This is a genomic window from Micromonospora sp. CPCC 205539 (assembly GCF_036906815.1).
In the GTDB taxonomy this organism is placed as follows: Bacteria; Actinomycetota; Actinomycetes; order Mycobacteriales; family Micromonosporaceae; genus Micromonospora.
Genome location: NZ_JBAKHW010000027.1, coordinates 55,319 through 99,142 on the forward strand (window position 1 = coordinate 55,319; position 43,824 = coordinate 99,142).

Consider the following 43,824-nt stretch of genomic DNA (forward strand, 5'->3'; position numbering starts at 1 on the left):
TTGTTCGGGTCGGACCTGGTGCCGGTCAGCGGGTACGGCGGGCCGAGCACGAGCAGGTCGACCCCGCCCACCGGATGCCGGGCACCGGCGACGGTGGTCAACATCGCCGCCCGCCCACCGGCCGCCGCCGCGCGGACCAGATCTCGGCCGCTCGCCGGCTCGGTCGACGGTGGAGTCAGCACGGCAACCACCCGCCGCCCCCGGAACACCCCGGCCACCCCACCGACGTGGTCGGCGTGGAAATGGCTGATCACCAGCAGCGGCACCTCCCGGATGCCGAGCCGCCGCAGGCAACCGTCCACCGCACCCGGTTCCGGCCCGGCGTCCACCACCACCGCCCGGCCGGGGTCGACCGGGAGCACCAGGGCGTCGCCCTGGCCCACCGCGCAGGCCACCACCACCCAGCCGGGCGGCGGCCAGCCGGTGGCCACCAGCCGGACCGGTAGGGCACCGAGCAGCGCGGCGACACCAACCACCGCCACCAGCCGCCGTATCAGTGGCCGGCGCACCGCGACCAGCAGCGCCACCGTCAGCGCCGCCAGCAGCAGGGCACCCGACACACCACCCGGCCACGGTAGGTTGCCGGCCGGCAGCCGGGCGCCCTGCTTGGCGATGACGACCAGCCACCAGGCCGGCCAACTCGCCAACCACGCGGCGAACTCGGCACCGGCCGGCCAGACCGGCGACACGACGGCCGCCAGCACGCCGAGCACGGTCGCCGGCGCGATGGCCGGCACCGCCAGCAGGTTGGCCGGCACCGCCACCAGGCTGACCGTGCCGGAGATGCCGGCGACGACCGGCCCGCAGGCCAGTTGCGCGGCCGCCGGCACGGCCAGCGCCTCGGCCAGCCCGGCCGGGACGCCCCGCCGCCGCAACCCGTCCCGCCAGCGAGGTGCGAGCAGCAGCAGACCGCCGGTGGCCAGCACGGACAGCGCGAACCCGGGATCACCGGCCAACTCCGGGTCCACCAGCACCAGCACGGTGACGGCGGCGGCCAACGCGGGCAGCGCGGCCCGGGGACGGCCGGCGGCCAGCGCGGCGAGGCCGATTGCGCCCATGGTGGCCGCACGAACGACGCTCGGCGACGGGCGGACCAGGATGACGAAACCCACCAGCGCCAGCCCGCAGAGCCCGACCGCGAGCCACGGACCGGCCCGCGCCCAGCGGGCCAGCAACAGCACCGCTCCCACCACAATCGCCACGTTCGATCCGGAGACGGCATTCAAATGCGTCATGCCGGTGGCCCGGAAGTCTTCCTCGACGGCGGGCGGTAGCCGGCTGGTGTCGCCCACCACCAGACCAGGCAGCAGGCCACCCGGCTCGTCGGGGAGCGGGGCGCAGGCCCGTTGCAGGCCGGCACGGAGCGCCCCGGCGGCGCGCTGAGCCCAGGAGGAGACACCGTGCGGCACCGGTGGGCCGTTCGCGCTGAGCACCGCCGCGGTGAGGTCACCACCACGCGGAAGACCGAGCCGTCCCTCGGCGGTGAGGCGCTGCCCCGGCAGCAGACCCCGCCAGGCCGGATCGGTGGTCAGGGCGAGCAGTCGGACCGGGGCCCGGACCCGTCGACCGTCCGGGCCGGTGAGCTGGACCAACTCGGTCGACACCAGCAGCATGCCCGGCCGCCCGGCGGAGCGGATCGGACGCGGATCGTCCCGCACGATCAGCTCGGCGGTGACCGGGACGCGTTGCTCGGCCAGGGCACGGATCGGCGGCGCGTCCCGGACGACGAGCCGGGCCGCGGTGGCCGCCGCACCGCAGACCACGCCGAGGCCGACCGCAACGGCGATCCAGCCGTACCGGTGGACGGCGGCCCGAGGCTGGCCGAGGCGGCCGAGCAGGTGCAGCGCGCCAACTGCCGTTGCGGCGGCCACCACGCCGGCCACCAGCAGGATCGCGCGGACGCCGAGGTGCAGGCCGGCCAACGCGGTCAGCCACGCGGCCACGGCCAGCCCCGCCAGCCGCAGATCCGGCGGCGAGGGCTCGACCTGGGCCACGACCGCGCTGCCCGGCGGCCGCACGGGGTGACCGGTCACACCGTCACCAGGTCCTTGAGCTGCTCGTAGCGGGCGTCGCCGATGCCGTCGACCTGGCGCAGGTCGCCGACGGACTTGAACCCACCGTGCTGGTCCCGGTGGGTGAGGATCCGTTGGGCGAGCACCGGCCCGACCCCGGGCAGCGCGTCGAGCTGCGCCAGCGTGGCAGTGTTGAGATTCAATGGCCCGACCGGTGCCGCCCCGCCCGCCGCCGGCCCGGCCGCACCACCCGGTGCCGGCGGTGGCGTCACCCCGACCACGATCAGCTCACCGTCGGTGACCTTGCGAGCCGGGTTGAGCAGTGCCACGTCGACCCCGGGCAGCGCGCCGCCCGCCGCCTGCAACGCGTCGGCGAGCCGAGCGCCGGCCGGCAACCGCACCAATCCGGGCCGGCGGACCTTGCCGGCGACCGTCACCACCAGCTCGCCTCCCCCGGACGCGCTGGGCATGGCCGCCGCGGTGGCCGACTCGGCAACACTGGCCAGCGGGGCGACCGGCTCCGCGTGCGGCCGGGACCGCCAGGCCCAACCGGCCGCGGCCAACACCACCACCGCAGCGACGACCGCCAGCGCGCGCACCCCACGCCGGCCCGGGTCGAACGCGCCGGGCCCCGGCAGCCGCGACCCCGCAGGGCCTTCCGCCGCAGGGGGTACGCCCGCGAGCGGCTCCCCGGCGCGGGGCGGCAGCACGCCAACCAGGGGTACGCCCGCGAGCGGCGCGCCTGCCGGCGGCAGGACACCAACCGGCTCCGTCAGGCGGCGCAGGCGCTGACGGACCTCTGACTCCTCGTCGTGCGACACACCGCGACGCTATGGCGACGGAACGCAGGGCGCCTCGCGTTGGCCTTCCCCTGTGGATAAGTCAGACCACGGTGGATAACGCCCTGATCATGCCTGGAGCTGCTACAGGTACGGCCGCGTGATGATCTCGATCGCGTGGCCCGCCGGATCGAAGAAGTAGAAGCCGCGCCCACCGTGTTCGGTGTTGGTCTCCCCTTCGCGCTGCAATTGCGGGTCGGCCCAGTACGTGATGCCGCGCCCCTCGACGAACGCCAGGCACCGCCCGAACAGCTCATCGTCGACCAGGAACGCGTAGTGCTGCATCTGGATGTCCACCGGCGGCTCGGCGAACTGGAGCAGTACGCCCTCGTCCAGCAGGACGTTGACGAACGGTCCCCACGAAGGCGCCTCCGGCAGCTCGAACAGCTCCCGATAGAACGCGGCCGACGCGTTCTTGTCCTTGCTGGCGATGATGGTGTGGTTGAACGTGACTGTCATGCGTACCGTCTTCCCGGTCGATCCGAAGACCCGACCGGAAGCCCACAGCGTTCACCCAGCCACACCAAGGACAGAGCCCCGAGGGCACCGACGCCCCGGATCCCGCGCGAGAGACGCGTGCATCGCGTCGATCTCGGCGTGGCGGCTGAAGTAGCCAGAACCTCCGGGGGGTAGGCCCATCTGGGGCGCGCACGGAGGCTAACACAGCGGGCCCGGCAATCTATGACCTCAGGCGAGGCCGCAACTTCGGGGATATTGCTGCTTCACGACCGCCGGATACCCAACATCCCCGATGTTGTGCTGATCGTGCGGCCTCGGAGCGGCACCGCCGCACGAATAGCGGCAGCGAGTCAGCGGGCCTCCGGGTCGAGGCCGAGCACGGCTCGTCCACCGTCCACCGGCAGAGTCACCCCGTTGATGAAGCTCGCCGCCGGCGACAGCAGGTACGCGACCGCCTCGGCCACCTCGTCGGAGCGCCCGATCCGGCCCACTGGGTGCAGCCGGTTCAGCTCGGCGTCGATCCACTCGGCCTGGGAGGGCTCCTGCGCAGCCAGGAAATCGGCGTGCCGCTCGGTGGCGATCGAGCCGAGCGCGACCGCGTTGGCGCGGATTCCGTGTCGTCCGTACTCGACTGCCGTCGCCCGCGTCAGCCCCTCCACGGCGGCCTTCGCCGTCGCGTACGGCAGCGCGCCCGACACCGGCCGGCGGGCCTGGTGCGAGGAGACGTTCACGATGGCTCCTCCGCTGCCGGCGGCCAGGAACCGGCGGACCGCGACCGCGACGCCCACCACGGCCGGGCGCAGGTTCTGACCGATCAGGTCCAGCACCGTGCTGGCCGACGACGAGTGCAGCGCGGCGTCCCGGAACACCGCCGCGTTGTTCACCCAACCGGTCAGGGGTGCGGCGCGTTCTGCCAGCTCGGCGGCCCGCTCGGCCACCCGCTCGTCCCCGGCGTCACCAACCGCCGCGATCAGCCGGTCCGCGGCCGGGTGCCCGGCGAGCCAGTCCAGCGCATCGGCGTCGCGTTCCATGACGACGACGGTCGCACCGGTCGCCACCAGCCGTTCCACGACGGCCCGGCCGACGCCGCGACCACCCCCGGTGACCACACACGAGGTGGTCACAGCACTAGACCCTCCGGCCGGCGGTGGACGACCACGCAGGCCAACCCCGGGCCGGCGTGCGCGGCGACGACCGCGCCAGCTTCGGAGACGTACGTGTCGTGCAGGCGGTCACCCAGCCGCTCGGTCAGGGCGGCGCGCAGCGCCTCAGCCCGCTGCGGCGCGGCCAGGTGGTGCACCCCGAGGTCCACATCGGCCTCACCGGCCGCCTCGACCGCCAGGTCGACCAGTCGGGCCACTCCCCGGCTGGCGGTACGCACCTTCTCCCGCAACACGATCGCCCCGTCCGGCATGTGCATGATCGGCTTGACCGACAGGGCGGTGCCGAGCAGCGCCTCGGCCGCGTTGATCCGGCCGCCTCGGCGGAGGAACTCCAGCGTGTCGACGTAGAACCAGACCGTGGTCCGGGCGACGGCGTCGAGCGCGGCGTCGCGTACCCCTGCCAGGTCGGCACCGGCCTCGGCGGCCGTGGCGGCCGCGATGGCCGGGAAGCCCAGCCCCATGCCGGCCGAGCGGCTGTCCACCACCTCGACCCGGCCGTCCAGATCGGCGGCGGCCAGCCGGGCCGCCTCGACCGTGCCGGACAGGCCGGCGGACAGGTGCACCGAGACGATCCCGTCGGCACCGGCGTCGAGCAGCCGACGGTACGTCTGGGCGAACTGCTCGGGAGCGGGCCGGGAGGTGCTCGCCGTGACCCGTCGGCCGCTCAGCGCCAGCGTGGCGTCGGCGGGCTGGGTCTCCACTCCCTCCAGCCCTTCGGCGCCGTTGAGCACGACGGTCAGCGGGACGACGGTCAGCCGGTGCGCCTGCACCAGCTCAGGCGAGAGGTAGGCGGTGGAGTCGATGACGACCGCGACGGGCATGCCCGGCACGCTAGCGGATCGGAGCACCCGACGCCGAGGCGAGAGTGCTCAGATCGCTTCGACGACTGCCGGAGCGTTGACCAGACCGACGTTGTGCGCCCGCAACTGCCAGCCCCGCACGTCCTGCGGCCGCCCGATGGCCGGCGCACGGGCCGAGCTGAGCAGCTCGGTCCAGTGGCAGTTGGCCAGCGAACCGATGGTGCGCAGCACGGCCGGATCCCAGCCGAGCAGGTGACCGACGCCCTGCCGGGAGCCGCCGCCGTGGGTGGCGACCACCACGGTGCCGCCCGGCGCCAGGTCGGCCGCCTCCCGGAGTGCCATGCCGACCCGTTCGCCGAGGTCGTGCAGGGGCTCCAGGTCCGCGCCCGGATCCGGGTCGCCGGCCCGCCAGCGGGCGTACTCCTCGGGGAAGCGTTCGGCGACCTCGGTGAGGTGCAGACCCTGCCACTGGCCGAAGTGCCGCTCACGCAGCCGCGCGTCGGTGCGAACCGGCAGCCCGGTGAGCGCGGCCAGCGCGGCGGCGGTGTCCGCCGCGCGGCTCAGGTCACTGGCCACGATGGCGTCCGGCCGCAGCGCCGCGAGCAGCGGCGCGGCGGCACGGGCCTGGTCACGACCAAGGTCGTTCAGGGGTACGTCGGTCTGCCCCTGCACCCGGTTGGCGGCGTTCCAGTCGGTGTTGCCGTGCCGCCAGACGATCAGTCGGGTCATTCGGCTGCGGCGGACCCGCCGGCCTCGGCCTCGACCAGGTCGCGGTCGACGAACGGGATGGTGGGGCAGTCCTTCCAGAGCCGGTCGAGCGCGTAGAACTCGCGCTCCTCGGTGTGCTGGACGTGCACCACGACGTCGACGTAGTCGAGCAGGACCCAACGGCCGCCGCGCTCACCCTCGCGCCGCAGCGGCTTGGCCTTCTCCGGCAGCTCCAGGAGGCGCTCCTCGATGGCGTCGACGATGGCCAGCACCTGACGCTCGTTCGGGGCGGCGGCGAGCACGAACGCGTCGGTGATGGCGAGCTGGTCGCCGACGTCGATGATGGTGATGTCCTCCGCCTTCTTGTCGGCGGCGGCCTGTGCGGCGGCGATCGCCAGCTCGTGAGCGCGTTCGGAAACTGTCACCGTTCTCCTTAGATCAACCGTGCGATCCTCCAAGCGTCTCATACCCGCCGAGGCTCCGACTTGTGAGTTCTGGCCGATTACCGGCACGAAAGCGGCGATACCGGGCGCGATCAGCTCTGATACAAGCTCCGCTTGGCGATGTACTGCACCACACCGTCGGGCACCAGGTACCAGACCGGCTCACCCCGGGCCACCCGGGCGCGGCAGTCGGTCGACGAGATGGACATCGCCGGCACCTGGATCAGGCTCACGGTGTCCGCCGGAAGGTGCTTGTCGGTCAGCGGGAAGCCGGGCCGGGTCACCCCGATGAAGTGGGCCAGCTCGAAGATCTCTTCCAGGTCTTTCCAGGACAGGATGCGCTGCAGCGCGTCCGCGCCGGTGATGAAGAACAGCTGCACCTTGGGGCCGTACTCGGCCTGGAGGTCCCGCAGGGTGTCCACCGTGTAGGTGGGCCCGATCCGGTCGATGTCGACCCGACTGACCTGGAAGCGGGGGTTGGACGCGGTCGCGATGACCGTCATCAGGTACCGGTCCTCGGCGGGGCTGACCGGCTCGTCGGCCTTCTGCCACGGCTGCCCGGTCGGGACGAAGACCACCTCGTCCAGGCCGAACCGGTCCGCGACCTCGCTGGCCGCGACCAGGTGCCCGTGGTGGATGGGGTCGAAGGTGCCACCCATGATCCCGATCCGCCGGATGTCTTCCTCCACCCCGTGATCGTAGGCCGGCCGAACCGGCCCGCCGGCTCGGCCCGGGGGTCGCGACCCAACCACTCGTCGGCATATACTCGTCAGCAAGTAATCGGGCACGAGGGAGAGGGGCGGCATGCCGAAGCAACGCAAGGTCGGCAATCTGCTGGCGCTGGCCGTGCTGTCCGCCCTGGTCCAGCGGCCGATGCACCCGTACGAGATCGCCACCGCACTGCGTTCCTGGGGCAAGGACCAGGACATGGAGTTCAAGTGGGGGTCGTTCTACACGGTGATCCGCAATATGGACAAGCACGACATGATCGAGGCGGTGGAGAGCGTTCGCGAGGGCCGACGTCCGGAACGCACCGTCTACCGCATCACCGACGCGGGGCGGGCCGAGCTGGTCGACTGGGCTCGCGAGCTGGTCTCCACCCCGATGCCGGAGCAGCCCCGCTTCCGCGCCGGCCTGTCCGTGCTCGCCGCGCTGCATCCCGACGAGGCCACCGAGCTGCTGCGGCAACGGCTCGACCTGCTGGACGACGCGATCCGCCAGGACCGGGCCACGCTCGACGGGCACCTGCGGGAGGTGCCGCGGCTGTTCCTGGTGGAGTCGGAGTACGACCTGGCGCTCCGGGCCGCGGAGGCGGCCTGGCTGCGCACCCTGCTCGCCGAACTGACCGCGGGCACCTACCCGGGGCTGGACAGCTGGCGGGCCTACCACGAGACCGGCGACGTGCCGGCGGAGCTGACCGAGCTGGCCGAGAGGACCGGCCGCCCAGAGCACGACACCGACTGACGGACGGCTCCGGCGGGGTGCGCCAACACCCCGCCGGAGCCCTTACCTCGAACCGACACCTGGGAAGGCACCCGGCCCGAAGCGGCAACCACGAGGATAACCGGGCTCCCTCCCAGGTCGGTCGCCTGCGACCGCACACCCCAGGGGAGAAGAGCATGACCACGGCACGAACCGCGATCGTCATCGGCGGCGGCATCGCCGGCCCGGTGACCGCGCTCGCACTGCACCGCGCCGGCATCACCGCCACCGTCCACGAGGCGTACCCCGCCACCGCCAGCGGTGCCGGCGGCATCGGCGGCACCCTCGCGCTCGCGCCCAACGGCGTGGCCGCCCTGCGCGCGGTCGGCGCCGACGAGGCGGTGACCGCGATCGCCACCCCGATCCGGCGTACCGCCATGGCCGTCGGCCACCGCCACATCGACCTGCCCACGCTGGCCGGAGTGCCGCCGCTGCGGGTGGTGCACCGGGCCGAGCTGCACCGGGTGCTGCACGACCGAGCGGTCGCCGAGGGCGTCCCCTTCGCGTACGGCAAGCGGCTGGTCGACGCCCAGCAGACCGACAGCGGCGTCACCGCCCGCTTCGACGACGGCACCACCGCCACCGCCGACGTCCTGGTCGGTGCCGACGGCGTCCGGTCGACGGTCCGCGGTCTCATCGACCCGGCCGCGCCCGGCCCACACTTCACCGGGCTGCTCGGCTTCGAGGCGGTGGCCCGACACGAGGTGGACGCCGAGCCGGGCACCATGACCTTCGCGTTCGGGCGACGCGGCTACTACCTCTACTGGCCGGAGCCCGGCGGCGGCACCCGGTGGGGCGTCAACCTGCCACAGCAGCGGCCGATGAGCCTGGTCGAGGCCCGCGCGGTGCCCGCGACGGAGTGGCTGAGCAGGCTGCGCACCGCCTACGGCGACGACGACCCGGGTCGGGAGCTGATGCGGACCAGCAGCGCCGACGAGCTGCAGGTGACCGGGTCGTTGCACATCATGCCGCCCGTACCGCACTGGCACCGGGGGCGGCTGGTGCTGGTCGGCGACGCGGCGCACGCGCCCTCGAACAGCTCCGGGCAGGGCGCGTCGTTGGCCATCGAGAGCGCCGTGCAGCTCGCCCGCTGTCTGCGCGACCTGCCGGACGTCGGGTCGGCCTTCGCCGCGTTCGAGAAGCTGCGCCGCGACCGGGTGGAGAAGGTCGCCGCCCGCGCGGCGCGGATCAACCACACCAAGGCACCGGGGCCGGTCGCCCGGACGCTGCTGCCGCTGATGATGCCGCTGCTCGTCCGCACGGCGATGAACCCGGAGAAGACGGTCGCCCACGAGCAGCGTTACGTCATCGACTGGGACGCCCCGGTCACGACCGAGCCCGCGCTGCGCTGAGCACCGGGCGCGGGGTGGCCTCATCGGCCGCCCCGCGCCCGGGTGGTCTCACGCCGAGGCGGCGGCCACCGCCGTCCGGGCGACCAACGCGCGGCGGAGGTCGTCGTCGGCGTCGGTGACCACCCGACGCAGGCCGGGGGTCAGGTCGTCGCGGGCCAGCAGCGCCGCGGCCGCCTCCCGGGTCGGCTGCGCCACGGCGTAACGGGGAAAGGCCAGGGTGGCCACCCGGTCAGCCGTCCAGGGGGTACGCCGCCGCGCGGCCGCCGGCATGTCGGCGAAGTACCGCTCGACGTACCCAGAGGTCAGCTCGACGTGGTCGGGGTGCCAGAACCCCTCGGCGGTCGCCTCCAACAGCCGGTTGGACAGCTCGGTGCTCGACACGATGATCTCCCAGGCCGCCTCCTTGGCGGCCGGGTCGGGCAGGCTGGCCCGGCAGCGGGCGGCCCGCTCCGCGCCGGTGGCGCTGGGGTCGGCGGCCGCCTCCACAGCGATCTCCGCCTCGCCGGCGGCGCCCAGCACCACGAGCTGGCGCAGCACCGCCCAGCGCAGCTCCGCGTCGACCGCCAGCCCCGCCGGCACGGCCCGGCCGGCGAGCCAGCCGGTGAGCAGGTCCACATCGGTGGTCGCGGCGATCCAGCCCCGCGCGGCGGCTAGCTGCAACGACTCCCCCGCCGCTGCACCATCGAGGAGTTGCCAGCAGGTGCTGGCCACCCGGGCCAGCGCCGCGGACCGGGCCAGGGGCTCGAGGTAACGGTCGACCAGCGACCGGCTGAGAGTGAGCACGTCCTCTGCGATGATCACCTCGGTTTCGGCGGGCAGCGCGGCGACCATCAGGTCGACCAGACCGGCGACCGGCCGCTCCCCGTCGGTCGCCGCGTCCAGCGCCGCACCCCACAGGAGCGCCCGCGCCAGCGGATCGGCCAGGCCGGGCAGCACCAGCGGTACGGCGTCCGCGGATGCCGGATCGAGGCGCACCTTGGCGAAGGTGAGGTCACCGTCGTTGGGCAACAGCAGCTGGGCTGCCGGGGCGCCGGTCAGCTCGTCGAGCACGGTCCGCCCGCCGTCCGTGTCCGGGTCGAGGGCCACCTCGGCGCGCTGCACGGTGCCGTCCGCCGAGTAGCGACCCACACCGATCCGGTGCGGGCGCAGCACCGGGTGCGACTCGGGCGCGGTCTGCACCACGGCCACCTCGGTGTAGCGGCGGTCGGCGTCGACGGTGACCTCGGCGCGCAGCGTGTTGACCTGTGCCTGACGCAGCCACCGCTCGGCCCAGCCGGAGAGGTCCCGGCCGCTCGCGGCGCCGAGGCTGGCCAGCAGGTCGTCGAGGGTGGCGTTGCCGAAGCGGTGCGCGGCGAAGTGCGCGTTCAGGCCGGCGAGGAACGCCTCGTCGCCGAGCCATGCGACGAGCTGCCGCAGCACGCTGGCGCCCTTGGCGTACGAGATGCCGTCGAAGTTGAGCAGGCCCTCGTCGGTGTCGGCCACCTCCGCCGGGGCGACCGGGTGGGTGGAGGGGCGCTGGTCGGCGGCGTACCCCCAGGCCTTGCGGCGCATGGCGAACGTGGTCCACGCCTGGTCGTGGCGGGTCGCCTCGGCGGTGACCCGCGTGCCCAGATACTCCGCGAAGGACTCGTTGAGCCAGAGGTCGTCCCACCAGCGCATGGTGACCAGGTCGCCGAACCACATGTGCGCCATCTCGTGCGCGATGGTGCAGGCCCGCTGCTCGCGTTGGGTGTCGGTGACCGCCGAGGTGAAGACGTAGTCGTCGCGGAAGGTGACGATGCCCGGGTTCTCCATTGCGCCGGCGTTGAACTCGGGCACGAAAGCCTGGTCGTACTTGCCGAACGGGTAGCGCTCGGTGAAGAGCTCGTGGAACCGGTCCAGGCACTGCCGGGTGACGGTAAAGATCTCCTCCGCGTCGGCGTCCAGGTGCTCGGCGAGCGACCGTCGGCTGTAGATGCCCAGCGGCACGCCGTCGTGCTCGGCCCGCCGGACGTGGTACGGACCGGCGATCAGCGAGAAGAAGTAGGTGGCCAACGGCGCGGTCGGGGCGAACTCCCAGCGCCCGGGCGCGGGGTTGGCGGCCACCTCGGCGTTGCTGGCGACCGTCCACTCCACCGGTGCGGTGACCGTGAGCGTGAACGGCGCCTTGAGGTCGGGCTGGTCGAACGCGGCGAAGATGCGCTGCACGTTGTCGAGGAAGGTCACCGCGTAGAGGTAGGTCTCGCCGTCGGCCGGGTCGACGAAGCGGTGCATCCCCTCCCCGGTGTTGGAGTAGGCCATCTCGGCTTCGACGACCAGAGTGTTGTCGGCGACCAGGTCGGTCAGGGACAGCCGGTTGTCGATCAACGCGTCGGGGTCGATGTCCAGGTCGTTGAGGCGGACCGCCAGCAGCTTGGCGGGTTTGACCTCGGCGAAGGTCGCGGTGCCGGGGGTCGCCCGAAACCGGATCTCGACACGGGAGCGGAACAGCCCGCCGTCGGCGGTCAGGTCGAGGTCCACGTGATAGGACTCGACAGTAATCGCCGCGCCACGCGCGGTCGCCTCTACACGGGTCAGGCTCGGCATCCGCTTATCCTGCCCGATGGGGATTTGTACATGGCCCCCAGACAACCCTCGGCACGGCACTGGAGGAAAGAACAATGGCGCAACACCCCAAGGGCGACTTCGACCTCTCCCGTGCGGTCTGGCAGCGGGCCGAGGGCGACACCTCGGGCAGCGCGGTCGAGGTCGCCTTCGTCGACGACCTGATCGGGATGCGCAACTCCGCCGAGCCGGACGGCCCCGTGCTCGTCTTCAACCAGGCCGAATGGGACGCATTCGTCGCCGGTGCGCAGGACGGGGAGTTCGACCTGGACTGACGCGCCCCCGGCCCTGCGGGGACGATGTCGCGGGCGGCACGCCGCCACCCGCGACACCCCCGGTCAGGCATCGCCGTCGCCCCAGCCGAGGCCACCGGGGCCCGGGGCGTGGTGGAAGCCGGGATGGTGGGCCACGTCGGCGCAGTGCTCCCCGTCGGGGCCGACCGCCCCGCAGAACAGTCGCTCGGCCCGGTGCCACGCGTCGGCCGGCGACAGGGCCGCCGCGCCGAGCGCCAGCTCCGGGCGGAGCAGGCTCAGCGCCTCCGCGTACGCCACGGCCAGCTCTCGCGCGTCGGCCGCGCCCGGCGCGGTGAAGCCCAGGTGCACGGTGAAGAACCGCGGCGGCCGGGGCGGCCGCCGGGGCGGCGCGATCAGCGGCCCCGCATCCCGGCCTCCGCCGAGCGCGAGCACCGCCCGGCGCTGCCGCCAGTACGGCGATCTGTTGTCCCGCATAACGCCCTCCCCCGTGGTCGTGGCCGTCGGCCCACCAAGAGCCAACCAGGTCCCGTCGCCCCTGGGAGGGGCCAGCCAACCGGGGATTCAGAAACGGCAACCGGGGTAGTCATACCCCTGCCCACCCCCTCGCCGATCTTGCAGTTCCGGCCCCGGCAAGAAGGACATGACGGGTCATGACAGGGGCAGAAAGTGCAAGATCGGCAAGCTCGGCGAGTTCGGGGACGCGCGGGTGGCGGGGAGGTGTGCGGTGACGGAGGGGGTCGCGGGCCTCTTGCCGATCGCGTACGTGCTGCCACTGCGGTGGAGCACCGACGCCGACCTGGCCGAGCTGACCGGGTACCTGCGCTGGCTGGCGGGTCGGGTCGAGGTGACCGTGGTCGACGGCTCGGCACCGGAGCTCTTCGCCCGACACGCTGTCGCGTGGCGAGGGCTGGTCCGACACGTTCCGCCCGACCCCGCCACGCGTGGGTTGAACGGCAAGGTGACCGGGGTGCTCACCGGTGTCCGCGCGGCGGGCCACGAGCACGTGGTGATCGCCGACGACGACGTCCGGTACGACGACGACGCGCTGCGCGCGGTGGACCACCTGCTGGGCCGGGTGGACCTGGTCCGCCCGCAGAACTACTTCGCACCGCTGCCCTGGCACGCCTGGTGGGACACCGGCCGGACGCTGCTCAACCGTGCGCTCGGCGCGGACTACCCGGGCACCCTGGCGGTGCGCCGCAGCACGTTCCTCGACATGGGCGGCTACGACCCGGACGTGCTCTTCGAGAACCTGGAGCTGATCCGTACCGTCCGGGCCCACGGCGGCACCGAGGCGGCCCCGGCCTGGCTGTACGTACGCCGGCTGCCGCCAGACGCCGCGCACTTCCGCGGCCAACGGGTCCGCCAGGCGTACGACGATCTCGCTCTGCCGGCCCGCCTACTGACCGCGCTCGCGGTCCTGCCGGCGCTGGCGGCGGTGGTCGCGGCCCGTCGGCCCGGGTTGCTGATCGGCGCGGTGGCCGGCACCGTCGCCCTGGCCGAGCTGGGTCGCCGACGCGCTGGCGGCGGCGCTATCTTCCCGCCGAGCACCGCGCTGGCCGCCCCACTCTGGCTGCTGGAACGCGGCGTCTGCGGTTGGCTCGCGGTCGGCCAGCGTCTCCTGTTGGGCGGGGTGCGCTACGGCGAGACCCGCATCCGGCGGGCCGCCCACCCCACCTCCGCCCTGCACCCCCGCTGACAACGCGACAGCTCGCGGGCACCGGAGCGGTGGCCGCGAGCTGTCGGAGTGGAGCGTGGGCGATCAGGTACGGGACGGCTGGGCCTGGTCCTTGACGTCCTGCACGGCCGACTTCGTGTCGTCCTTGACGGTGTGCACGGCGCCCTGCGCGGTGGACTTCACCGACTCGGCGGCGTGCTGGGCCGGCTCGCGCAGCTCGTCCTTGAGCTCGCTCGCCACCTCGCCCAGCTTGTCCTTCACCGCACCGCTGTGCTCGCTGACCTTCTCCTTGACCTGGGTCGCCGCCTGCTGCTCCCGGCGGGACGCCGGGATGAGCGAGGAGGCCAGCCAGCCGACTCCGAACGCGATCAGCCCGGCGGCCAGCGGGTTGCCCTCGGACTTCCGCCGGATCACCCCGGGTGCCCGGTGGGCGGCGTCGCCGACGGTCGAGGCCGCCGAGTGCGCGGCGTCGCTGACGCTGGAGGCCGCTGAGTGCGCGGCGTCGCTGACGCTGGAGGCCGCCGACGAGGCGCGGTCGCCCACCGACTGGGTGGCGTGACCGGTGCCGTGGCCGAGGTCAGACGCGGTTCCCATGACCTTGTCCCTCACATTCTGCAGCGCGGCGCGGGCCCGCTGCTTGCGGTCGTCGACGATGCGGCTGGGGCTGACCTTGTACGCCAAGGCATCCACATCGGAGCTGAGGCTGTTGCGGGTGGCTTCGATCTCCCGGCGGATCTGATCGGGATCGGTGCTCATCGGGTGACTCCCTCCGGGTGTGGTTTGAGCGCGTCGGGGATCCGCTGCACGCTTTCGTTGGTCTGCTTGAGCCCGCGTACGTGCTCGGCGTTCTTCTTCGCCATGGAGTAGAGGACCGCCGCGATCGCGGCCCAGAGAACGGCCACGATCAGCCCGGCCCAGCCAGCGTCCATGACGTTGGACAGCCCGGCCCAGAGGGCCAGCGAGAGGAAGAGCGCCACCATGTAGGCGCCGAAGCCGGCACCGCCGAAGAGTCCGGCGGCCTTGCCGGCCTTCTTGCCCTCCTGGCGGATCTCGGCCTTGGCCAGCTCGAGTTCCTGACGCATCAGCGTCGACAGGTCAGTGGTGACCGAGCGCATCAGGTCACCGAGGGAGCTGCCCTTCACCTCGGCCGCGGTGTGCGGGGCACCCGCGTCGGGGTGGTACCCGGAGTCCAACCCGGACCCCTGCGTCGGCATGCTCATGCCGTCGCCTCCCTTCGGATCGTTCGGCGGCTCACGGGCGGTTGGTGCCGCTGGACGGCACGCCGGGCAGCGGGTCGGTCTGGGTCACCGGCGGCAACGGCTGACCGGTGCCGGCCGGCTCGGTGTAGCCGCCCTCGGTGGGATCGGCGTAGCCGCCCGGGGTCGGCTCGGCGTAGCCGCCGGAGGTCGGGCCGGCGTACGTGCCGGCATCCGGTACCGCGCGGGGCGCCGGCGGCGTCGGGATGACGTCGGTCCGCTCCGGGTCGTACGCCCCGCTGCCGCGGTAGCTCGGGGAGTCGCTGCCGGAGTGGTCGCCCGCGTCGGAGATGCTGCGCGTCAGCCGGCCGGCCAGCACGCCGAGCACCGCCGCGCCGACGAGGAAGGTGCCCGGGTTGCGGCGCGCGTAGCTCCGCACCTCGTTGATCAGGTCACCGGGCTGGCGCTCCTCCAGCCAGCCGGCCGCGCCGTGCACCCGGTCGGCGGCCTGACGGGCCAGCTCACTGACCGGCCCGGCCTGGCCACCCTGCTCGGCCATCGAGCGCATCTCGTCGGCCAACGAGCGCAGCCCGCCGACGGCGCGGCGCTGCTGCTCACCCGTCTGGTTGGCGAGCTGGGTGCGGGCCTCCCCGTACAGGTTGCGGGCCTGCCGGGCCGCCTCGCGGCCGACCTCGGTGCCCTGTTCCTTGGCGGTCTGCGCGACCGCGCCACCGGCGTGTGCCGCCTCTGAACCGACCTGACGGGCCTGCTCGCGCACGCCACCGCCGTTGGTCGAGTCGGGCCCGTATGTGGAAGTCGAAGGTGACAGATCGTAGGTCATGATTTCCCTTCCGCTAGGAGGTCTTCGCGGTTGTGCTGGGGGTTGTGGCCGCGATCTAGCGGCCGTCGTCAATTCACCTACCCTCCGTTCGGGGTTCCATACCTCTTCGTGCATTTATCTGCGCGACGGGCGGGACCGACCGCAAAATGAGAGATCGTCGGGCTGCGTCACGTCGCCGCCGCGGACAGTGAGATTCGCGGGGCCGGCAGATCCACGGAGGGGGCAGCGATGGCACGAGACGCGCGGGGTGGCCGACCGGCCGGCTCACGGCCGCGGGTGCAGGTGGCCGCGCTGGTCGTGGCCGGGATCTTCCTGCTCATCGGTGTCCTCGGCTACATCCCGGGCGTCACCACCGACTACGGCGAGCTGACCTTCGCCGGGCATCACTCGGAGGCGAAGCTGCTCGGGGTGTTCCAGGTGTCGATCCTGCACAACGCCGTACACCTGCTGTTCGGGCTGGCCGGTCTGGTGCTGGCCCGTACCGTCGGCGGGGCCCGTGTCTTCCTGGCCGGCGGCGGCGCGACCTACCTCGCCCTCTGGCTGTACGGCCTGGCGATCGAGGCGGTCGACGCGGAGAGCGGCGCGAACATCCTGCCGATCAACGAGGCCGACAACTGGCTGCACCTGGCGCTCGGCTTCGGGATGCTCGCGCTCGGGCTGCTGCTGTCCAATTCGGCGGGCACCGGCGGCCGGCTGGACAACCCGGCCGACCGCCACTGACCTGCTGGTTTGGCGGTCCTGGCGACGCGGATGTGGCGGTGGGCGATCCGCGAACGAGGGCGCTGCTGCCGGGCGGCCGTCAGGCCGCGACCGGCAACCGCTTGGCGAAACAGACGCTGTACGGGTTGTCCACGTACTCCCCGTAGACCGGGATGGGGTCGTAGCCGCTTGACGTGTACAGCCCGACCGCGGCCGGCAGGTAGGTGCCGGTCTCCAGGCACACCATCGAGTGGCCCTGCCGGAACGCCAGCTCCTCCAGCGCGGCGAGCAACTGCCGGGCGATGCCCCGCCCCCGGTACGCCGGCCGGACGTACATCCGCTTGACCTCGCCGGTGGCACTGTCGACCGACTGGAGCCCGCCGCAGGCGACGGCCCGCCCGTTCACCACCACCGCGAGGTACTGGATGTCGTCGTGTGTGACGGTGACCTGGCCGTCCAACCCGCCATCGGCTTCGCGCAGCTCACGCTGCTGCGCGAGGACCAGGGCGGCGATCTCGGGATCGATGACGGGACGGAGTTCGATCAGCATCACCCCACGCTAAGGGTGATGGATTTCGCGAAGGTTTCCGGAAATCAACCCAATCACGGAGCGCAACGAACTACTCGGCGTCGGCCTCGTCCTCGAAGTCGTCGTCGATGTCGTCGCTGGCGTCCGCACCCACCTCGTCGGCCGACCGCACCCGGCGGGCCTTGCGCGCGGCGAGCCGGTCCGCCGCCGACGCCCGGTTCGACTTCTCCTCCAGCCGGATGTCGGTGCCCCGGTTGCCCGGGGTGAACTCCACACCCGCGTACAGGGTCGGCTGCCAGTCGAACTCGCGCGCACCGATCCGGACCAGGTCACCGGGCTGCGCGCCGGCCTTGGCCAGCTTGTCCTCCACCCCGAGCCGGGCCAGCCGGTCGGCCAGGTAGCCGACCGCCTCGTCGTTGTCGAAGTTGGTCTGCTTGACCCACCGCTCGGGGCGTACGCCACGGACGGTGAACGAACCGTCGGCGTCGGCCTCGATGGTGAACCCGGCGTCGTCCACGGCCATCGGCCGGATCACGATCCGGGTCGGCTCGGCCGGCGGTGCGGCCTTGCGGGCCGCCTCGACCTGCTCGGCCATCGCGAAGGTCAACTCCTTGAGCCCTTCGCGGGTCGCGGCGGAGACCTCGAACACCTGGTAGCCGCGCTCCTCCAGGTCGGGTCGCACGATCTCGGCGAGGTCCCGACCGTCCGGCACGTCGATCTTGTTGACCGCCACGAGTCGCGGCCGGTCGGCCAGGCCGCCGTACTGGGACAGCTCGGCCTCGATGGTGTCGATGTCGGCGACCGGGTCGCGGCCGGGCTCCAGGGTCGCCGAGTCGATGACGTGCACCAGCACCGCGCAGCGCTCGATGTGTCGCAGGAACTCCAGGCCCAGCCCCTTGCCGGTGGCGGCGCCCGGGATCAGGCCCGGCACGTCGGCGACGGTGAAGGTGTGGTTGTCCATCCGGACCACGCCGAGGTTGGGCACCAGGGTGGTGAACGGGTAGTCGGCGATCTTCGGCTTCGCGGCGGAGATCACCGAGATCAGCGACGACTTGCCGGCCGACGGGAAGCCGACCAGGCCCACGTCGGCGACGCTCTTCAGCTCCAGCACCACATCGAGCTGGTCGCCGGGCTCGCCCAGCTCGGCGAAGCCGGGCGCCTTGCGCTTCGCGTTGGCCAGCGAGGCGTTGCCCCGCCCGCCGCGCCCACCGCGAGCCACCTCGAAGGTGGTGCCGGCGCCGACCATGTCGGCCAGCACGGTGCCGTCGGAGGTCTGCACGACGGTGCCGTTGGGCACCTTGAGCACCAGGTCCTGGCCGTTGCCGCCGTCCCGGTTCGACCCCGCGCCACCCTTGCCGTTGTCGGCCTTCACGTGCGGGCGGAAGTGGAAGTCGAGCAGCGTGGTCACCTGCGGGTCGACCACCAGCGAGACGCTGCCGCCGTGCCCGCCGTTACCGCCGTCCGGACCACCGAAGGGCTTGAACTTCTCCCGGTGGATCGAGACACAACCGTGCCCGCCATCGCCGGCCTGCAGATGCAGGACGACCCGGTCAACGAACGTCGCCACGACGTCAATCCTTCCAGCGGGGTCCGACCCCGCGCGTGAAAAAGCTAAGCGGGCCGGGACCAGAGGTCCACGGCCCGCTTAGCCCGAGAACTACTGCTGCGGAACGATGCTGACGGTCTTGCGACCGCGCTTGGTGCCGAACAGGACCGCACCGGCGGACAGCGCGAAGAGCGTGTCGTCGCCACCACGGCCGACCAGGTCACCGGGGTGGAACTTGGTGCCACGCTGGCGGATGAGGATCTCGCCGGCGCTGACGACCTGACCACCGAAGCGCTTCACGCCGAGTCGCTGGGCCGCGGAGTCACGACCGTTACGCGAGCTGGACGCACCCTTTTTGTGAGCCATTGGAGGACGACCTACTTCCCGCTGGAGATGCCGGTCACCTTGACCTGGGTCAACGGCTGACGGTGACCCTGGCGCTTGTGGTAGCCAGTCTTGTTCTTGAACTTGTGGATCTTGATCTTCGGGCCCTTGGTGTGCGCGGCAATCTCGCCGGACACCGCGACCTCGGCAAGCTTCGCCGCGTCGGTCACCAGGTCGTCACCGTCGACGAGGAGCACCGCGGTGAGCTTCACCGCGTCACCGGGAGCACCGGTGAGCTTCTCGACCTCGATCACGTCGCCCTCGGCGACCTTGTACTGCTTGCCGCCGGTCTTGACGATCGCGTACATCGGAGGCGGACTCCCTGTCGTTGAGGCTGCTGGCGGTTGTCCCCGCGGCGGCTCGCCGGGTAGCAGTGGCACGGCGGCGCGGGCACACGGGAACTCGGCACACCAAAAGTGCGCCGCAGGCAAGAGTACGCCATGGCTGGCCCGGACCCCAAACCGGCCCGCCCTGGTCAGCGCGCGCAGAGCTGCTCGAGGCGCTGCTGAAGCCGGTCCAGCTCGGTCTCGTCGATCGACTCGACGTCGGCGCCCAACGTGGCGACCTCGGTGCCGATGTCGGTCAGCAACGTCTTGAGCTGCGGATCCGTGGCCTGGGCCGACTGTTCCCGCAGCGCGGTCCGCCAGCCGGCCAGCGCCGCCTCGGCCCGCTGCCGGGCGGCCTGCGCCGCGGCGTTGTCCCCGGCACCGACCGCGGCGATCATCTGACCCAGCTCCGCCACGTACGTCCGGACGGCGGCGGTGCCGGCCTGCTGCGCGGAGGCGCAGACCTGCTCGGCGTTCCCGCCCGCCGCGCCACCACCCGCCGGCGTACCGGTCGAGGCGCCACCGGCACCGGTGGCCGGGGCGGAACCCGCGGTGGTGCTCGCGCCGGCCGAGGCAGGCCCCCCGCCGCCGGACCGGTCGGCGGAGCAGCCGGCCGCGGAGAGCGTGGTGAGCAGCACGGTGACGGCGAGCAGACGACGCATGTTCTTCTCCTGACCGGGGTGGCCGATCCTGGACCGGGTGGCCGGACCGGCGAGGTCCCTCCCCCGACACATTGCCGGGGAAGGGACCTCGTCAAACACTGGGCCGGTCAGACCGTCAGGGGCGGGTACGCCGGCGCGCGCCGCCCCGGCGGGAGCGACGACGGCCCGAACCGCCCTCGGCGCTCTCCTCGTCGGCGTCGCCGTCGGCGAGCGCGTCCGGGTCGTCCGCGGCGGCCAACCGGGCCGACTCGCCCCGCTGGGCATCGGAGACCGCTGGCGCGGCAGCCGCGTCCGATTCGTAGCGGGACAGGTCGTACCCCATGGTGTCCTGGTAGTCCGCGTCCGTTTCGGCGCTCGTGTCGGTCTCGATGACCTCGACCGTGGCCCGCTCGGCCGAAGCGCTCTTGCGCGCCCGGCGACGCGAGGACGCGCTGCCCTGCTCGGCGGCGGCCGGAGCGGCGGCGGGGGCCGACGAGGCGACCGCCTTGACCTTCTCCCCCGCCCCAGCGGCACGGGGCTTCTCCGGCACCGGCTCGGTGTGGATGATGACGCCCCGACCCTTGCAGCACTCGCAGGTCTCGCTGAACGCCTCCAGCAGGCCCGCGCCGATCCGCTTGCGGGTCATCTGCACCAGGCCGAGCGAGGTGATCTCGGTGACCTGGTGCTTGGTGCGGTCCCGGCCGAGGCACTCGGTGAGCCGGCGCAGCACCAGCTCGCGGTTCGACTCCAGCACCATGTCGATGAAGTCGATCACCACGATGCCGCCGATGTCGCGCAGCCGGAGCTGGCGGACGATCTCCTCCGCCGCTTCCAGGTTGTTCCGGGTGACCGTCTCCTCCAGGTTGCCCCCGGAGCCGGTGTACTTGCCGGTGTTGACGTCGATGACCGTCATGGCCTCGGTCCGGTCGATCACCAGCGAGCCGCCGGAGGGCAGGAAGACCTTGCGGTCCAGGCCCTTGATGATCTGCTCGTCGATCCGGTACTCGGCGAAGACGTCGCTGGTGCCGACGTGCCGACGCATCCGGTCGACCAGGTCCGGAGAGACGTGCGACAGGTACGACTCGACCTCGTCGTACGACTGCTCGCCCTCGATGACCAGCTCGCGGAAGTCCTCGTTGAAGAGGTCCCGAACGACCCGGATGACCAGGTCGGGCTCCTCGTAGAGCAGCACCGGGGAACCACCCTCGGTGGCCTTGGCCTGGATGTCCTCCCACTGCGCCTGGAGCCGCTTGACGTCCCGGGCCAGCTCGTCCTCGCTGGCGCCCTCGGCGGCCGTACGGACGATCACGCCTGCGCCGTCCGGGACCAGCTTCTTGAGCACGTCGCGCAGTCGCTTGCGCTCGGTGTCCGGAAGCTTGCGGCTGATGCCGGAGGCGTTGCCGTTGGGCACGTAGACCAGGTGCCGGCCGGAGAGCGCGATGTGGCTGGTCAGCCGGGCGCCCTTGTGCCCGATCGGGTCCTTGGTGACCTGCACCAGCACCGAGTCACCGGAGCGCAGTGCCTGCTCGATCGAGCGGGCACGCCCCTCCAGGCCGGAGGTGTCCCAGTTGACCTCGCCCGCGTACAGCACCGCATTGCGGCCCCGGCCGACGTCGACGAACGCCGCCTCCATGCTCGGCAGCACGTTCTGCACCTTGCCCAGGTACACGTTGCCGGCCATCGTGCCGGAGGAGTTGCGGGTGACGTAGTGCTCGACCAGCACCCCGTCCTCCAGGACGGCGATCTGGGTACGGTCACCGCGCTGCCGGACCGCCATCACCCGGTCGACCGCCTCCCGGCGGGCCAGGAACTCCGACTCGCTGAGGATCGGTGGCCGCGTACGCCGCTGCTCCCGGCCGTCCCGCCGGCGCTGGCGCTTGGCCTCCAGCCGGGTCGAGCCGGACACGCCCTGCACCTCGTCGACGGTCCGACGCGGCTCGCGGATCTTGACCACGGTCGGCACGCCGTCGTCGGCCGCGCCCTCCGCGTCGCCAGCGCCCCGGCGACGACGACGCCGGCGACGACGGGTCAGCCCGTCCCCACCCTCGGACTCCTCGTCCTCGTCGCCCTCGGCCTCGACCTCGGCGGTCTCCTCTTCCTCGGCCTGTGCCGCCTCCTCGGACTCCTCGTCCTCGGCGTCGTCGGCACCGCCCTTGCCCCGGCCCCGACCCCGGCGGCCACGCCGCCGGCGACGGCGCGCGGCGGCGCTGTCCTCGTCGTCCTCATCCGTCTCGGCCTCGTCGGCCTCGTCGGCCTCCTCGGTCGGCTCCTCCTCGGCCTCGATCGCCTCGACCGGCTCCACCGGCTCGGCGTCGCGGCGACCGCGCCGCCGCCGGCGGGACGGCTCGGCGGCCTCTTCGACGGCCAGCTCCTCGGCGACCGGGGCGGGCTCCGCCGGTCGGGTCACCGGCACGGCGTCCGGCTGCGGCGCCATGAACAGCACGGTGGGCGCGGAGAGCGCCGCCCGCCGCCGGCGGGTCCGCGGCTGCTCCGGCTCGATGATCTCGGTCGGCTCGTCCGTGGTGCCGGCCACGGCCACGCCCGGGGGCACCTCGTCGGAGCGGTCCTGCGCACCACTGGTGCGGGCCGGCTCGACGGCGATCTCGCTCAGGTCGGGCCCGGTCGGTGTCCCCTCGACGGCAACCGGCTCCTCGACGGCGGTGGCCGGCTCGGCGGCGGGCTCCTCGACGGCGGCCGGGGTGGCCTTCTTCCGCCTGGTGCGGGTCACCTTGACCGGCGGAACCACCTCCGCGGAGGCTTCCTCGGCGGCAGCCGCGACCAGCGGCTCCTCGGCGGTCGTCTCGACGGCGGTGGCCTTACGGCGGCGTCGGGGGGTCTTCGGCGCGACGTCCTGGTCACCGGAGATCGGGGCGAAGACCTCCGCCTGCGGTGTCTCGGCGCTGCCGGTCGAACCGGTGGACGCCTCGATCGGCGCGTCGGTCCGCTCCGACTCGTTGAGCGGTGCGGCCCGACGCCGGGTCGTGCGGGCACGCCGCACCGGAGCAGCGGGCTCGGCATTCTCCGCGCCGGCCGGCTCGGCACTTCCCGTGCCGGCTGGCCCGGCGCTCTCCGCGCCGGTGGGGTTGCCGACGGCAGCGCCGTCGGCGGTGGTGCTCTGGTCAGCGGTCTCGCCGGCCGGCTGTGAACCGGGCCGTTCGCCGCCCTCGGGCTCGTTCTCGAGCATGGACGTTCTCCAGTTCTGGCTGCCCCGGGCGCGGTTGAGCGCTGCCACGCAGGGTTGCCGCAAAAGTGTTTCCGCCGGGCACGCGTGGTGCGCGACCGCCGAAGTCTGCCTGCCAGAGCACTGACCGTCGGTCAGAGCCCAACGATGGCTGCCCCGTCGCGATCCGCATCCAACGGATCCACGATCGCACCCTGCGCGGTCAGCGTGCCCTGAGCCAGCCGGGTCACCCTCGGCGAGACCGGCGGCTCCAGGTCGGCCACCACGCGGAGGCCGGAAAGGACGTCATCGGGCCGTACGGACGGGGTGACCTGCCGCACGACCAGTTCGAGTATCGCACACGGTACGGCCGGCGCCCCGGAAGGCACCGGCGTCACTGCCAGGACATCGATCGATATCACAGCCGCTCGGGCGTCGAACGTCCGTCGGCCCTGCTTGGTCATCCGCTCGACGAGCACCTCGTCGGTGGCGGTGAAGGCGTCCACGGCGGCCCGCAGCACGGCCGAGTCGACCTCCGGCAACTCGATGTGCCAGTGCGACGCCTCGATCCGCTCCGGCAGGTTGCCGCCGACGGCGATCACGGCGTCCAGCACGTCCAGGCCGGGCGACAGCGCCGCATCCAACGCGGCTCGCAGCGCGGCCGGGTCGACCGGCGCCTGGAGACCGATCTCCAGGTACTCCGCCTCGCTGGCCACCCCGGTGGGCGCCGCGCTGGCGTAGGAGATCTTCGGGTGCGGGTGGAAGCCCTGCGAGAAGGCGACCGGCACGCCGGCCCGACGCAGCGCGCGCTCGAAGGCCCGGGCGAAATCCCGGTGTGAGGTGAACCGCAGCGGCCCGCGCTTGGCGTACCGGATGCGGACGCGCTGGACGATCGGCGCCTGCCCACCCTCCGGCTGTGGTTTCTTACTGATGGTCTTGCTCCTCGGAACTCAGCACCCGGTACGGGCGGGGCCAGCGCGATTAGGCGGTGGGGGTCTTCAGGCCCTTCAGGGGGGTCAGCGGGAGGAGCTTCTTGCCGGTGGGGCCGATCTGGATCTCGGTGTCCATCGAGGGGCAGACGCCGCAGTCGAAGCACGGGGTCCACCGGCAGTCATCCTGCTCGAACTCGGTCATCGAGTCCTGCCAGTCCTGCCAGAGCCAGTCCTTGTCGAGGCCCGAGTCCAGGTGGTCCCAGGGCAGGACCTCCAGCTGGTCACGCTGCCGGGTGGTGTACCAGTCGAGATCCACCCCGAACGCGGGCAGCGTCTCGGCCGCGGCCTGCACCCAACGCTGGTAGGAGAAGTGCTCGCTCCAACCGTCGAACCGGCCGCCGTTCTCCCAGACCTTGCGGATCACCGAGCCGACGCGGCGGTCGCCCCGGGAGAGCAGCCCTTCGATGAGCGACGGCTCGCCGTCGTGGTAGCGGTAGCCGATGGCCCGGCCCAGCGAACGGTCCGCGTTGATGGCCTGCTTGAGGATCTTGAGCCGGTGGTCGATGACCTCCGGACGGTCCATCGAGGCCCACTGGAACGGGGTGTGCGGCTTCGGCACGAACCCACCGATCGAGACCGTGCAGCGGATGTCCTTCGAGCCGGTCGCGGCCCGACCAGCCCTGATCACCTCGTGGGCCATCTCCGCGATCTCGAGGACGTCCTCGTCGGTCTCGGTGGGCAGGCCGCACATGAAGTAGAGCTTCACCTGCCGCCAGCCGTTGGTGTACGCGGTGACGACGGTGCGGATGAGGTCTTCCTTCGACACCATCTTGTTGATGACCTTGCGGATCCGCTCCGATCCACCCTCCGGAGCGAAGGTCAGACCGGTACGACGACCGTTGCGCGACAACTCCTGCGCGAGGTCGATGTTGAACGCGTCGACCCGGGTCGACGGCAGCGACAGGGAGACGTTGGTGCCCTCGTACTGCTCGGCCAGGCCCGAGCACATGTCGCCGATCTCGGAGTGGTCGGCCGAGGAGAGCGAGAGCAGGCCCACCTCGTTGAAACCGGAGAACTCCAGCCCGTCGCGCACCATCTGCCCGACCGTGGTGATCGACCGCTCCCGCACCGGGCGGGTGATCATGCCGGCCTGGCAGAACCGGCAGCCCCGGGTGCAGCCCCGGAAGATCTCCACCGCGAACCGCTCGTGCACCGTCTCGGCCAGCGGCACGAGGGGCTTCTTCGGGTACGGCCAGGCGTCCAGGTCCATCGTCGTGCGCTTGTGCACCCGGAACGGCACGTCCGCCCGGTTCGGCACCACCCGCTGGATCCGGCCGTCGGGGAGGTAGTCCACGTCGTAGAAGCGCGGCACGTAGACGCTCTCGGTGCGGGCCAGCCGCAGCAGCAGCTCGTCGCGGCCGCCCGGGGAGCCCTCGGCCTTCCACTCCCGGACGATCGCGGTGATCTCCAGGACCGCCTCCTCGCCGTCGCCGAGCACGGCGGCGTCGATGAAGTCGGCGATCGGCTCCGGGTTGAACGCGGCGTGCCCACCGGCCACGATCACCGGGTCGGCGTCGGTGCGGTCGGCGGACAGCATCGGGATGCCGGCCAGGTCGATCGCGGTGAGCAGGTTGGTGTAGCCCAGCTCGGTGGAGAACGAGATGCCGAACACGTCGAAGTCGCCCACCGGCCGGTGCGCCTCGACGGTGAACTGCGGCACACCGTGCGTGCGCATCAACGACTCCAGGTCGGGCCAGACCGCGTACGTCCGCTCGGCGAGGGTGTCGGGCAGCTCGTTGAGCACCTCGTAGAGGATCTGCACGCCCTGGTTGGGCAGGCCCACCTCGTACGCGTCGGGATACATCAGCGCCCAGCGCACGGTCGCCGCGTCCCAGTCCTTGACCACCGCGCCCAGCTCACCACCGACGTACTGGATGGGCTTGGTGACCTGCGGGAGCAATGGCTCCAACCGAGGCCAGACGGAATTGGTCGCGGCCGCGCGCGGCGTCGTGGACGGGGCACTCATGATGCCCAAGGGTACGCGCCCGCCCGGTGGTGACCGCACGCACGCCGCCCGACGCCCCGATCGACGCCGATCGCCGGCGGCGCCCCCACTCCGACGCCCGGTCGGCAGCGGTGGCGACGCGGTACTAACCTCGGACCGGCGCGAGAGGAGATTGCCGCGATGCCGGAGCCCCAGCCGGGAGCAGGCCGGCCGGACGACGGGAGCACCCCGGGCACGGAGCCGGACCGGGATCCGGCGGTCGCCGACGAGTCGGCCTCCCCATCCGTACCGCCGGAGCAGCCGGACCCCTCGGACCAGCCGCAACCCTCGGACCGACCGGAACCACCGACCGACCAGACCGCCGATCCGGCGGATGGACCCGGGCCGGCGGACGAGCCGCGACCCACGCACGACTCCGGGCCGGCGGACGAGCCGCGCCCAGCCGACGGGCCCGCTGCCGACGGTACGGCCGAGGCCGCCACCGCTGCGGCCCCCGCGCCGAAGTGGAGTGGGTCCGCGCCGGTGCCACCCCCGCTGCCGCGCCGGCGGGCCTGGGGCGAGTCGGCCGAGCCGACGCCGCCGCAGCCCATCCCCGCCCAGCCGCCGGAGCACCAGACCCCGGTCGACCCGTGGGCCGGTGTGGACACCGGCAGCTGGGATCTGCCGCACGCCGAGTTGCCTCCGCTGCCCCCGACACTGTCCTACCCGACACCGCCGCAGACCCGGCAGTGGTCCGGTCCGCCCGCTCCCCCGGTCGGGCCGCACCCGCTGCCGGCCGCACCGCAACCGCCGCCGGTCGCCCGGCCGGTGTCCACGCCGCGGCCGGTGTCGCCGCCACTGCCAGCATCGCCGCCACGGCCGGTATCGCCGCCCGCGGTGCCGAAACAGCGCCGGGGTCGACGGACCGTCGCACCGCCCCCGGTGACACCGCCGCCGGGCTGGCAGCCCCCTCAGGGGTACGTGCCGGTCAAGGTTCGCCGGCGCCGCCGCTGGCCCTGGTTGCTGCTGCTCACACTGGCGTGCTGCTGCGGCTGCCCGGCCTACTACGGGACGCCGATCGCGTCCCAGTACCCCGCACAGGCGGCACTCCCCGAGCAGGTGGCCGACCTGAGCCTGCGCCGGGACGACCGAAGCGAGACCGACGCGCGGCGCCTGAAGGACGAGATGCGACAGCAGCATCTGCTGGCCGAGGACACATTCGCCGGCATCTACTCCACGGCCGACGGGAAGCGGGTGACGATCTTCGGGGACACCGGCTTCCGGTGGAACCCGGAGGGCGACGCGGATTCGGAGATCACCCGGCTCAGCGAGCGTTACAAGCTGGGCACCCCGGAGACGGTCGACACCGACGTGCGGGGGCGGCACGAACGCTGCGCCGTCGGCCGGTCCGCCGGCTCCGAGGTGGTCGTCTGCACCTCGGTCGACCACGGCAGCATGGCCACCGGGGTCTTCGCCCGACTCTCCGTCTCGGACAGCGCGGCGCTACTGGACACTCTCCGCGCCCAGATCGTCACGCCCAAGCAGAGCTGACCCGAGGTCGGTCAGTCTTCGCGGGTCGGGTCCGGGTGGGCGCGCGGCGGGGCGTAGCGCGGGACGTACTCCTGGCCGGTGAGCTTCTGGATTTCGCTCATCACCTCGTCGGTCATCTGACGCAGCGAGGTGCGGTCGCTCGGGCGGCCGGTGAAGTCCAGGGGCTTGCCGAACCGGACCGTGATCTTGGCCGTGCCGGGACGGGGCACGCGGGTGCCGATCGGCTGAGCCTTGTCCGTGCCGATCATGCCAACCGGGATGACCGGCACACCGGCGGAGATCGCCAGCCGGGCCGCGCCCGTCCGACCCCGGTACAGGCGCCCGTCCGGTGAGCGGGTGCCCTCCGGGTAGACCACCACCAGATCGCCGCCCTGAAGCGCCGGAATCGCCGCGTCGAACGCGGACAGCGCCGCCCGGCCGCCAGCCCGCTCGACCGGGATGGCACCCAGACCCGTGAGGACGAACTTGGAGATCGCACCCTTCACGCCGGTGCCCTTGAAATATTCGGACTTCGCCCAGAACGCCAGGTGCCGGGGCACCACCGTGCCGAGGAACAGCTCGTCGGCCACCGAGAGATGGTTGCCGGCGAAGACCGCGCCGCCGGTCTCCGGCACGTGCTCCAGCCCTTCCACGGTCGGGCGGAACGCCAACCGCAGCGTGGGCCCCACCGTGAGCTTGCCGATGGTGTAGAGCAGGGGCACTGGTCCTCCGGCGGTCGTGGATGCACGGGCGGTGTCACGTTAGCCGACGCCCACCCGGCGCCCATAGCGGGTGGCCGGCGTCGCCGTGCCGGGGACGGACGGGTCGACATCGACCAGTCCGTCCCCGGACCTCACTCAGACGCGGCGGACGGCGACCGTCACCCGGTCACCCTCGCCGACCTCGCCGGCGAAGCCGTCCACGCCCTCGGCGAAGTCGACCGAGTCGGCCAGCACCTCACCGGCGACGAAGTCGAGGTACGCGGCGACCGCCGCACGCACCTCCTCGGACGCCGACACCGTCACCACGATCCGGTCCGAGACGTCCAGGTCGGCATCCCGGCGGGCCTGCTGCACCACCCGGACCACGTCGCGGGCCAGCCCCTCGGCGGCCAACTCCGGGGTGACCTCGGTGTCCAGCACCACCACGCCCTCGCCGCCCGGCAGTGGCGCCGAGTGCTCGGCGTCGGCGGCGACCAGGCGCAGCTCGTACTCGCCCTCGGCCAGGGTGACGCCAGCGGCCACCGGGGCGCCGTCGACCAGCTCCCACTCGCCCGCCTTGACCGCCTTGATCACCTGCTGCACCTGCTTGCCGACGCGCGGGCCGAGCGCCCGGGGCACCACCGTCAACACCTGCTCGCAGTACGCGGACAGCTCGGCGCTGAACTCCACCGCCTTCACGTTGACCTCGTCGGTCACCAGGTCGGCGAACGGGCGCAGCTGCTCCGCCGCCGGCGAGGCCACGGTCAGCTTCGACAGCGGCAGACGGACCCGGAGCCCCTTGGCCTTGCGCAGCGACAGCGCCGCCGAGGCCACCGCCCGGGTGGCGTCCATCGCGGCGACCAGGTCGTGGTCGGCCGGGAACTCGCTCGCCTCCGGCCAGTCGGTCAGGTGCACCGACCGCTCCCCGGTCAGGCCACGCCAGATCTCCTCCGCGGTCAGCGGCGCGAGCGGCGCCACCACCCGGCAGAGCGTCTCCAGCACCGTCCACAGCGTGTCGAACGCGTTCGCGTCGCCGGACCAGAACCGGTCCCGGGACCGACGCACGTACCAGTTGGTCAGCGCGTCCAGGTAGGAGCGGACGGTGGCGCAGGCGCCGGAGATGTCGTACGCCTCCATCTGCGCCTGAACCGTCGACACCAACTCGTTCGTCTTCGCCAGCACGTACCGGTCGAGCAGGTGGGTGGAGTCGGTCCGCCGTCGCGCCTGGTGCCCGTCCGCGTTGGCGTAGAGCGTGAAGAAGTACCAGACGTTCCACAGCGGCAGCAGCACCTGCCGGACGGAGTCCCGGATGCCCGCCTCGGTGACCGCCATGTCGCCGCCGCGCAGCACCGGCGAGGACATCAGCATCCAGCGCATCGCGTCCGAGCCGTACGCGTCGAAGACGTGGTAGACGTCCGGATAGTTGCGCAGGCTCTTGGACATCTTGCGCCCGTCCGAGCCGAGCAGGATGCCGTGGCTGAGGCAGTTGCGGAACGCCGGCCGGTCGAACAGCGCGGTGGCCAGCACGTGCATCGTGTAGAACCAGCCGCGGGTCTGCCCGATGTACTCGACGATGAAGTCACCCGGGTAGTGGTGCTCGAACCAGTCCGCGTTCTCGAACGGGTAGTGCACCTGGGCGAACGGCATCGAGCCGGACTCGAACCAGCAGTCCAGCACCTCCGGCACCCGGCGCATCATCGACTTGCCCGTCGGGTCGTCCGGGTTGGGGCGGACCAGGTCGTCCACCGCCGGCCGGTGCAGGTCGGTCAGGCGTACGCCGAAGTCCCGCTCGATGTCGGCGAGCGAGCCGTAGACGTCCAGTCGCGGGTAGGTCGGGTCGTCGGACTTCCACGCCGGGATCGGCGAGCCCCAGAACCGGTTCCGGCTGATCGACCAGTCCCGGGCGTTGGCCAGCCACTTGCCGAACGAGCCGTCCTTGATGTGGCCGGGCGTCCAGTTGATCTGCTGGTTCAGCTCGACCATCCGGTCCCGGAACTGGGTGACCGCCACGAACCACGACGACACCGCCTTGTAGACCAGCGGGGTGTCGCAGCGCCAGCAGTGCGGGTACGAGTGGGTGTAGGTGTCCTGCTTGAGCACCACCCCCCGCTCCTTGAGCTCCCGGATCACCGGCTTGTTGACGTCGAAGACCTGCTCACCCTGGTACGGCGGGACCAGCGCGGTGAACCGCGTGTGGTCGTCGACCGTGACGACGGTGGGGATGCCGGCGGCGTTGCAGACGTTCTGGTCGTCCTCACCGAAGGCGGGGGCCAGGTGCACGATCCCGGTGCCGTCCTCGGTGGTGACGAACTCCGCGCCGAGCACCTGGTAGGCGTTGTCGCCGGCCTGCTCGACGAGGAAGTCGTACAGCGGCGTGTAGCGGCGCCCGACCAGGTCCCGGCCGTACACCGTGCCGACCTGCTCGTAGCCTTCCAGCTCCTTGGCGTACGCGGCGAGCCGCGCGGCACCCACGACGTAGCGGTCGCCGTCGCGGTCCAGCACCGCGTACTCGATGTCCGGGCCGACGGCGAGCGCCAGGTTCGACGGCAGGGTCCACGGCGTGGTGGTCCAGACGCCCAGCTTGATTGGCCCGCGCACCAGCTCCGGCGCGGACTCGTCGGCGGTCAGCCCGAACCAGACGCTCAGCGTCGGGTCGTGCCGGTCCCGGTAGACGTCGTCCATCCGGGTCTCGGTGTTCGACAGCGGCGTCTCACAGCGCCAGCAGTACGCGAGCACCCGGAAGCCCTCGTAGATCAGACCCTTGTCGTGCAGGGTCTTGAAGGCCCACATGACGCTTTCCATGTAGTCCAGGTCGAGGGTCTTGTAGTCGTTGGCGAAGTCGACCCAGCGGGCCTGCCGGTTGATGTACCGCTCCCAGTCCTGGGTGAACTCCAGCACGGAGGTGCGGCAGGCCTCGTTGAACCGGGCCACGCCCAGGTCGATGATCTCCGCCTTGCTGGTGATGCCGAGCTGCTTCTCGGCCACCACCTCGGCGGGCAGGCCGTGGCAGTCCCAGCCGAAGCGCCGCTCGACGTGCCGGCCGCGCATGGTCTGGTAGCGCGGCACCACGTCCTTGACGTAGCCGGTGAAGAGGTGGCCGTAGTGCGGCAGGCCGTTGGCGAACGGCGGGCCGTCGTAGAAGACGTACTCGTTCTTGCCGTCGTCGCCGGCCGGGCGGGCCTCGACCGACGCCTCGAAGGTCTTGTCGGCCGTCCAGTGCTCCAGCACCCTGCGCTCGACCGCGGGCAGGTCCGGGCTCGCCGGGACACCGGCGGCGGTCGGGTCGTGCAACGGATAGGCCATCGGGGGTCGCTCTCCTCATGCAGCTCACTCAACGTGGGTCTGCGAGGACGAGCCGTCCGGGGTACGCCTGGAACGGCGCTCCCGTGGCCCGCGGTACCACCCCGCTTGGCGGTCAGGATCGACCGCCCGCTCATTGCCGGCTGTGACGGGCCGCACCCGTCCGGTTCTACTGGGCCGGTTGCCCGGCTGTTCTTCCGGAGGCTCACCGGTGATGGCCGGGTCATCGCCTTACGGTGCTCAACGATACTCGACCCGCCCACCGGCGCGCCGCCGAGTAATCCCGCCCGCCGACCGACCCCAAGGCTGGCCGGTGATCCGGATCGAGCTGGACGAGCCCACGCTGGCTCGTACCCGGATCGCGACCAGCCCGCTGTGGGAGGCCAAGTGCAGCCTCTATCTGCTCGACCGGTACCCGATCACTCGGAGATCCTCGCGGTCTCGTACCAGCCCGGGGCGCTCAAGGTCTTCGAAGCCGAGTCCCGCCGCCGAGCCTCCCTCGACACCCTCCGACCGCCGGGGCCGGGGTCGGGGCCGGTCCCCTGGTCGATCATGAGGTTGACGGGTGAGTGGATCACTTATCCACCCGCCAACCTCATGATCAACGCGGTGGGGTCAGGGGGCTGGGAGGGTGGTGGACCAGAGGGAGGCGCCGTCGCGGTCGCGGAGGTGGACCGTCAGGGCCTCCGACTTTCCGTCGATGGAGACCTCTCCGAAGTGCTGGAAGCCCTCCGCCGGCGAGGTGTTCGCGTGCGGCGGGGCGTGCACGAACGCCGCCTGCGGGCCGAACGTGCCGTCCAGCGCGTTCGGGCCGAACGCCCCGGCGTGCGCGGGTCCGGAGACGAACTCCCAGAACGGCGTGAAGTCGCCGACCGCCGCGCGGGACGGGTCGTAGTGGTGCGCGGCCGAGTAGTGCACGTCGGCGGTGAGGAAGACCATGCCGGTCACCCCGGCGCGGTGGGTGGCCCGCAGCACCTCGGCGAACTCCAGCTCCCGTCCGGCCGGCGCGCCCGGGTCGCCCTGCGCGACACCCTCCTGCGCGGTCGGGCCGTCCGGCACCACCACGCCGATCGGCAGGTCGTTGGCGATCACCTTCCAGGTCGCCGTGGACCGCTTCAGCTCCCGGATCAGCCACTCCCGCTGCGCGCGGCCGAGCAGACCACGCTTCGGGTCGGCGTACGTGTTGCCGTCGTTGGGGTCCTTGTTCGTCCGCATGTCGAGCACGAACACGTCCAGCAGCGGCCCGTACGAGATCCGCCGGTACATCGGCCCGTCGTCCGGCACCGGCAGCCACTCGCCGAACGCCTGCCGGGCCCGGGCGGCGAGCACGTCCACCCGCCGCTCGGTGTAGCGCGGGTCGTCCAGGATCTCCCCCGGGTACCAGTTGTTGAGGACCTCGTGGTCGTCCCACTGGTTGATCTGCGGCACCGCCGCGTTGAACGCCCGCAGGTGCTCGTCGAGCATGTTGTACGCGAACTGTCCCCGGTACTCGGTCAACGTCTCGGCGACCTTGCTCTTCTCCGGGGTCACCAGGTTGCGCCAGATCCGCCCGTCGGGCAGGGTCACCGACTCGACCAGCGGGCCGTCCGCGTACACCGTGTCGCCGCTGCACAGATAGAAGTCCGGCCGGGTCTCCCGCATCGCCCGGAAGATCGACATCCCACCGAAGTTCGGGTCGATCCCCCAGCCCTGCCCGGCGATGTCGCCGGTCCAGACGAACGTGACGTCGCGCCGCCGGTGCCGGCCGGGCGCGGTGGTCAGTGTCCCGGTCAACGGCTCGCTGACCAGCCCGTGCCGCTCCAGGCTCTCCACCCGGACCCGGTAGTGCAGCCGCTCGGCGTCCGGCAGCCCGCGCAGCCGGACCTTGCCGGTGAAGTCGCCGGTCGGCGCGAGCACCGGCCCGCGCAACTGCCGCGCACCACGGAAGTCCGGCCGACGGCTCACCTCGACCAGCATCCGGCCCGGCCGGTCGGCCCGGGTCCAGACCAGCGCCGAGTCCGCGGTCGCGTCACCGCTCTGCACGCCGTGGGTGAGCACCGGGCGTCCCGCCGGGCGCCACGCCGGTGCGGCGCCCGCGCCGACCCCGCCCAGCAGAGCACCGCCGGCGACTCCAGCTCCGGCCACCAGGCCAGCGCGCAGCAGAGTACGTCGATCAAGCTCGGTCATGCTTCCTCCCGATCATCGGTTGACCCCGTCGGTCTACCGGCCGGAGATGGCCGCGACCGCGTGTCCGGGTGACGCCGGTCGGAACGCCGGTTAGCCGGACGGCACGGGGCATGACTCACGCGGCTTGACCAAGGTGAAAGGTTCACGCAAACTTCGCCGGTGCGTTCGCTTCGGTACGACGAATTCCAGGCCATGCGTCGATTCCCCGCGCTGGACGGGCTGCGGGCGCTGGCCGCGGTCATGGTCATCGCCTTCCACTACGGCGGCCAGTCCTGGGCGTGGCTGACCGGCTGGATCGGCGTACACCTGTTCTTCGTGCTCTCCGGCTTCCTGATCACGACACTGCTGCTGCGCGAGGAGCACCGCTACGGGAAGGTCTCGCTGCGCGCCTTCTACCTGCGGCGGTTCTTCCGGATCATGCCGGTCTACCTGTTGGTGCTCTTCCTGTACTGGGGGCTGGCCCGGGTCAACGGCACGGCCGATTCGGTCGAGCGGGGGATGAAGTACTACCTGCTGTTCCTCAATGAGCTCCTGGAACCGAACGCACCGTTCCTGCACTCCTGGACGATCGGCATCGAGCAGAAGTTCTACCTGTTCTGGCCCGCCATCGCCTTCGTGGCGGTCGCCGCCGTCTTCCGCCGCCGCCTGCTGGTGACTCTCTGCCTGCTCGTCCTCTTCATCGCGCTGATCCCGCCGGACATCGCCTGGCTGAGCTGGCCCATCCACTACGTGGCGATCCTGCTCGGCTGTCTGACCGCGATCATCATGCACAACCCCCGGGGCTTCGCCCTGGTCCGGCCACTGACCCACCCAGCGACCGCCACCGTCGTCATCCTGGCGTTCGTCGTGGTCCAGGTGTGCGTGCAGTTCTGGCCCACCCGCCTGGGTCAGGAGGCGTTGATCGGCACCTACGCGGCCGCGACGGCGGTGCTTCTGCCCGCTCTGCTCTCCCGCAGCGTGCTCGCCCGTGGGCTGGGGTTGCGGCCACTGGTCTTCGTCGGCGAACGCTCGTACTCGCTGTACCTGATCCAGGCCGTCGCGGCGCGGGCGGCGGCCGGGCTGATGCCCGCGATCGCGCACAAGAGCACGGCCTTCTTCGTGGCCACGACGGTGGTGGCACTGCTCGCCGCGGACCTGATGTACCGGTGGGTCGAACTGCCCCTGATCGAGGTGGGCCGACGGCTGGCCGCCCGGGTGACCCGACCCACTCCGCGCGGCGGCGACGCCGGCGTGGACGCGGCCGCTCTGGCTGCCGCGGCGGAGCGGACCCCTCCCCCGCACGAGGTGCTGGTGGACAGCGCCCCGGCGGCGCGCGGCTGACCCCACCCCGATGGTCCCGGCGGCATGAGCAGGGTCACAGCCGTCGACTGTCACGGCACACCCCGGCTGACTCGTCGTGACGGTGTCGGACTCATCAGGGAGGTAGTTGTGCAGCGGATGAACGCGGCCGAGGTGGCACCGAAGGCGTACCAGGCGGTGCTGGGGCTGGAGAAGTACGTCCAGGCGAACGTCGACCACACCGTCCTCGAGCTGGTCAAGCTCCGGGCGTCGGTGCTGAACGGGTGCGCGTACTGCGTCGACATGCACAGCCGGGACGCGCTCGCGAACGGCGAGTCGAGCCGGCGTCTGTTCGCGGTGTCCGCCTGGCGGGAGTCGTCGTTGTTCGACGAGCGGGAGCGGGCCACGCTGGCGCTCACCGACGCGGTCACCCGGCTGGGCGAGCACGGGGTGCCGGACGACGTGTGGGAAGCCGCCGCGAAGGTCTGGTCGGAGAAGGAACTGGCCGACCTGGTCGTTGCGATCGCCACAATCAACGTATGGAACCGGCTCGCGGTGACGATGCGGGCGGAGACCCCGGCAGAGGTGTGACAGCCGAGGCGGCAGAGGCGGCCGGTGCGCTCCAGGCGCACCGGCCGATGCTGCTCGGGCTCGCCTTCCGCCTGCTCGGCAGCCGGGACGACGCGGAGGACGTGCTCCAGGAGGCGTACCTGCGCTGGCTGGGCGTGGACCGGTCGACGGTGGACGAGCCGCGCCGTTTCCTGTCCCGGGTGGTCACCCGGCTGGCCCTGGACCGACTGCGCGCCCGACAGGCGGCACGCGAGACGTACGTCGGGACGTGGCTGCCGGAGGCGGTGCCGACCGAGCCGTCGCCGTTCGGACCACTGGATCGCGCGGAGCTACGCGACACGCTGTCCACCGCACTGCTGCACGTGCTGGAACGGCTCACCCCGCCGGAGCGCGCGGTGTACGTGCTGCGCACCGCCTTCGACCTGCCGTACGCCGAGATCGCCGAGATCCTCGACCGCACTCCCGCCGACTGCCGGCAACTGCACCACCGGGCGGCCGCCCGGGTACGCGTCGAGCAGCGCCGGTTCACGGCGACCCGGCTCGAACGGGAACGACTGCTCGACGCGTTTCTGTCCGCCGCTCGCGACGGTAACCTGGCGACCCTGACCAGCCTGATCGCCGCGGACGCCACGGCCTGGAACGACGGTGGCGGTCGGGCACGGGCCGCCCGCAACCCGATCACCGGCGCAGAACGCGTCGCCCGGTTCTTCGTCGGGATCTACGGCCCACGCCACCGGTGGACGGGGCGCCGGATGGAGCTCAATGGGGAGCCCGCCGTGCTGATCACCCGCGGGGACGGCAGCCGGTACACACTGACCGTCGCCGCGGCCGGCGACCGGATCACCGAGATCTACGTAGTCGGCAATCCGACGAAGCTGCCGCCGACCGGCTGACCCCGGTGGCGGCAGCTTCGTCGAAGCGCGGGTCAGCCCAGCTCGGGGAACCAGAGCGCGATCTCGCGCTTGGCGCTGTCCGGTGAGTCGGAGGCGTGCACCAGATTCTCCCGGTTGGACAGCGACAGGTCGCCCCGGATGGTGCCGGCGGCGGCCTTGCGCCCGTCCGTCGCACCGACCAGGCCGCGCACCACGTCGATGACCTGATCGCCGGAGAGCACCAGGGCGACCAGCGGACCGTTGGTCATGAAGTCCTTCAGCGGCGGGTAGAACGCCTTGTCGACGTGCTCCGCGTAGTGCTCGTCGGCGAGCGCGGCATCCATCGTCCGGCACACCAGCGCGTCGATCCGCAGCCCCTTGCGCTCGAAGCGGGAGAGGACCTCGCCGACCAGGCCGCGGCGGACCGCGTCGGGCTTGATCAGAACGAGGCTGCGCTCATCCGGGCTGTTGCTGGACACGCTGGGTTCCTCCTGTACGCGCTGAACGCTCGGGCTCGGTACGGTCAGCCTAGCGACCCGGTCCCGGCGCCGGCGCGGCGGCCGGTCTTTCCCCCGGTGGCCGATCCGGCCTAGCCTGGCCTTGACCCTCGGGAGGTCCACTGTGGCGAATGGCGGGAACCGGACCATCGCGCCGGTACGCAAGCTGATCGGCGCGGTGCTGGGCACCGTGGCCACCTTCGTGGTCCTCTTCGGGCTGGGCATGACCAGCTGGGCCATCGTGGCGCTCGGGGTCGCCCTCCTGGTGCTGGCGATCGCGCTGGCCACCGTGCGCGGCGGTGGCCGCACCTGGGTGGTCGGCGTCGGGCACGTGCACAGCGCCTCCGAGCCACCAACCCAGTACGCTTTCGGCCGCTGCGAGCTGCAACTGGTGATCGACGCGCCCGGGTTGCCGCCGCGCTCCAAGAAGATCATCGAGCCACGGGTGCCGGTCTCCAAGTGGCCGTCGCTGGGCCAGACCCTGCCGATCCGGGTCGCGATCGACGACCAGCGGCACGTGAAGGTCCTCTGGAACGAGGTGCGGACCCATGCCGAAACCGCTGCCGCCGTCGCTGACCTGCCGCCGGAGTTCGCCGACGTCGACCCGATGGACGAGGTGCTGATCCAGCAGGACGCCCCGCCGTGGGCGGACCGCGCGCCGGACGACGACTTCCGTGACCCGGACGGCCCTGGCCCGTTCCGCGATCCCCTCGGCCCCGATCCGCTGCGCCCCGACCCGATGCGTGGCGATCCCCTGCGCGGCGACCCTGTGCGGGGCGACTCGGGCGGTGCGGCGGAGGAGCGCGAGCCCGTCGTGGTGCACCACAGCCCGGCCGGGGGGCCGGTGGTGCTCGAAGGCGTGCTGGTCGAGCAGCAGAGCGGCGGCCTGCCCCGGCGGGCGACTCCCGCACCGCGCTCGCCGGCCGAGGAACGCTTCGACCAACCCACCGACGATCAGGTCGACCCACCACGGGCGGCCCGGTCCGCCCCGCCCGGTGTGACGGACCCACTGGACCCGCTCGACCTGCCGCTGGACGATCCCACTCCCGCCCGCGACGCCCGAGCGACGGTCACCGCCGAGGAGCTCGACGAGGCGATCTTCGGGTACGAGCCGGAGGCCGCCGCCGACCCGACCGGCCCGATCAACGGGGTGGGCCTCACCCTGCTGGTCACCGACCTGTCCCGGTCGCTCGACTTCTATCGCGGCATGCTCGGCTTCACCGAAGTCGACCAGGGCGCCGGCAACGCGGTGCTCGCCTCCGGCACGACCCGGCTGGTGCTGCGCGAGGTGACCGGAGCTGCGCCGATCAGCCGTCGGCTGGTGCACGTCAACCTCGAGGTGAACGACATCGAGGCGGCGTACGGGCGGCTACGCGATTCGGGCGTCCGCTTCACGTACGCACCCCGGGTGGTCAACCGGGGCACCAGGCTGGAGGTGTGGGCCGCCGCGTTCCGCGACCCGGACGGCCATGGCATCGCCCTCACCCAGTGGCGGGAACGCGCCGACGCCTGACCGCACGCCAGCGCCTCGGACGGCCGATAGGAGTCAGCCGAGGATCACCCGGCGGACGTGCAGCGCGTACGCCCACACGAGGGCGAAGATGACACCCAGCGCGAGCAGCGACCAGTGCAGCAGACCGGCCAGCAGCAGCAGACCCTGGAGGACCGTGCCGGCGTTCCAGGCCCAGGGGCGACGCATCATGCCGGCCAGCAGGATGGCGGCCACCGCCAGGGCCACCACGACACCGATCGCGGTGCCGCTCAGGTCGCCGCCGACCACCCGGATCGGCTGGATCGCCAGCAGCAGCACCAGCGCCTCCAGGCTGAGCGTCCCGGCGCCGAGGCCGCGTACCGCCCGCTCGGGGTTGCGCAACCCGGACCGCCGCGGCTGCCCCGCCGGCGACTCGGCCGCGGGCTCCTCGGCCTGCGGGTCCCGCTCCGGGCTGGTCATCGCTTCAGCAGCCGACGGGCGTCGGCCACCGTCACCACCGACCCCGTGATCAGCACCCCGACCCCGCTGAGTTCCCCGGGGACGTCCTCCTCGGCCATCGCCACCGCCAGCTCGATGGCGTCCGGCATGTCCTCGGCGATCGCAACGCGGTCCTCGCCGAAGACCTCGACGGCCAGCGCCTCGAGGTCCGTCGCCGGCAATGCCCGCGGCGACGAGTTGGTGGTCAGCACCAACTGGTCGACGACCGGCTCCAGCAGCTCCAGCAGGCCGGTCGCATCCTTGTCGGCGAGCACGCCCAGCACCGCCACCAGCTTGCTGAACGCGAACTCCTCCTGGAGCGCGGTGACGGTCGCGGCCATGCCGTGCGGGTTGTGCGCGCCGTCGAGCAGCACGGTCGGCGCGTTGCGGACCCGCTCCAGCCGGCCCGGGGAACTGGTCGACGAGAAGCCCTCCCGGACCGCCTCGATGTCGAGCTGCCGCTTGGCGCCGGCACCCAGGAACGCTTCCACCGCGGCGAGCGCCACGGCGGCGTTCTGCGCCTGGTGTGCGCCGTGCAGCGGGATGAACACGTCGTCGTAGACGCCGCCGAGCCCCTGCAGACTGAGCACCTGGCCGCCGACCGCGATGGCCCGAGTCAGCACGCCGAACTCGGTGCCCTCCCGGGCGATCGTGGCACCCACCTCGGCGCAGCGCTCCAGGAGGGGACGGGCCGCCTCCTCCTCCTGCGCCGCCGAGATCACCGTGGCGCCGGGATGGATGATGCCGGCCTTCGCCAGCGCGATGTCCTGCAGCGTGTCGCCGAGGAACTCGGTGTGGTCCAGGCCGATCGGGGTGATCACGCAGACCCCGGCCTGGATCACGTTGGTGGCGTCCTCGGCACCGCCGAGGCCCACCTCGACGACCGCGATGTCGACCGGCGCGTCGGCGAACGTGGCGAACGCCAGCGCGGTGGTCAGGTCGAAGTACGTCAACGGTTCGTCCGACCGCGCGTCCACCAGCTCGGCCAGCGGCTTGACCTCCCGGTACACCGCGGTGAACCGCTCCTCGCTGACCGGCTCACCGTCCAGGCTGATCCGCTCCCGGATGGTCTCCAGGTGCGGGCTCGTGTACCGGCCGGTGTGCAGCCCGAACGCCCGCAGCAGCGAATCGATCATCCGCGCGGTGGAGGTCTTGCCGTTGGTGCCGGTCAGGTGGATCGACGGGTACGCCCGCTGCGGGCTACCGAGCAGGTCGAGCAGCGACTCGATCTTGTCGAGCTCGAAGACCATGCGGGTGAAACCGCGTGCGTTCAGCTCGGCCTCGACGGCGGCGAATTCGGTACGGTCGGTCACGAGGACAGCGTCTCCAGGGCAGTGTCGATCCGGACCAGGTCGGCCTCGGCGGTCGCCAGCCGGTCGCGGATCTTCGCGACCACCGGCTCGGGGGCCTTGCCGATGAAGGCCGGGTTGTCGAGCTTCGCCCGGGCCTGCGCGACCTCCTTCTCGGCAGCCGCGCGGTCCTTGGTCAGCCGGGCCCGCTCGGCGGCCACGTCGATCGAGCCCCGGGTGTCCAACGCGACACCGACCGCTCCGGGCATGGCCAGCGTCGCGCTGGCCTGGAAGTCGTCGCCGACCGGGTCCAGCCGGGCCAGCGAGCGGATCAGCGGCTCGTGGGCAGCGATGCCCGCGCCGGACAGTCCGTCCAGGCGGGCGGACACGCGCTGCGTCGGGCGGAGCCCCTGGTCGGAACGGAACCGACGGATTTCGGTGATCACCCGCTGCACGCTGATCAGCTCCACCTCGGCGGTGTCGTCGATCAGCGCGCGGTCCGCCACCGGCCAGGCGGCCGTCTGCACCGTCGCGCCGCCGGTCAGCGCGACCCACAGCTCCTCGGTGACGAACGGGATGACCGGGTGCAGCAGCCGCAGCAGCTGGTCCAGCACGTGCCCGAGCACCCGGCGGGTGGTCTCGGCCTGCTCACCGCCCTCGGCGAGCACCGACTTGCTGAGCTCGACGTACCAGTCGCAGACGTCGTCCCAGGCGAAGTGGTAGAGCAGGTCGCACACCTTGGCGAACTCGTACGACTCGAACTGCTCGTCGACCTCGGCGGTGACGTGCGCCAGCCGGGACAGGATCCACCGGTCGACGGTGGAGAGCTGCTCGGCGGCGGGCAGCTCGCCCCCGGTGTGCGCCCCGTTCATCAGCGCGAACCGGGTGACGTTCCAGAGCTTGTTGCAGAAGTTGCGCGAGCCCTGACACCAGTCCTCGCTGACCGGGACGTCCTGGCCCGGGTTCGCGCCGCGGGCCAGGGTGAACCGGGTGGCGTCGGCACCGAACCGCTCGATCCAGTCCAGCGGGTCGACCACGTTGCCGAACGACTTGGACATCTTCTTGCCGTGCTCGTCGCGAACCATGCCGTGCAGGGCCACCACGTCGAACGGCTGCTGGCCGTCCATCGCGTACAGGCCGAACATCATCATCCGGGCGACCCAGAAGAAGAGGATGTCGTAGCCGGTGACCAGGACGCTGGTCGGGTAGAACTTGGCCAGGTCCGGGGTCCGCTCCGGCCACCCCAGGGTGGAGAACGGCCACAGCGCGCTGGAGAACCAGGTGTCCAGCACGTCCTCGTCCTGGTGCCACCCCTCCCCGGTCGGCGGCTGCTCGTCCGGGCCGACGCAGACGATCTCGCCCTGCGGGCCGTACCAGACCGGGATCCGGTGCCCCCACCACAGTTGGCGGGAGATGCACCAGTCGTGCATGTTGTCGACCCAGGCGAAGTAGCGCTTGGCCAGCTCGGCCGGCTCGATGCGCACTCGGCCGTCGCGGACCGCGTCGCCGGCGGCCTGGGCCAGAGGCGCGGTGTTGACGAACCACTGCAGCGACAGCCGCGGCTCGACGGTCGTCTTGCACCGCGAGCAGTGCCCGACCGCGTGCACGTACGGCCGCTTCTCGGCCACGATCCGGCCCTGCTCACGCAGCGCCGCCACGATCGCCGGCCGCGCCTCGAACCGGTCCAGCCCTTCGAACGGGCCGGGCACGGTGATCACGCCCCGCTCGTCCATCACGGTCAGCGCCGGCAGGTCGTGGCGCTGCCCGATCTCGAAGTCGTTGGGGTCGTGCGCCGGGGTCACCTTGACCATGCCGGTGCCGAACGACGGGTCGACGTGCGCGTCGGCGACGATCGGGATGCGGCGGCCGGTCAGCGGCAGCTCGACCTCGGTGCCGATCAGGTGCTGGTAGCGCTCGTCGTCCGGGTGCACGGCCACCGCGGTGTCGCCCAGCATCGTCTCGGCCCGGGTGGTGGCGACCACGACCTCGTCGCTGTACCGGATGGAGATGAGCTCACCGTCGTCGTCGGTGTGCTCCACCTCGATGTCGGAGAGCGCCGTCAGGCAGCGCGGGCACCAGTTGATGATCCGGTTGGCCCGGTAGATGAGGCCCTCGTCGAAGAGCTTCTTGAAGATCGTCTGGACGGCGCGGGTCAGACCCTCGTCCATGGTGAAGCGCTCACGGTCCCAGTCGACCGAGTCACCGAGGCGCCGCATCTGACCGAGGATCGCCCCGCCGGATTCGGCCTTCCACTGCCAGACCCGCTCGACGAACTTCTCCCGGCCGAGGTCGTGCCGGGACAGGCCCTGGCTGGCGAGTTGACGCTCGACCAGGTTCTGGGTGGCGATGCCGGCGTGGTCCATGCCGGGCAGCCACAGCGCCTCGAAGCCCTGCATCCGCTTGCGCCGGGTCAGCGCGTCCATGAGCGTGTGCTCGAACGCGTGGCCCATGTGCAGCGAGCCGGTGACGTTCGGCGGCGGGATGACGATCGTGAAGGGGGGCTTGTCGCTGTCGGCGGAGGCCCGGAAGTGCCCGGCAGCTACCCACTGCTCGTACCGTCGCTGCTCTACCTCGCCGGGCTGATACTGGCCGGCCAGGGTGGGAACGTCGGGGCGTCGGGCATCGAGTCTGTCGGTCACCCGAGAAAGTCTACGGAGGGCTTCCGCAGACCCGACGTGCGCCACCTGCCATTCGCGTACGGTGTCGGCTATGTCCGACGCACATCTCACCGAGCGCCCGCTCGACGACGGTCGCGAACCGGTCGAGCTGACCGACGAGCCGATCCAGCTGAGCACCCGCGACACCGGGGGTGATCCCGACGCGCCGGAGGGTGGGTGGTCGCGGCGGCGGCGGATCGCCTGGTCGGTCGCGCTGGTCGTCGGCCTGGCCGGCGCGGGCGTGCTGGGAACCTTCGGCTGGCAGGTGGCGCAGCAGAAGGACACCCGACTGGGTACGCCCGACCAGGTCGCCGGCCTGACCCGGGACGACAGCGAGCGGGCGAAGAGCACAGCGGACTACCTGCGCAGCGGCCTCGGCGCCGACATCGAGCTGGACGAGAGCTTCGGCACCGTCTACCGCGACCCCGCCGACGACATGCGGTCGGTGCTCATCTTCGGCGGCACCACCCTCCTCTGGCAGCCGGAGCGCGACCTGGACAGCCTCTTCGGCCTGATGTCCGACGAGACCGGCAAGGTGACGGGCCTGCGTGAGTTGCCCGCAGGCAAGCTGGGCGGCGTGTTGAAGTGCGGCAGCACCAGCGGCGAGGGCGGCGACTTCGCGGTGTGCGGCTGGGCGGACCACGGCAGCGTGGTGATGGCGATGTTCCCCGGGCGGTCGGTCGCCGACGCCGGCGGTCTGCTCCGCGAGCTCCGCACCGGTATGCAGACCCGCGACTGATCCGCGCGGTGCCGTCAGCCGACGGCGTCACCCCGGTGTTGCTGCCTCGACGCAACGGGAGGCAGCAACACCGGTGAAACTGGGCGGATCTTCGGGTGGCTTCTTTCCGGGAAACGCAAGTAGGGCCACCCTCACGGGTGGCCCTACTTGGAATGATTGTCCGGCGGTGTCCTACTCTCCCACACCCTCACGAGTGCAGTACCATCGGCGCTGGAGGGCTTAGCTTCCGGGTTCGGAATGTGACC

The 43,824-nt window shown here is 72.1% G+C and carries 39 protein-coding genes and 1 rRNA gene (1 of these 40 running past the window's edge); 11 read left to right on the forward strand and 29 right to left on the reverse strand.

All coding sequences use genetic code 11. From position 1 onward, the window contains the following. The 8 genes from V6V47_RS22625 to nadD all read right to left on the reverse strand — a co-directional run. On the reverse strand, positions 1 to 2,033 hold the 5' portion of the coding sequence (locus V6V47_RS22625) for a ComEC/Rec2 family competence protein (RefSeq protein WP_334630309.1). Its footprint begins 376 nt before the window's first position; the window shows 2,033 of its 2,409 coding nt (coding positions 1–2,033); its start codon is at positions 2,031 to 2,033; its stop codon lies off the left edge, out of view. Then, complete coding sequence (locus V6V47_RS22630) at positions 2,030 to 2,833, reverse strand: helix-hairpin-helix domain-containing protein (protein WP_334630310.1); 804 nt, start codon at positions 2,831 to 2,833, stop codon at positions 2,030 to 2,032. Before V6V47_RS22630 ends, V6V47_RS22625 begins: the two co-directional genes overlap by 4 nt. A 102-nt stretch (positions 2,834 to 2,935) precedes the next feature. Beyond that, entirely contained in the window at positions 2,936 to 3,310 is a 375-nt protein-coding gene (locus V6V47_RS22635; protein WP_334630311.1) for a VOC family protein, read from the reverse strand. Positions 3,311 to 3,660: 350 nt separating this feature from the next. Further along, a complete protein-coding gene (locus V6V47_RS22640) occupies positions 3,661 to 4,434 on the reverse strand; it encodes an SDR family NAD(P)-dependent oxidoreductase (protein WP_334630312.1) in 774 nt (257 codons plus the stop codon). Then, entirely contained in the window at positions 4,431 to 5,294 is an 864-nt protein-coding gene (locus V6V47_RS22645; protein WP_334630313.1) for a DegV family protein, read from the reverse strand. Before V6V47_RS22645 ends, V6V47_RS22640 begins: the two co-directional genes overlap by 4 nt. A 48-nt stretch (positions 5,295 to 5,342) precedes the next feature. Further along, positions 5,343 to 6,002, reverse strand: coding sequence for a histidine phosphatase family protein (locus V6V47_RS22650; protein ID WP_334630314.1), 660 nt, complete (start codon positions 6,000 to 6,002; stop codon positions 5,343 to 5,345). Continuing rightward, positions 5,999 to 6,406, reverse strand: coding sequence for a ribosome silencing factor (gene rsfS / locus V6V47_RS22655; RefSeq protein WP_334630315.1), 408 nt, complete (start codon positions 6,404 to 6,406; stop codon positions 5,999 to 6,001). Before rsfS ends, V6V47_RS22650 begins: the two co-directional genes overlap by 4 nt. A 110-nt stretch (positions 6,407 to 6,516) precedes the next feature. Beyond that, positions 6,517 to 7,113 carry a nicotinate-nucleotide adenylyltransferase gene (gene nadD, locus V6V47_RS22660; protein ID WP_334630316.1) on the reverse strand — a complete coding sequence of 199 codons (597 nt, stop codon included), beginning with the start codon at positions 7,111 to 7,113 and terminating at the stop codon, positions 6,517 to 6,519. 115 nt (positions 7,114 to 7,228) lie between these two features. On the opposite strand from nadD, the gene V6V47_RS22665 reads away from it, so the two are divergent. Next, complete coding sequence (locus V6V47_RS22665; RefSeq protein ID WP_334630317.1) at positions 7,229 to 7,888, forward strand: PadR family transcriptional regulator; 660 nt, start codon at positions 7,229 to 7,231, stop codon at positions 7,886 to 7,888. A gap of 155 nt (positions 7,889 to 8,043) precedes the next feature. Next, positions 8,044 to 9,258, forward strand: a complete 1,215-nt coding sequence (locus V6V47_RS22670; RefSeq protein WP_334630318.1) for an FAD-dependent monooxygenase — start codon at positions 8,044 to 8,046, stop codon at positions 9,256 to 9,258. A gap of 48 nt (positions 9,259 to 9,306) precedes the next feature. Here V6V47_RS22670 and pepN read toward each other — a convergent pair whose 3' ends face one another. Then, the gene (pepN, locus tag V6V47_RS22675) at positions 9,307 to 11,823 is read right to left on the reverse strand and encodes an aminopeptidase N (RefSeq protein WP_334630319.1); all 2,517 of its coding nucleotides are present in this window, start codon (positions 11,821 to 11,823) and stop codon (positions 9,307 to 9,309) included. A gap of 74 nt (positions 11,824 to 11,897) precedes the next feature. Here pepN and V6V47_RS22680 point away from each other — a divergent pair, with 74 nt between their 5' ends. Further along, complete coding sequence (locus V6V47_RS22680) at positions 11,898 to 12,116, forward strand: DUF397 domain-containing protein (protein ID WP_334630320.1); 219 nt, start codon at positions 11,898 to 11,900, stop codon at positions 12,114 to 12,116. 63 nt (positions 12,117 to 12,179) lie between these two features. Here the strand turns inward: V6V47_RS22680 and V6V47_RS22685 are convergent, their stop codons facing one another. Further along, entirely contained in the window at positions 12,180 to 12,569 is a 390-nt protein-coding gene (locus tag V6V47_RS22685) for a hypothetical protein (protein WP_334630321.1), read from the reverse strand. A gap of 250 nt (positions 12,570 to 12,819) precedes the next feature. Here V6V47_RS22685 and V6V47_RS22690 point away from each other — a divergent pair, with 250 nt between their 5' ends. Beyond that, entirely contained in the window at positions 12,820 to 13,794 is a 975-nt protein-coding gene (locus V6V47_RS22690) for a glycosyltransferase (RefSeq protein WP_334630322.1), read from the forward strand. 63 nt (positions 13,795 to 13,857) lie between these two features. Here the strand turns inward: V6V47_RS22690 and V6V47_RS22695 are convergent, their stop codons facing one another. From V6V47_RS22695 to V6V47_RS22705, 3 genes are read right to left on the reverse strand one after another with little or no spacing between them, the layout of a single operon-like run. Next, a complete protein-coding gene (locus V6V47_RS22695; RefSeq protein ID WP_334630323.1) occupies positions 13,858 to 14,529 on the reverse strand; it encodes a DUF3618 domain-containing protein in 672 nt (223 codons plus the stop codon). Next, positions 14,526 to 14,993 carry a phage holin family protein gene (locus V6V47_RS22700; protein ID WP_334630324.1) on the reverse strand — a complete coding sequence of 156 codons (468 nt, stop codon included), beginning with the start codon at positions 14,991 to 14,993 and terminating at the stop codon, positions 14,526 to 14,528. The genes V6V47_RS22695 and V6V47_RS22700 overlap by 4 nt, the downstream gene beginning before the upstream one ends. Before the next feature lie 31 nt (positions 14,994 to 15,024). Further along, positions 15,025 to 15,810, reverse strand: a complete 786-nt coding sequence (locus V6V47_RS22705) for a hypothetical protein (protein ID WP_334630325.1) — start codon at positions 15,808 to 15,810, stop codon at positions 15,025 to 15,027. Between the two features lie 228 nt (positions 15,811 to 16,038). Here V6V47_RS22705 and V6V47_RS22710 point away from each other — a divergent pair, with 228 nt between their 5' ends. Continuing rightward, positions 16,039 to 16,530 (forward strand): DUF4383 domain-containing protein, encoded by a 492-nt coding sequence (locus V6V47_RS22710; RefSeq protein WP_334630326.1) that lies wholly within the window; start codon positions 16,039 to 16,041, stop codon positions 16,528 to 16,530. A 79-nt stretch (positions 16,531 to 16,609) separates the two neighbouring features. On the opposite strand, the gene V6V47_RS22715 is transcribed toward V6V47_RS22710, so the two are convergent. The 8 genes from V6V47_RS22715 to V6V47_RS22750 form a co-directional block, all read right to left on the reverse strand. Further along, positions 16,610 to 17,059 (reverse strand): GNAT family N-acetyltransferase, encoded by a 450-nt coding sequence (locus tag V6V47_RS22715; protein WP_334630327.1) that lies wholly within the window; start codon positions 17,057 to 17,059, stop codon positions 16,610 to 16,612. 70 nt (positions 17,060 to 17,129) lie between these two features. After that, positions 17,130 to 18,605, reverse strand: coding sequence for a GTPase ObgE (obgE, locus tag V6V47_RS22720; RefSeq protein ID WP_334630328.1), 1,476 nt, complete (start codon positions 18,603 to 18,605; stop codon positions 17,130 to 17,132). Positions 18,606 to 18,695: 90 nt separating this feature from the next. Continuing rightward, complete coding sequence (gene rpmA, locus V6V47_RS22725; RefSeq protein ID WP_074313740.1) at positions 18,696 to 18,950, reverse strand: 50S ribosomal protein L27; 255 nt, start codon at positions 18,948 to 18,950, stop codon at positions 18,696 to 18,698. Between the two features lie 11 nt (positions 18,951 to 18,961). After that, positions 18,962 to 19,276 (reverse strand): 50S ribosomal protein L21, encoded by a 315-nt coding sequence (gene rplU, locus V6V47_RS22730; RefSeq protein ID WP_074313742.1) that lies wholly within the window; start codon positions 19,274 to 19,276, stop codon positions 18,962 to 18,964. A gap of 167 nt (positions 19,277 to 19,443) precedes the next feature. After that, positions 19,444 to 19,956, reverse strand: a complete 513-nt coding sequence (locus tag V6V47_RS22735) for a hypothetical protein (protein WP_334630329.1) — start codon at positions 19,954 to 19,956, stop codon at positions 19,444 to 19,446. 115 nt (positions 19,957 to 20,071) lie between these two features. Further along, positions 20,072 to 23,119: an Rne/Rng family ribonuclease gene (locus V6V47_RS22740; protein WP_334630330.1), complete on the reverse strand. Its 3,048-nt coding sequence runs from the start codon at positions 23,117 to 23,119 to the stop codon at positions 20,072 to 20,074. 131 nt (positions 23,120 to 23,250) lie between these two features. After that, the gene (locus tag V6V47_RS22745) at positions 23,251 to 23,970 is read right to left on the reverse strand and encodes a TIGR03936 family radical SAM-associated protein (RefSeq protein WP_334630349.1); all 720 of its coding nucleotides are present in this window, start codon (positions 23,968 to 23,970) and stop codon (positions 23,251 to 23,253) included. A gap of 106 nt (positions 23,971 to 24,076) precedes the next feature. Continuing rightward, positions 24,077 to 26,053: a TIGR03960 family B12-binding radical SAM protein gene (locus tag V6V47_RS22750; protein WP_334630331.1), complete on the reverse strand. Its 1,977-nt coding sequence runs from the start codon at positions 26,051 to 26,053 to the stop codon at positions 24,077 to 24,079. A gap of 159 nt (positions 26,054 to 26,212) precedes the next feature. On the opposite strand from V6V47_RS22750, the gene V6V47_RS22755 reads away from it, so the two are divergent. Next, on the forward strand, positions 26,213 to 27,562 hold the full coding sequence (locus V6V47_RS22755; RefSeq protein WP_334630332.1) for a hypothetical protein: 1,350 nt from the start codon (positions 26,213 to 26,215) through the stop codon (positions 27,560 to 27,562). Between the two features lie 11 nt (positions 27,563 to 27,573). Here V6V47_RS22755 and V6V47_RS22760 read toward each other — a convergent pair whose 3' ends face one another. From V6V47_RS22760 to V6V47_RS22770, 3 genes are all read right to left on the reverse strand, one after another. Then, positions 27,574 to 28,263 (reverse strand): lysophospholipid acyltransferase family protein, encoded by a 690-nt coding sequence (locus V6V47_RS22760; RefSeq protein WP_334630333.1) that lies wholly within the window; start codon positions 28,261 to 28,263, stop codon positions 27,574 to 27,576. A gap of 135 nt (positions 28,264 to 28,398) precedes the next feature. Beyond that, entirely contained in the window at positions 28,399 to 31,545 is a 3,147-nt protein-coding gene (gene ileS / locus V6V47_RS22765; protein WP_334630334.1) for an isoleucine--tRNA ligase, read from the reverse strand. Between the two features lie 612 nt (positions 31,546 to 32,157). Continuing rightward, a complete protein-coding gene (locus V6V47_RS22770; RefSeq protein ID WP_334630335.1) occupies positions 32,158 to 33,708 on the reverse strand; it encodes an alkaline phosphatase D family protein in 1,551 nt (516 codons plus the stop codon). Positions 33,709 to 33,867: 159 nt separating this feature from the next. On the opposite strand from V6V47_RS22770, the gene V6V47_RS22775 reads away from it, so the two are divergent. The 3 genes from V6V47_RS22775 (at position 33,868) to sigJ (ending at position 36,449) form a co-directional block, all read left to right on the forward strand. Then, on the forward strand, positions 33,868 to 35,028 hold the full coding sequence (locus V6V47_RS22775) for an acyltransferase family protein (RefSeq protein WP_334630336.1): 1,161 nt from the start codon (positions 33,868 to 33,870) through the stop codon (positions 35,026 to 35,028). A 117-nt stretch (positions 35,029 to 35,145) separates the two neighbouring features. After that, the gene (locus tag V6V47_RS22780) at positions 35,146 to 35,577 is read left to right on the forward strand and encodes a carboxymuconolactone decarboxylase family protein (protein ID WP_442934286.1); all 432 of its coding nucleotides are present in this window, start codon (positions 35,146 to 35,148) and stop codon (positions 35,575 to 35,577) included. Then, complete coding sequence (sigJ, locus tag V6V47_RS22785) at positions 35,574 to 36,449, forward strand: RNA polymerase sigma factor SigJ (protein WP_334630339.1); 876 nt, start codon at positions 35,574 to 35,576, stop codon at positions 36,447 to 36,449. The genes V6V47_RS22780 and sigJ overlap by 4 nt, the downstream gene beginning before the upstream one ends. Positions 36,450 to 36,481: 32 nt before the next feature. Here sigJ and ndk read toward each other — a convergent pair whose 3' ends face one another. Beyond that, the gene (ndk, locus tag V6V47_RS22790) at positions 36,482 to 36,907 is read right to left on the reverse strand and encodes a nucleoside-diphosphate kinase (RefSeq protein ID WP_334630340.1); all 426 of its coding nucleotides are present in this window, start codon (positions 36,905 to 36,907) and stop codon (positions 36,482 to 36,484) included. Between the two features lie 142 nt (positions 36,908 to 37,049). Here ndk and V6V47_RS22795 point away from each other — a divergent pair, with 142 nt between their 5' ends. Then, on the forward strand, positions 37,050 to 38,438 hold the full coding sequence (locus tag V6V47_RS22795; RefSeq protein ID WP_334630341.1) for a VOC family protein: 1,389 nt from the start codon (positions 37,050 to 37,052) through the stop codon (positions 38,436 to 38,438). Between the two features lie 33 nt (positions 38,439 to 38,471). On the opposite strand, the gene V6V47_RS22800 is transcribed toward V6V47_RS22795, so the two are convergent. From V6V47_RS22800 to V6V47_RS22810, 3 genes are read right to left on the reverse strand one after another with little or no spacing between them, the layout of a single operon-like run. Beyond that, entirely contained in the window at positions 38,472 to 38,876 is a 405-nt protein-coding gene (locus V6V47_RS22800; RefSeq protein ID WP_334630342.1) for a DUF4233 domain-containing protein, read from the reverse strand. Further along, positions 38,873 to 40,207, reverse strand: a complete 1,335-nt coding sequence (locus V6V47_RS22805; RefSeq protein WP_334630343.1) for a bifunctional folylpolyglutamate synthase/dihydrofolate synthase — start codon at positions 40,205 to 40,207, stop codon at positions 38,873 to 38,875. The genes V6V47_RS22800 and V6V47_RS22805 overlap by 4 nt, the downstream gene beginning before the upstream one ends. Continuing rightward, a complete protein-coding gene (locus V6V47_RS22810) occupies positions 40,204 to 42,822 on the reverse strand; it encodes a valine--tRNA ligase (protein WP_334630344.1) in 2,619 nt (872 codons plus the stop codon). The genes V6V47_RS22805 and V6V47_RS22810 overlap by 4 nt, the downstream gene beginning before the upstream one ends. 70 nt (positions 42,823 to 42,892) lie before the next feature. Between V6V47_RS22810 and V6V47_RS22815 the strand changes: the two genes are divergently transcribed. Beyond that, positions 42,893 to 43,579: a hypothetical protein gene (locus tag V6V47_RS22815; RefSeq protein WP_334630345.1), complete on the forward strand. Its 687-nt coding sequence runs from the start codon at positions 42,893 to 42,895 to the stop codon at positions 43,577 to 43,579. Positions 43,580 to 43,737: 158 nt separating this feature from the next. On the opposite strand, the gene rrf is transcribed toward V6V47_RS22815, so the two are convergent. After that, a 5S ribosomal RNA gene (rrf, locus tag V6V47_RS22820) occupies positions 43,738 to 43,824 on the reverse strand; the annotation flags it as partial.

Bases quoted from the DNA above. Each gene is read 5' to 3' on its own strand.
- pepN (WP_334630319.1), bottom strand. From the start codon at position 11,823: ATGCCGAGCCTGACCCGTGTAGAGGCGACCGCGCGTGGCGCGGCGATT.
- V6V47_RS22735 (WP_334630329.1), bottom strand. From the start codon at position 19,956: ATGCGTCGTCTGCTCGCCGTCACCGTGCTGCTCACCACGCTCTCCGCG.
- V6V47_RS22685 (WP_334630321.1), bottom strand. From the start codon at position 12,569: ATGCGGGACAACAGATCGCCGTACTGGCGGCAGCGCCGGGCGGTGCTC.
- rpmA (WP_074313740.1), bottom strand. From the start codon at position 18,950: ATGGCTCACAAAAAGGGTGCGTCCAGCTCGCGTAACGGTCGTGACTCC.
- rplU (WP_074313742.1), bottom strand. From the start codon at position 19,276: ATGTACGCGATCGTCAAGACCGGCGGCAAGCAGTACAAGGTCGCCGAG.
- V6V47_RS22680 (WP_334630320.1), top strand. From the start codon at position 11,898: ATGGCGCAACACCCCAAGGGCGACTTCGACCTCTCCCGTGCGGTCTGG.
- ileS (WP_334630334.1), bottom strand. From the start codon at position 31,545: ATGGCCTATCCGTTGCACGACCCGACCGCCGCCGGTGTCCCGGCGAGC.
- V6V47_RS22665 (WP_334630317.1), top strand. From the start codon at position 7,229: ATGCCGAAGCAACGCAAGGTCGGCAATCTGCTGGCGCTGGCCGTGCTG.
- V6V47_RS22755 (WP_334630332.1), top strand. From the start codon at position 26,213: ATGCCGGAGCCCCAGCCGGGAGCAGGCCGGCCGGACGACGGGAGCACC.
- V6V47_RS22800 (WP_334630342.1), bottom strand. From the start codon at position 38,876: ATGACCAGCCCGGAGCGGGACCCGCAGGCCGAGGAGCCCGCGGCCGAG.
- V6V47_RS22740 (WP_334630330.1), bottom strand. From the start codon at position 23,119: ATGCTCGAGAACGAGCCCGAGGGCGGCGAACGGCCCGGTTCACAGCCG.
- V6V47_RS22700 (WP_334630324.1), bottom strand. From the start codon at position 14,993: ATGAGCATGCCGACGCAGGGGTCCGGGTTGGACTCCGGGTACCACCCC.
- V6V47_RS22705 (WP_334630325.1), bottom strand. From the start codon at position 15,810: ATGACCTACGATCTGTCACCTTCGACTTCCACATACGGGCCCGACTCG.
- V6V47_RS22715 (WP_334630327.1), bottom strand. From the start codon at position 17,059: ATGCTGATCGAACTCCGTCCCGTCATCGATCCCGAGATCGCCGCCCTG.
- V6V47_RS22750 (WP_334630331.1), bottom strand. From the start codon at position 26,053: ATGAGTGCCCCGTCCACGACGCCGCGCGCGGCCGCGACCAATTCCGTC.
- V6V47_RS22650 (WP_334630314.1), bottom strand. From the start codon at position 6,002: ATGACCCGACTGATCGTCTGGCGGCACGGCAACACCGACTGGAACGCC.
- V6V47_RS22645 (WP_334630313.1), bottom strand. From the start codon at position 5,294: ATGCCCGTCGCGGTCGTCATCGACTCCACCGCCTACCTCTCGCCTGAG.
- V6V47_RS22695 (WP_334630323.1), bottom strand. From the start codon at position 14,529: ATGAGCACCGATCCCGATCAGATCCGCCGGGAGATCGAAGCCACCCGC.
- V6V47_RS22635 (WP_334630311.1), bottom strand. From the start codon at position 3,310: ATGACAGTCACGTTCAACCACACCATCATCGCCAGCAAGGACAAGAAC.
- V6V47_RS22815 (WP_334630345.1), top strand. From the start codon at position 42,893: ATGTCCGACGCACATCTCACCGAGCGCCCGCTCGACGACGGTCGCGAA.
- V6V47_RS22710 (WP_334630326.1), top strand. From the start codon at position 16,039: ATGGCACGAGACGCGCGGGGTGGCCGACCGGCCGGCTCACGGCCGCGG.
- V6V47_RS22780 (WP_442934286.1), top strand. From the start codon at position 35,146: ATGAACGCGGCCGAGGTGGCACCGAAGGCGTACCAGGCGGTGCTGGGG.
- V6V47_RS22770 (WP_334630335.1), bottom strand. From the start codon at position 33,708: ATGACCGAGCTTGATCGACGTACTCTGCTGCGCGCTGGCCTGGTGGCC.
- V6V47_RS22670 (WP_334630318.1), top strand. From the start codon at position 8,044: ATGACCACGGCACGAACCGCGATCGTCATCGGCGGCGGCATCGCCGGC.